Source organism: Fulvivirga lutea (assembly GCF_017068455.1).
Lineage (GTDB): Bacteria > Bacteroidota > Bacteroidia > Cytophagales > Cyclobacteriaceae > Fulvivirga > Fulvivirga lutea.
Genome location: NZ_CP070608.1, coordinates 540,172 through 597,842, shown reverse-complemented (window position 1 = coordinate 597,842; position 57,671 = coordinate 540,172). Strand labels below are relative to the sequence as shown.

Here is a 57,671-nt window from a genome sequence, read left to right as displayed (position 1 = left end):
AACCCTTAAGAATTAAAAGTAAAATGATAACAAGTATCAAAACCCAAATACTAGTTTTATTTAGCAAAAACCTTTGAATTTGTTGTTGGAAGAGGGGAATAGGTGTGGTTATTTCAGTTACATTGCCTGTCCACTCATAACCAACTTTGCTGAGAGTTTGAATGCAATCGTGTGGAGCAAGAAGCTTTCGTAATTTAGATATCGCCTTGGTTAAGGTTTCATCTGAGTAAACTTCAGCGGCCCAAAAAGTGTCTTTTAACTCATCACGGGTAATAGGCTGAAAAGGCTTATTAATTAAATAGGTTAACAGTTTAGATAAAAGAGGCTCCACTTTTTTGGTGGATTTGGATGCTATATGCCTAATAATATTCTTGCCGGGTTGGAATTCTATGTCATCTTCGATTCGATACACGAGATTACTCTTAGTGCTATATTCAGTCTGTTGAACAACTTCCATCATAGGTTACAAATAAATACTTGCTTAAAGCTACCTAAATTCATTAAAATAGATTTGAAAATAACTACCTGTCATTAAACCCTTTACCATCAAATATTTTGTCTTTGCACTTTTCAATTCTTGAGGCACGGGTTTTAGATTGCTTAGGTTGTGAGAAATGTAACAGATAACCGCGTTGCCTGCCTGGAGTAAGTGCCTCAAAAGCAGCTTTAAATTCCGGATCATTATCTAAGGCGGATTGCAGCTCCTCTGGAATGTTATACTCGGAAGTCTTTTTATATTCCACTTCTAACCCTGCCTTTTCTACTTCGATAGCTTCATAGATGTGCGCTTTTATTGCTTCCTCATGCTCAATAATTTGCTTAGCATTGGTGAATTTGATGAGGCGAGCTGACTGCGTATTTTCTCCAGGTTTTTCCAAAAGACCACTCTCGTTATTCAATAAAGCACCTTTGAAAAAACTAATAGAGCAATAATTTTTGAAGGCACTTACAATGGCTAAATTATGGTTTTGAAATGTGTAGCATGGAACGCTCCATTTTAATTCCTCAGTGAGACCGCAATCAAGTGCAATTTTTCTGAGCAGTTTTAATTCTTTTTGCCAATTATGAACTTTGCACTCTGGCGTGCGATAGAGAGAACACCTTCCACAACCCTCTAGTAAATATTGATCAACATTTTGTATCATAAATGATGATCATTTTAAAACAATCCATTCTCATTTGGACTATCCTTTTCAATCGGCTGGCCTAAATCCCAGAGCTCAACGATCTTATCATTTTCAAATCGGAAGATATGAACCACGGCAATCTCCATCGTCTTTTTAACCACAAGCGAGTGGGTTATTATAGTATCTCCATCTTCATAACAGTGCTTAACTTCTACCAATTCATTTGGATTGGCTTGATAGTCATCTTCCATGGCCTTGGCCAAAGCTTCGGCACTACCTTTAAAGTATTGATTATGGTGCCGAAAATCCCGAGCTATAAATTTTGAATAGGCTTCTTTTACCTGGCCGCTGCCGGCCAACATTAAAAAGGATTTGGCGATTTCTTTTCTGGTCATGGGGTTGATATTTATCCCATGATAAAAATACCATCTAATGAGGTTTTTACCTAATGAGGCATGCGCTTAACTGATGCCTTCCACAAACTTTGAAAAGACCTTTTTATGATGTTCCAAATCCATGTTGGCAGATAATGCCACACGAGCGATGTAATCCTTGTCGCTCTCTTTTGTGGTGCCCTGTGTAGATGTTGCCGGTATCGTCCAGTAACAGCCTTTTAATTGGCCGTAGCTTACACAATACTTGCTTTCTTTAGGTATCTCGCTAATCATCAAAGTAATTAGTTTGATATTTAATGCTCGTTTATATGCTTCCCTTTCCTCCTCTGTTTTGCCTTTTGTTGGCAGATCTAAAGAAAAAACCGATGGCGTAAAACCTTCATTGGCTAACTCTTCGGAAACAAAGTTGATTTTAGCTGTTGGCAGCTTTTCTTTTATGAAATTGACAAACTCGCGAGTGTTCTTATAAGCATCTGCAATCCGCTGGTTCATTGAAGGTAATTGCTCCGCTAATAAACTGATTTGGAGGTCCGTTGCCTCGTTATCACAGAGGTTTAAATGCTTGTGCATCTTAGCCATCAAATCAGAGGCCTTTTTATTGGCTACACAGTAACCGGCCGTGCATTTTCCACCACTCGGAAATTTCGATCCACTTACATATGAAATGGTTCTAATTGATGAGAATATTCCGCCTTCCTTCAGAAATTGAACGTTAGGGCAAAATGTTTGATCGATAATAAATACCGGGTCAATGGCCACTGTGCCGGCAGATGTTTTACGCTCTTTACTGAGTGCTGCTGTTAATTGAGTTAAATCAGGCACCTCCACCCTCGGGTTGGTAGGAATCTCTACAATTATAAAAGGTACTGCATCTTCTTTTGCCACCTGTTCTAACACTCTTTCTGTGCTTTGAACCATGTCATTCTCTCTATCGACTGGCAAGTCTAAAATTTCTACATGCTCCAGACAGGCAGCCACTCGTCTGGCCTGGTCGTTCGTGCCACCATAACAATTAGGTGGTATTAGAAATTTAATTTTTTTATTCGGATGTTTTTCTTGCGCATCATCAATCAAACCCATCATTATGGCATATTGAATTGACAGCCCACTAGAGCCAATCATCGCCTCAGTGCTGGTGGAAGTAATATTTTTGATGGTATCTAAAACCACGGCTTTGTTGGCCGCTCTATTACTGCTCTTCTCTTCATAAGGTTCACCAATGAAAAGTTTTAATGCCTTCAAACAATTGGCAGGAGTCATGGCGATGGTTACCCTTCTTCTTACATGCTGAATTTCAGAGATATAGCTCCTGTTCTTTTCACCATTTACGATAATAATGCTGCCTAGCTCAGCATGGTCGCTAATGAAAAAATCAATAGTGGAAGGAAGGTTGGCTTTGCCGATTTCTTCCTGTTGAGATATAAATACAGTGCTACCATCAAAGTCGGTGATTTCATCTGTTGAATTTACTTCTTTAAGCTCAAATTGATAGCCATAAACACGCTTCACAGTTTCGGCATCAAATGATTTAGGCAAAGCACCTGAGTAAACAATTTGTGTATTCTTATTATTCAATAAGTTCTTTCGGAGGACTGCCAGAATAGGTGTAATACGGGAAGAAAAACTGATGACACTATCCGGTAAAAGATTGTTTTCTTTGGCAATAGCCCACTCTAATACGGAAGATAAGGGATGGCCTAATCTAATATAATCATAGGCAGTAGGCAGTTCGCTTAATACGGCCTTTTCATAATTATTGGCGGCATAGAGTTTTTCAAATTCTTCAATGAATTCGGTTTTGGCCAGTTCTTCATGATAGATATCTAATCTGTGAGTGGTTAAATTCAACCAGTCTGCTGGTAGGTTAGCGAGCAGATTTTTAATGTAGGTGTGCAGTTGCTTATTCTCCATAGTCTATGCCTTTAAACGGGCGCAAAAGTAGTAGGTTCTGAGGAACCTAGCACGTCTTCTTTAAGAGAATGTAGAAATAGCCCAAGCGATATAGAACCAAGTGAGGCCTATCCAACTAACCGGGTGAATTCTCTTCAATGTTAGCCAGTCATAAATGAAGAATGAAGCGAAAAATAGATGCCAAACGAGCACATAGAAAAGCGCCCAGTTTTCAATCATAAAGAAGTCAGATACTCGACCTATTATAGGTTCAATGGGTAAAATAATGGCCCAAAAAACAAATCTCTTATGCACAGCGGCTTTCTTTCGATTGAGGTAGGCGAGTAAAAGAAAGATACCGAAACTTAGCATATGTAGCCGATTGGCTTTTACAAATGGCTCCATGGCATGCCAACCTTTAAATACAGCTATAAATACGTAGAGTGTGCTAAGAAATACACCAATAGCCACTATAAACCCTGCTTTCCCCCACCTTATGTGCAGGTCATACTTTTTTTGCGTGATGAAATAGGTTTGTATAACAAATGTTATGAACCAGGCGAACATGAACAGCCCATGAATGATAAACTTAGGATCACTATTGCTTTTCTGCCCGATGTCAGTGAAGAGGTTATCTGAGAAGGCAATAAGAGAAAGTATGAGAAGTAAGGTGCTAACGGCTAGAAAGTAATACTTCTTCATTTTGACACGGTTTATGCTATATGCATTTTATCCGATAAGATTTTTGAATAACCAATTCTTTAGACTCTTTTCCTCTTGTCCTAAATTGGTCAATTTACTACATACATGTTCGGTAAGTTGATCAAAGTTAGTCACATTAGCTGAGGATATTATTTGCAAATACTTATTGTCTTTTACCAAAATAAATTCTCTAATCAACCCACTTCTTGATTCGTATTCTCTTGTTCTATAACCATCAAGTTGAGATAGTTCGAACGATCTTTCATTCCCAGTTAGTCTGTGAACTATGGTGAGAATTTTTCCCTGGAATTCAAGTCTAACTTGTTTCTTTAGCATACTGAACAAATTCAAAACAACCACAATTGACAAAATCGAAATAACTGTGAATAGTAAAGGGTTTTCTTCTGAATGTACAGGTGCCGATAGATATAGTGTAAATATTATTGCCGTGAAAAGAATCAATGCACTCACTGCTTTTGTAATTGCTTCGTGCTTTTTGTGTTTTGTTTTGAAAGCATCTTTTACCATATCTATCCTGACACATTACGCCCTTGTAAGACGCGTTTGTTTACTTTCCCGATAGTTATATCGGGATAACAGGGCATAAAACTAGCATGATTTGGATTTAGAACCTAGTTCCGCAACATGCAGCTTGAAAAACTGCGTTCTAGTTGGTCGTCCACAAGTTAAGAAATAAAAGTAGGTATGATTTAGCAACTAGCTGCTCCGATTTTAATCATTAGCTACTAAACTTTAAATAGGGCGGCTCGGCAGAAGTTTTTCTTATGTTGGGGCCTCTGTAGTACATTACTTTGCCCGTAATCTTGCTGTCCACCTCGTTTATTTCTGTATATAAAATACCATCAGGGTGTATTAAAGCATACATATTTTTTCTATTGAGATAAATAAGCATATAAGACTCTTCATTTTCTGCGCCAGGATTTATAATTAATTGATTTTCATCTTTACTTAATATTAATTCACCTGTTTTTTCAACCCAATTGCCTCCATTATCTTCAAAAACCTTAATATCTATACTTCCCTTTGGTTGTATAGTTGGTTCTGCTTTGATCAAAAATGGTATAGCAAGAGTGTGTGCAGTCTCTTCAATTGCCCAAAGTCTTAGTGAGTTTGTCATCATTGATATGGAGAGGTTGTAATCTGGAAATAGGCTTATAATGCTTCTAGTGCCTTCTCCTGCACCATCCTGCTCGAATACTCTTCTATCAGCCATATCCCAATTGCTATCCCAACCAATACTTTCTCTTAAAGTATCGCCAGAATTCAGTAACTGCTTTTCAAAAATTGTATCAATAGTTGCCTTACTAATAAAACCATTTGTCAAACTTTGAGATAATAATACTAAATCAGAAGGTGTAGAAACTAATCCAGAGCCAGCCCAGCTAAAACTATAATTTCTTGGGTTAGTTATTTCTTCGTGTATATCATCTGCTGTAAACTGATAGTACTTTGTAAGCTCGTTTTTTGATTTTAAAAGTGATTCTGCTGCTGTTGATGATAAGTTTAAGGGAACAATAACTTCATCATCTAGAATCTTGATAAAGTTTTTATTGTAAGCTTTTTCCAGAACTCTTGATAGCAAGGTATAGCTATGAATGCTAAACTGGTATTTATCACCTGGTTTTTCAGTTAATGGTATATGTGAAAATACTCCCAAAGCTTCTTCTACACTTGTATAGTCTTTATTTTCAAGTTTATCTTCTTCGGTATAATGAGGCATTCCTGAAATTCCTAATGCTAATTGTTTAATGCTTATTGGATATGCCTTTTTTGGGTAATCCGGAATAAAGGCATGCACATCACTATTCAAATTGATTAAGCTGTTGTCAATTAGTTTTGAGAGTGCAGTTGTGGTAAATACTCGGGATAAACTACCCGCTCTAAATTGAGTTTCTGAAGTGACCTTTTTTCCAATTGATTGGTCGGTAAATCCAAAACCCTCAGCATATATTATATCATTTTTAGAGCCAACGGCTACTGATAATCCCGGAGGTGTGCTCGGTAACTTCATGAGCTCACTGATCATAGACCTTACCAATGCTATTGATTCTAATGAATCTTTTTCTAAAATTTCAGATTGTTCTTTTAATTTTTCAGATTCCTTTGTGCAGCTAAATGGTAGGATTATAATTACTAACAGTATCAGCTTTCTTCTTAGCACGAAGTAAATGTTATTCATATTTTGTTCGTATAGAATTGTATTGAGTTTTTGAATGATGTGATTTACGTCAGTTTAAAAGGCAAGTTGTAGGTTAATAGTAATTAACAAATAATTAACAGAAGCAGTCTAATACCGATAGCTATATTGTTGATGTTTAGTGACGAAAGTAGCTATGAAATGCTAACCATAAACGTGCGAGCCAACCGCACTAATGCATTTAGGGCTTGGCATGGTGTAGTTCAAATGTGCTATTATAGCTTAGTATTTGTCTTATTCTAGGCTCTTAATCGTCTTTATATTTTGCTTTTCAATTTCAGATAGAAATGACTCTGCCATAGGATTTATAGTTGAGTCTGGTTTATACCATTTTTTGAGATTAAAATGAGTCCTTAAATCGTCTGAGCTAAAAACGTAACCATACCTAGCAAAAATTTCGTTACGCATCAATCTCAATTCTTTTTTCGAATAGGTTTTTAATTCTTCTAATGGAATAATTCTGATTGATGTATCGATATAATCACCATTAACTACAATATTTAGGTTGTTTATATTGAATTCAGCTATATCAACTTTCTGAAAAATGTATGGGTACGGATTATTATTCAAATAAAACTCCATTATATTTTTTTGATTTATATAACCCTTAGCTGTTATTTCAATTTGATTTATAGTGGGTATATTCTTTGAGTATGACGGATAGTCCATGGTTGAAGATGGGTTGATGTTACCAACACCTCTATAACCTTTATAGATGTTAAAGTTGAAGTAAATAGTGTCGTTTGTAACTTCCCATATACCTTCATAACAATTCAAGAAGTCTTGGCTATAAAGTACCTTATCTGAATCGAATATTAAATAGTTATCTGGTGATGAGGGAGGTTCATACAGCCAATTAGATTTAGACAATTCCAAGGTTTGACCAAATAAAGTGGGTTCAAAGAGAAATCCGATGAGTATTAATGTAATTTTTTGGTTCATAAATAAATGTCAGCGCTTGTTATCGGCATTATAGTGAGTCTAATTTAGGATTTCAATCGTTCTGAATATTTCCAGAGCCTCTTCTTCCGACATTGTTCTAGCGTAAACAGTTAGGCTGTTGTTGTTTCCTAAGTTGGGGAAGTGTGCTGCTGTTCCAAATGAATTCGAATACCCAATAACCGCTTTTCTTCCGTTCACCCGTTCAGTAGTTAGGTGCCAATCCTCCGAAGTTAAGTCGTTCGAATATATTCCATAATCAAACTCAATTGAGTCGGTTTCATTGGTTATTAAGCCGATATAGGAGTCAATTCCCTGTTGTTGGTAAAACTTGAAGTCTTTTGGCGTCTTTACGGTGAATTGAATAAGATCAATTCTATGCCAGTTGTTGTCGAGTTGAGTATAAATGTCTTGTCGTTGTTCTTCTGTCAGTTCGAAAAATCTGGGTTCGATAGTCATCATTCCAAATACCAATACAATCAGAATAGCACTGAGAGGAATTATGAGTTTCGTTTGTTTCTGACTATGCATAGACGATTATTGCCAACGCCTCTGTAAGGCGCGTTTGTTTACTTGTTTTTCAGGGCATAAAACTATCACGATTTGAGTTTAGAACCTAGTCGAGATACAAGCAGCTTAAGACACCCCGTCCTTACAAGTAGGCCACAAGTTAAGAGATGAAAGTGGATGTGAAATGCTAACTCAAAACGTGCGGCCGAGCCGCAGTAAAGCATTTAGGACTTCGCGCGGTGAAGTCCAAATGCGCTTTTACATCATCCTATGTTATGGGCTGTTTTAATTTTACATCAATTGATAAAATACAATTGCTACCAATAATGCAATCAGTCCTGAGTAAAACAGTCTCAAAGTTTTGTTGATTCTATTTTTAAGTTGAATTCTGTCTTCATCGGCATAATACTCAACTAATAACCCTACTGTATTACATTTGATTTTCAAGTCAAAGTGTTTGTTGGTAAACATATAGGTCAAAAAGTAGTCCTCATTAGGATTCAGTTTTCCTTCTTTGTTGATTCTAAGTAACTTATAATGAAGTATTATCTTTCTGAAAAAGACAGTAATGACGAACAATGTCAAAAATAATAAGACGACTTCCATGAGATTCTGTCAAGATTACTTGCCCATAACGCCACTGTATAAATTCGTGGCTGATTAAAAGTATAAAATTTTGCTTTAACTACCGAGGCAATCCGCAGGATTGGCTTATTAAATTAGTTTTCACCAATAAGTCAATCCTGCAGATTGACGGGCTATCTACAAAGAGCTGAAGGAACAATAACATACTATCCAGCCATGATTTATACAGAATGTTAGCGGTTTTCTATTGATTTTTTCTGAATAAAAGACTCTGTATTTATTTCCTTTCCAATTTCGATAAACCTGCCATAATCGTCTATGCTATATTGAGTCACCTCTTCTCTACCTACTCTTTTTATTTTGTCTCCTGAAAGAGTATCTGTAAGCTCATATATATTTTCAACCTGAAAACTAAATGTAGAATCAGGATGAAAGTAGGCTGTTGTTTTATAGTTGAACTCATTAACAAGGTAATTTTTGTATTGAATGTTCTCTTCCTCAAAATGAAAACAACCATTCCGGTAAACTTCCTTTTTATCAGCTACTTTAAAGCTACTGTCAACTGAATACAGGTATATGTAATTTTCACAGTCATTAAAATGACCGACTGCTAATGTTAAGTACTTGGCTGATAGTGGCTGTTGGCTTATGTACCAACTTTCATCGAATTTTGAATTAAATAAATCGCGATCTACTTCAGTAAAAATATTAGGAAATCTGTAAGTCCAAAGATTATATGATTCGTAATTTATTGTATCAGAGGAAGGTAATTTCAAGGAATAAAAATACTCAAATGATTTAGACTGTCTTAAGGAGTCTCTGGTAGAGTCAAGACTGTCTCTCATGTTTTTTACTTTTTTCTTCAACTGTTTTGCACTATCTAAATAAATAGAACTCTCATACTTATCAATAAATTGAAACGCTAAGCTTTCAAACTCATTAAAACGACCTTCAGTCCACAAGTGGAAAATTTCATTGTATTCCGCTCTACCCTCCGTAGTTTTTTGAGGTTTCTTTGATACAACTTTTTTCTTTTTGCTCTCAGTGGTATTAGTAGCTGTCTCAGTCTTTTTTTCTTTCTGACCACAAGAAAAGGTGAGAAGCAAAAGGATAAAAATTAGATTAAATTTCATGGGATTCCAAGATTACCGCTAACAACCGAACATGCGCCACTAGAGGCACATATCCGCTATATCTCTTTTGGTGTTCTAATACTTTAAAATTCTACTTTCGGAGCTTGGTCAGAACCTTCGTCTGCTTCGAAATAGCCTTTGCGCTCTACACCTGCTATAGGAGCTATTAATGAAGCAGGGATTTTTCGAATTTTAGCATTTAATGCCTGCACAGATTCGTTAAAGCGCATACGTTCAACAGCTATGCGGTTTTCCGTGCCTTCCAGCTGAGATTGTAGCTCCAAAAAGTTTTGGTTGGCCTTTAATTCAGGATAGCGTTCCACTGTTACAAGTAGTCTGGAAAGGGCAGAAGAAAGTCCTTCTTGTGCTTTTTGAAACTGACCTATGGCTGCAGGTGATAAGTTACTTGGGTCGATATTAATGGAAGTTGCCTTTGAACGAGCTTCTATAACGCCTGTTAACGTTTCCTGCTCGAAATCAGCATAGCCTTTCACTGTGTTTACCAGGTTAGGAATCAGGTCGGATCTACGTTGGTACACATTCTCTACTTGTGCCCATTTACCGGCCACATCTTCGTCCATTTCCTGTAAGGTATTATATACACCTACAAACCACGATACTAGCATAAAAGCGATGAGGATGAAGGCTCCAAAAACGATCAGTAAAATTTTAGTTGTCTTTCCCATAGGTTTAATATTTTCATCTAAATTAAGTCTTTTTAACCCTTGAAACCAACAATGCCGCACACCTTGCGTTATTCTGCCATGAAGTATGTAGTTGCAGTTCTTTTTCTCGTGCTTTTCGGCTGCCAGCTGGATAGCGATAAGGCAATTAATCGTGATAAATTTACTTTTAAAATAGGGAGTGATACCCAGCTTTTCTTTAAAAATGTGCGTCAGTCTTATTATGATTTAGAAGAAAATAAAGCAGCAAATTTTAATGTTTTTCGGCTTAGTAAACGAGTTCAATCCGTAGATAGACCGTTGCTGAATTTGGCCATTGTTATTAATTACAGGCAAGATGAGGCCTATCTATTGCTCGAGCCAAGTATGGATCTGGCAGAACTGCCAATTACCATTATTGCAGAATATGACTCCATCCAAACCCGAAAAGAAATAACATTAGCTGAGCAGAATAGAGAAAGCACTCTGCATTTTGCAGCTGACTTGTATGAATCGATATTAGCAGGCGGCACATTCTATATTCGATCTGATTCTACTGACATTCCTATTCTCACATCTCAACAAGAAAGGGAAGCTTTCAGAATAACGGTCTCAGATTATTTTCGCTTAACTCGGGTGTATTAAGCTAACTCCACAGATTAATATACTCACCTTTTGGGTCGTGGCGCTGTTGCTGACTTTCAACATTAAAAACACGGCCATTTCGCGGGTCGTTGCCTACACCGGCAATGTAGGCCCAGTTGAGCCAGTTGCTGGCAGGGTCGTAGTCGATTAGTGCATGTTCAAACCAGGCTGCGCCCCATGTCCAGTTTACTTTTAGATTGTGCATCAGGTAGCTGGCCACAATCTGGCGGCCTCGGTTAGACATAAATCCGCTTTTAGCCAGTTCTTTCATGTTGGCATCAATAAATGGCTCTTGGGTTTCGCCTTTCCGCCAGAGGTCAAACTTTGCTTGATTATTTTCCTGATCAATAGCCAGCTCGGAGAGGCCATGCTGCAGGAAAATTTTGTGGCCATGTTTCTTGGCCATAAACTTGAAAAAATCTCGCCATAGCAACTCAAAAAATAACCAGTATGTCGATTGGTTTTTGGTGCGCTCAGCTTCGTATTTCTTTATTTCATAATAAACCGATTTAGCTGAAATAGCTCCAATTGCCAGCCAGGGAGAAAGCTTAGAAGAATAATCGGCACCTATCAACCCATTGCGGGTAGACTTATATTTTTTGAGTAAGTCTTTTTCCCAGAAGTAATCCTTTAGTCGTTTCCAGGCGGCCTTTTCGCCTCCCTTAAATTTTACGACACTGCGTTTGTCAAACTTCTGTTCTGTAATACCCAACTCAGTTAGCGAAGGAATTAGGCCTAATTCAATATTTTCTATTGTATTAAGCTCTTTAGGAGTGTCAAAAAGAGGCCTTACTTCCACTGCCTTTTCTGCCTCTTTTCTGAATTGCGTGAAAACTTCCGGCACCTGTTTGATAGGCCAAGGCACATCTTCTTCATGAAAAAGGGTGCTTTGCCAGCAGGTTTCAAAATCAACGCCTATTTTAAAAAGCGAATCTTCTAAATGATCTTCAATGGAGACTTCGTCAGTAGTTACTTCTTTACTGGTAAATACCTTTTTAGCTTTTAGTTCTTTGGCGAGCTCGGGAATAATTGATTCCGGCAATCCCTTTCTCACAATCAGATCAGAACCTAACGATTGCAAGCTGGATTTTAATTCCTCCACAGACTCAATAAGAAATTGAGCTTTAAATGAACCTGTTTTGGTAAAACCGAGCTGTGGCAATTTCTCAAACTGCCGATCATCAAAGATGAATAAAGGGTAAATATCAAACTGATCGAGCCCTTTAGTTAGTAGCTCATTATCCTGAATTCTCAGGTCGTTTCTAAACCAAATAAGTGCTTTTGGCCTCATGGCTTGATAACCAAAATATCGACCTATTGTTCTAAAAAATGGGATGAATATCTGCTATTCTATGCGCTCAAAAGCACCTATGTCTGGTTGGCTATCGCGCATTTTGCCTTCCAAATCTGTGGTAATGCCAAAATCGAGTCCGGTATCTTTGGCAGGCGAAAGGGTGTCTAATGAATAGTCATACTCTGCCGGATCAAGAAACTTAGGGTCTTCTACTATATTGGCCGAGGCTAACGCCTCTGTTTGAGTTCGTAGTATGTTATTCGATAGAGTAAGTGAATAACCAGCTTCCTCGGCATTACTTGTTAACAATTCTTCTCTTAAACTTCCCCAAACAATACTGTTTGACATAGTTACGGAAAGGTCGCTCACTAATAGTGAATTATCACCCAGCACCAGGTTATTCGAGAACACCACAGAAGGGTCTCTTCTAAAGAAATCGAAACTAAAATTGCCAAAAGTACAATGGCGATAGTCATAATTACCGCCAGCAATGTTTGCGAGTGTATTTATTTGGCAGTTATTAACAAGCACGTTGGTTGCTTGTAAATCGGAACTAATGGCCAATATGCCATAACCCGGTTGTACAAGGCTATCGATAGATGGAACCACAGAATTTCCACCCATATTTTCGATTCTAGTGTTCGATAGAATGAGGTCTGGGTCAGTATCATCATCGGGTGTACCCAAGTAAATACCTACATTGGCATTTCTGATGTCAGCGTAATTTATTTGATTATTATCACTGCCTTGCAGAAAGATGAGGCCGCCCCACTGACCCGGAGCATTTTTAAAACTTTCATCAAATCGATCGTTAATAAATGTGATTCTTTCATCGGCAGTTCCTATTGCGGATAAGGTACCTGCAATAAATATAAACGAGCCATTGTGGCTATAAACTTTAGTGCCGGGTTCAATTGTTAATTGGCAGCCTTCGTTAACCAAAACAGAATTATAGATAACATAAGGCCGCTCTGCTGTCCAGGTGGTGTTACACATTAAAACAGAATCGCGTAAAAAATTGGCATCTTGTCCCCAGGCTACTAAATCTACATCCTGAGCATTGCCATTAGTGTTAAATTGAATTTGATCAGTAACGATAAAGGGTAAGTCTTCATCTTGTGGATTAATGGTTACTTCTGCCAGAATTAAAATACTGTCACCACCCAAAATTCGAATGTTTTCCAGTGACGGTCCGGCCAACCCATTTACGAATATTGAAAACTGTGAGTTGGGTCCATTGGCTAAAGAGACACTACTTATGTTTACCGCATTTTTAGAGTCGTTATACGCCCTGAATCGTTTGGTGACACTGCCTAGAGAGGTGAAAACTGTATCAAATAAAACGGTATCCGCTGAAAATCTAAGTTTAGCAGATGCATCTGAAGTAAACTTTTCTTCTTCGGGCTGGCAGGCGAATGCGAGTACAACAAATAGGAGGAGAATATATCTCATTTCAACAGAACGATCTGCAAATAATATTATTTGCTACAAAGAAAGTAAACTTAGTTTGGATTGGATATAAAAATTACTTTCTCTTATGATTTAAATATCAGGTTGAACTTATCGAAACCTGAATCGAGTTTAGATATATACACATTTCGACAAGCCCAATGTGACAAATGAGGATTGGGCATAAAAAAAGCCCCGAAGGGCTTCTTTTTATTTTTCTACTTCAATTACCACGTAATTTCCGTTTTTCCAGAATTCATCAGCATCACTGATCATCAATTTATCTGCTTTGCCATTTTCTCCAGCTATGCTAAATGAACCATCGGCATGATTAGTAATCATCTTTGCCTTTTTTGCATTCAACATCATCTCTGAAGTTTTATCTTTTTCTATTTTGGTGAATAGTGCAGTAGGTGCATTTGCATTCAATACTTTTACTTTACCAATACCAATAAATCCACCTTCTTTAGTGATAACACCTTTTTCAAGAAGCTCTTTTTTAGTGCCAACAATGTAATACGCTCTATTCAGAATAGACCTTAGTTCTTCCGTTTTTTCAATCTCCAATTGATACAGCGTTTCCAAATCAGCAATTGAGTTATCCATTTCTTCAATCTCAGCGTCTTTAGCGATTAGATCTTTGGTTAAACCTTTAATTTGTTTATCCATTTGCATAATCTCATCGCTCTTTTCTCCAGATTCTTTTCTCAACTGTGCGATGGTTCTATCTAAAGCAAGAATTCTCAACCTCGTGTTTTCAACTAATTCTTTGATGGTAGATATTCTTAATTTAATTCGTTCTTTCACATCTTTCTTATCCTTCATATCGGCAGAAAGCTGAGCAACCATCGTTTTGTTTTGATCGATACCCGCTAAGTTTTTTTCAATTTCTGTAAAGAACTTATTGTAGTCTTCTAATGTGGCTTTTAGCTTTTGATCTCCATTACGCAAGGATGTGTTCTGGCTTTGTAATGAAGTTACCTTCTCTTTTAAGGCAGCAATTTCTTTTTCTTCTTTAGATTCTCCACAAGCGATAGCTACTATCACTAAAACGGACATTAATAGTTTGTATTTCATGAGTGATTATGTTGGTGTCTTATTATTAATCGACCAACCATCTTTAATCATTTGTGACAGTTAGACGTTTTAAGTTAAGCAAAGTCACAACCCCATGAAACTTATTGACTATAAATCCCCATCTTCCATTTTAGCAGCACTTTCAGCAATACGTAATTGACTGATGAATTCATCAATTTCGCCATCCATTACTGCAGGCAAGTTGTGCTGGCTATAATTAATCCTATGATCAGTTACGCGGCTTTGTGGGTAATTGTAGGTTCTGATTTTATCGGAACGGTCACCGCTACCTACCATCGATTTTCTTTGCGCACCAACGGCCTCGTTGTGTTTGGCAAGTTCTATTTCATACAAACGTGAACGTAATACCTTCAATGCCTTTTCAAAGTTTTTAATCTGCGATTTCTGATCCTGGCAAGAAACTACCAATCCACTAGGCGCATGCGTTAATCGTACAGCGGAATAAGTAGTGTTTACCGACTGACCACCCGGACCAGAAGAACAGAATGTATCTTTTCGTACATCGTTCATATCAATTTCAACATCCACTTCATCCATTTCAGGAAGTACAGCCACTGTAGCGGCTGACGTATGGACTCTACCTTGAGTTTCCGTTTGAGGTACACGTTGTACACGGTGTACGCCTGATTCAAATTTTAAAGTACCATAGGCATTGTCGCCCGTTACGGTGCTCACAATTTCTTTATAGCCACCACTGGTTCCTTCTGTTAAATCAAGCACCGTAAGTTTCAAGCCATTTTTTTCACAAAAGCGCTGATACATTCTGAAAAGATCACCGGCAAAAATTGCGGCTTCATCACCACCAGTACCGGCTCTTATTTCAAGAATGGCTTCCTTATCATCATTAGGGTCTTTAGGAATAAGCATTTGCTTAAGCTTTTCCTCCATTTCTTCTTTTTGAGGCTCAAGCTCATCTAACTCTAACTTTGCCATTTCGCGGAACTCTTCGTCTTTTTCATTTTTTAAGACGTCCTTGGCACTTTTTATATTCGATAGAATTTCACTGTAGTGATCGTATTCTTTAACGACCTTTTCCAGGTCTTTATATTCTTTGCTTAGCTGTGAATATTTTTTCATATCAGCCATAGCATCAGGCTGAACCATCAGCTGACCAACTTCTACGAACCTTTCCTTTAACTCTTCGAGTTTTGCGATCATATACGTTACAATTAACGATACAAAACTAGTAATTTTGAGTCAAATAGAATGATGGACTAATGAGAGCAATAGGGCTAATTTTAATAATTTCTTTCTGCGTAACTGCTTGTGACCAAAAGTTAAGCAAAGAGCAGCGACAAGAGCTTCGCGATAAAATGGAATCTCGTGAGATAAAGAAGATTAGTCAGGATGAAATATATAAGAAAGCACTGGATGAAGGGCGAAAAGTAATGAAGTTGGTTAACTCTAGAACTGCAGTAGACTCTCTGGAGGAGACTTGCCTCTGCCAAATCACCTTTCATTCATCAGCTGAAAATCTGGAAGGCAAATCAAAAAGTGTTTATGAGGCATATGAGTATGATCCTTCAGGCGAAGACAATATTCAAAAACAAGAAGGCGAATTGCTGATCTATTCTAATCCCGTTATACAATCGGATTCACTTAAAGGAGTCTGGTTTATTGAATTTCAGAAAAAGGAAATTGTAAAAAAACTTTAAACCTGGCTGTGTCTGAAACAGGTTGTGAGGTGATCGTTCACCAAACCACAGGCTTGCATGTGAGCATAAATAACTGTGCTGCCCACAAACTTAAAGCCTCGCTTTTTCAAGTCTTTACTTAGCGCATTAGATTCTTTTGTAGTCGCAGGGCAGTCCTTCATTACCCTCCAATGGTTAACGATAGGCTTACCGCCAACAAATTGCCAGATGTATTTGTCAAACGTTCCGAATTCTGCCTGCACTTCTAAAAACTTCTGAGCATTGTTTACGGCACCTCTAATTTTTAGCTTATTACGTATGATCTCAGGGTTATTAATTAATTCCTGAATTTTATCTTCATCATACTTCGCTACTTTTTTGGGGTCGAAGTTGGCAAAAGCTCTTCGGTAACCATCACGTTTTTTTAGCACTGTAGCCCAGCTCAAGCCGGCTTGTGCACCTTCCAAAATGAGGAATTCAAAGTGCGTTTGATCATCATGTACAGGCACGCCCCATTCTTCATCATGATATTTTACATATTCTTCAAATTGGCCTTCCGCCCAGTCGCAACGGTTCATAGTGGTTAGTTAATAAGTAGAAAAATCACCAAATTTAGTATTCAACAATCTTTGAGATCATGTCTATAAAAATACTATTTACTACACTAACTGTATTGTCAGCTGTACAACTATTTGCGCAAACCCCGGAAGAAAAAATTAAAGAATTAGGCTATGAGCTATTTCAGCCACATAAACCAATAGCCAATTATGTAAAGGCCGTAAGGACAGGAAATCTTGTTTTTCTGGCGGGGCACGGTCCGGGTAGAGCCGATGGCACCAATGTGAAAGGCAGGTTAGGCGAAGATCTATCAATAGAGCAAGGCTATGAAGCCGCGCAAATTTCAGCTATTGCTTTGCTCTCTTCTCTTAAAGCAGAGATTGGAGATTTAAATAAAGTAAAAAGAATTGTAAAAGTGACCGGCATGGTTAATTCTACTGCTGATTTTTATGATCAACCCAAGGTGATTAACGGCTGCTCAGATTTGTTGGTAAAAATTTTTGGTGAGAAAGGTAAGCATGTAAGGGCGGCTGTGGGCATGGTTTCTTTACCAAATAATATTGCTGTAGAAATAGAAATGATTGTGGAGGTTGAAGAATAGAGCACCTAAACCCAAACTTATTTTATCGCAATATCGTTGAGTATTTGTCTACACAGAAATGAATATGAGTAAACAAATACAGACTAATAGTTTTCCATTTAGTACAAAATTAAATTTAGCCCCACTGGTTCAGTATTGGGAAGCTAATTTGGAAAGCAACAATATATTCCAACTTTATCCGACCGATCGCATTAAAGAGTTGATCAAAGCTGCTCCTGAATTAAAGGAGCCTATTGAGGATTTGGATTCCCTTAAAAATCATAAAGAACTTTTAGGGCTTTTGATGAGTGCCATTATGCCTCCGGCTTTAATGGAAACAGAATTTGCCGCAGCGTTAGTGCCTTTTAATTTCATAGGATTTTACGCTACACCGGGCTATAGAAGACTATTGCCTTTGGATAAAATTAGAACGGACATCACTTCTAGTTTTAAGGATAATGATATGGAAGCGGCCAAAATTTTCAGGGCGTGTTTGTTTGTTCTTAACAAATTCTATGGCACAGACCTTAAGTTTGATCAGCCCGTGCTCATTACCATTCCGGACCTGGAAACAAAGTTGGATAGAATTTATAAAGTAGAATTCAACCTTCAGTTTGCAGAGGTAATTAAGAAGAAGCCTCTCAAGCCACTATCTAAGGAGCAGATTCAAATTCTGATGAGCGACATTTATAACACAGAGTTGTGGTTGGAATATATAGAGCCTGACCGATTTGAATTTCAGGGCTTTAGCCTTTGCCATTTGGTAGAGGTAACTGAAGGGGAGATGCTTTCTAGAATTAAGTATGATTTACTTAAGAAGGATGCAGTAATCTGCCCAAATAGCTTCGAATCCATTCAACAAAAAATACGATCTATTTTTAATCTTCCCCAAATGCAGTTGGGGCTATCGTTCTTCGATATTGATAATAACATCATGTCGAACCAGGGTATGAGTGGTTGGAATAGTTTTATGATGCCGAACCAGCAAGAGAAGCTTTCATGCGATTATTTTGTTGGATCCATTTATGATAAAGCCAATGACTTAAAACGACCTGTGATTATCGAAGATTTAGAGGCTATGCCTGATAAGTCGCACATCGAAAAGGAGTTGATTAAGAAAGGCATTAAAAATGTGGCCGTTGCACCAATTATGTATGATAATAATGTGATTGGCATGCTGGAATTAGGCACACCATATGTGGGTAAGTTAAATGCGATCAGTGCTTCAAAAATGGAAGCTGTATTGCCTATGTTCTCGGCCGCAGTGCATAGAGTGTTAGAGGAGATGAAAACCGAAGTTCGGGCGTTAATTCAGGAAGAGTGTACGGCAATCCACCCGAGCGTTGAGTGGCGATTTTTGCAAGAGGGATATGATATTTTAGGCAAAAGAATGTCGGGCAGAAAAGAGGCGTTTGGATCCATTGTTTTTGATAATGTATATCCACTATATGGTATGTCAGATATCAGAAATAGTTCGTTGGAAAGAAATACGGCCATTCAGCAAGACCTAAAACAAAATTTAAACGAAGCCAAGAAGGTATTGAAGGCGATTGCTGAAAAGAAGAATATGCCAATTCTCAGCGAAATAGAATTCCGCATCAATAAAGAAGTTGAGAAGATAGCTAAAGGTCTTAATTCAGGAGATGAATCATCAGTTATTGATTTTCTAAAAAATGAAATTGTACCTGCTTTCGATCATTTTAAAAATGGTGACGAAAGCCTTAATAAAATCATCAATAATTATGAGAACCTTCTCGATCCAACTCTTGGCGTTGTTTATAACAAGAGAAAAGACTTTGAGGAGAGTTTAACTCAGATAAACAAAGTAATATCTGATTATCTGGAAGAGGTTGAATTAGAAGCTCAGAACATTTTCCCTCATTATTTTGAGAAGTATAAGACTGACGGAGTAGAGTATAATATTTACATGGGTCAGTCTATGGTTAATGATAGAGAGTTTAGTCCTTTGTATCTAAATAATTTTAGACTGTGGCAGCTGATTGTGATGTGTGAAATAGCTGCTAAGGTGGAGGGGTTGAAAAGCAATCTGTCAAAACCGTTGGATATAACCCAGCTGATACTTGTTCATGGAGAACCCCTTTCCATTAAATTCAGGAAAGATGAAAAGCACTTTGATGTGGATGGGGCCTATAACATTCGCTATGAAATAGTGAAAAAACGTATAGATAAAGCCTTTATTCTTGATACGGAAGAACGACTTACTCAACCTGGTAAAATTGCCATAGTATATACCCAGCAAAAAGAAAGAGAAGAGTACACACGATACATTCAGTACTTACAGTCTGTAGGTTATTTAAAAGATACTGTAGAGCACCTCGAGCTAGAGGAATTGCAGGGAGCCCATGGCCTGAAGGCGATAAGAGTGGAGGTTAATGGAAAGGCAGAACCTAAGGAGTTTGGTAGCGAGGTTATTCAAAGTGTGCTGGAAGCGATCGAGGCCGAATAATTTAAAAATTCACTGAAATTTACCACTTGGCATTTTGCTTGCTTATTTTAGCACAAAATCAATGCTATGGTAAGGTATCTAATACTACTTTTTTCAGTCTCATTGAGTTGTTCTTTCGCCCAAACAGCTGCGGAATTAGACAAAAGAAACGGCTTTAAAGACATTCAGGTAAACACTTCTGTGCTCGATTATGAAGGCCTTGAATTTAAGAAGGATGACGAGCACGCCTACTACAAAAACATCAAAGTATATGTGCCAAAAAAAGATCATTACGAAAGTATTGGTAGCATTAAAATTCATGATTTAGAAGTACTCACCTACAAAGATTCCATCTTTCAGATTACAGTAATTACCGATAAAGACCCCAACCTTTACAAAGGCTTAAAGTCTGCATTTGGTGAACCTGAATATAACTATAGGAGCAAGTATCATCACTGGACAGGTGAAAACCTTAGATTATCCTATGTGCCTTATCAGAAAGATAAGTTAGAGCTGACTTACACCTCATTTTTAATGCGCGAAAAGCTGAAGGAAGATAAAGAAGAAGTAATTGAAGATATTGTAAGTGATTTTTAGAATTGTGAACCAAATGAATTTGTATTACGTTTGTATTACAAATTAAAGTTTATGTTGAACGTTCGATTAGACAAAGAACTCGAAAAGAAACTCCAGGAATATTCTAACGAAACTCATACTTCTAAAACAGATATCGTTAAGGAGGCTCTAGCACTTTATTTTTCAAAAAAAGAAAAATCAAAGGATCCCTTTTTGATAGGTCAGGACTTGTTCGGAGTAGAATCTAGTGGACAAAAAAATTTATCATCAAATTATAAGAAGATTTTAAAGAAAAAACTCAATGACAAGCACACTCATTGACGCAGGTCCGCTGATTGCGCTTTTCGACAAAAGTGATGCGTTTCATAGTAGAGCAATAAATTTTTTGAAGGAGTATGAAGGTTATTTAATCACTACTTGGCCAATTATTACAGAAGCCTCTCATATGCTTGATTTTAGCCACAAAGCACAACTTAATTTATTGGAATGGATTGATAGAGGCGGTTTGCAAATGTTCGAACTTGGCCAAAATCATGTAAGACGATTAATTGCACTTACCAATAAATTTAATGATGTGCCAATGGACCTTGCGGATGCATCATTGATTGTGGCTGCTGAACAACTTAAAATAAAGCAAGTAGCGAGTATTGATTCAGATTTTTACATCTATCGGGATATTCGTAATGAGTATTTGACTAACGTATTTATTTAGCCTTTCTTTTTACTCGATTTAGCCTTTGGATTGAATTCCAGGCATAGATTCAGCCAATATTCCAGATCCTTTTCCATATCTACACCTTCTGGTTGGATAAAGAGAAAGCCTCGCATGGCTCTACCGGTAAAATCCATTTCCCGGCTTCCTTTGTCGTTCAACACTTCATCATAAATTTCAGGATCAACGCGGGCCATCAATTCATTTTTAACAACACCGGCACACATTTTATCATCTACCATAAAGCAAAGCCCACCCATCATTTTCTTTTCCTCGAAAGAAACTTTCTCTTGATTGAAATAGGTACGAATGCGCTCTGCTAAATGCTCGTCATAGGCCATGCCTTAATTTACATATTTTTTAAAAATGGCTATGGCATTATGGCCGCCAAAACCAAACGTATTGCTCATTGCATAGGTCATTTCTTTTTTAATAGCTGTATGCTGTGTAATATCAATACCCTTAGGAACAGCTTCATCGATATCTGTAGTATTAATTGTAGGTGGAATAACTGATTCTTCCAGTGCTTTAACTGTAGCAATGGCTTCTATGGCTCCTGCCGCACCCAATAAATGACCCGTCATCGATTTGGTGGCACTCACTTGTAAGCCTAGTTGATTATCTCCTGCCAAAGACATAAGTCCGTTAAGCTCAGATAAATCGCCCACAGGTGTAGAGGTAGCATGTAAATTGGCATAATCGATATCCTGAATTGTAATCCCTGCTTCTTCTAATGCCATTTCCATGGCTAGCTTAGCGCCAAGCCCATCGGGGTGGGTAGCTGTGGTGTGATAGGCATCATTAGACATGCCGGCACCGACTACCTCACCATAAATGCGAGCACCTCTGGCCAAAGCATGATCTAAATTTTCTAAAACGAGCGCACCAGCTCCTTCTCCCATTACAAAGCCATCACGATTCTTATCAAATGGCCTGGAGGCTGTGGCGGGGTCGTCATTTCTTGTAGATAATGCTTTCATAGCGTTAAACCCACCAATACCCGATTGTGTGATAGGAGCTTCTGATCCACCGGCAATAAACACATCGGCTTTGCCCCATTTGATGTAGTTGTAGGCATCCATGATCGCTGATGTAGAGGACGCACATGCAGAAACAGTGCAATAATTAATGCCTCTGAATTCATGTTCCAAGGCAATGGCTCCGGAAGGTGTATCGGCTAAAATTTTAGGAATGAAAAAAGGTGAGAATCTTGGCCCAATTTCAGATTTAGCATATTCCAGTATTTCCGTTTCGAATGTAGTGATGCCACCATTACCTGACGCCCAAATTACACCACTTTTATTTTTATTGATAGTCTCAGGATTTATACCGGCATTTGCCATGGCTTCTCTTGAAGCGATTAATGCATATAGAGTAAATGGGTCATTCTTACGGATAAATTTTTTATCGAAATGTTCTTCAAGGTCGAAATTTTTTAATTCGCAGGCAAATTTGGTCTTGAATAGGCTTGTATCAAATTTAGTGATAGGCCCTGCTCCGGATACGCCATTGGCTAATCCGGTCCAGAAATCCTGAACATTATTACCAATAGGTGTTAACGCGCCCATTCCGGTAATTACTACTCTTCTATTACTCATATTAAATGTTTTTTAATGCTGTTAGATGTGTTTTTTAAAATGTCTTCGCCTGAAACTTTATTCAGAATTAGGGATGCCAAGAGTGAAGTGACGATTAAATCTGCCCGCTCTTCCACAGGTTCGATGAAATGAAGAGACCCCTCTTGCTTACCTTGTGAAAGAATGTTTTGCAGCCAAACCCTGATCTCATTACTTGCTTTGGTTAACGATTCTTGCATTACTACCGGTAAAGAATCAAAAGAAGGCCCCAATGCACCCATGAAACAAACTAAGTGCTGACTGCCAATGGATGAATAAATGTTAAGAAAGTTTTCCAATTGAGTTTTAGGGCTATCAACACCCCATTGTTTGATTGACTCTTGAAATTGAGATCGTGATTTGTCGATCACAGCAGCGCCTAAATCTCCCTTGGTAGGGAAATGATAATGCACGGCTGCATTCTTAATTTTTAAGCGGCTGGCAATATCGGCATAGCTAAACGCATGGTAACCATTTTTGCGAATTAACCGGTCGGCAAGATTAATGATCGTGCTTTTTGTACTCACAATACAAATGTACTTACTAACTAGTAAGTAAGCAAATATGATTATTTAACGTGTGCTCATTGCATTAAAACCAGGGTTCATTGTAATAAGCAGCTGTTCTGCTAGCCGTTTCCCTGTTTTGCATGATATATTGATGGCCCTTTAATTGACGAGCACGGTATCCGAATAAGTGGAATATTTGTTTAGGGAAAAAACGCGCTACATGGGTATTTACTATTATTTCACTGGAATCGGCAGAATTTGCATGAACACCCGGTAGAAGGGTTAGTAATTTATACCACTTACGTATGTGCTTAGATAACCATAAAAAGAATCGAGGTATCGGACGAACTAAGAAGAAGCCATCGTCACCTTGCTGCTGGTACAATGGCATAAATATCTGAGCCTTTGTGGGGGAATTGATTTTTTCTCCATTTAAAATTGCCAAAAGTTCTCCTTTTTTAACCTTTTGGAAATTTTTGAAGCTTGGTTTCATTTCAAAATCGACACTAAAAGGAACATGTTGGTAGGTAAATATTTCAAAATAATTAGCTCTTCCTTTACCGAGTTCTTTGAGAGTATTTTTGTGATTTTGTACGGCATGAGGACTCAACACTCCTGTTATTCCTAACGTGGTATAAATAAAATGTTCATGCCTAATAATAGATGAACCATCGCTATGCTGACCACCTTCAAAACCAAAAGCCACATAACCCAATTCATTGATATAGCTCAGTATTGGGCCTTTTAAATATTCTTCTATACCCAACACAATGGGTAAAGGATAATTTTTTGTAAACCTTCGGTTAAGAAGGCTATCATTTACAGTTAAAAATGGGATGGTTTGCCCTGAGGTGGTATGTAAATCAAAGAAATAGTAAGGGCCGTTGTTATCGGACAGAATATCTTGAATTTCTTGCCATAATTCGACCTGTTCTCTCGCTTCTGAACTATGTGGATTAAATGGTTGCTTCAGGCGTTCTTTACTCCATATTCTATTCAGATCTTCATCTATAAACCTAACGTTAAAGTTAAGTGCGCGTAAATTTCCTTTATGGCCGATAACAGTTCCCTTAATGGCACCTTCGTAGTTCTTAAGTGCATTGAAAACATTTTCTAAAGCCGTGACGCCTGAAGGTTCATTGCCATGTATTCCCGCTGTAAATATAAGGGTGGGTCCGGGTGTGGCACCTGTAATTCTTCCGATCTGTCTTTTGTTAGTAATATCTATTATCGTTTCTGATTTAATCAAAAGGTGTTACATCTTTAATAGTTACAATGCCCACCAGTTCTTCATGCTCTATAACTGGTAGACAGCCGAATTCATTTTTCTTCATAATTTCAATAGCCTCTTTTATGGGTGTATTAGGAGTAATAGATATTACTTCTTCAACCATTATGTCTGCCACCCTAGCGGAGTCAATATCTGGTGTGTTTAGTTTAGATATATGACGATAGGTGAGCAGGCCCATAAGTTTGCCGCGCCCGTCATCAACGGGCATATGATGAATGTTATTCCAATTCATAATGCTTAACGCCAACTGTGCCGAGTCTTTAGCTCTTACTGTAATTAACTGAGTCGACATAATATGTTCAATGGTTGACGAAACCGAAAATTTCAATTTTAACTTGCAATCTGGCCACCGATGTATGGGAATATTTTTTTGTTGATGCTCAAACGTGCATTCGCACAATTTCACCAATGAGTCGTCCTTTTTATACGTGCCATTTAATTTTCTATAGTTATTAATAATCCATTGACTCCCACTTGTACCCTTCACTCTTTTCTCAATAATTGTTAAATAATCACTGATGTCTTGCTCATTTATTTTGAGCTTTTTTAATCCCGATTTTGCCAGGGGAAGAAGTACTTTTAAAATAAGATCCGGGGCATTCCAATGCTTATTGTCCCATATTAATATAGACTCTTTGCCATATCGTGCAGCCTTTAGAAAGTTTGATTTTGCATCCTTAAAATCCATTTTAGCGGCAATATTTCTGTATTTGCCGTCTTGGCTCAACATGAGGCCAGCCCAAAACACAAAATTTGCCATTTCATCTTTCACATTTGGCCCGGCAGGTATGTACCGGTTTTCTATTCTTACATGCGCTTTACCACCTGCTGCCCCATAACAAGCTCTATTCCATTTATAAATAGTTCCGCTATGTAAATTCAGTGCTTCGAGCTTAGGAATTTTGCCTTGTTTAACTAAGTTTTCGCTATTTTCTTGAATTTCCTTAGTGAGTATGATTGGGAATCTGGAAATATCTTCTTTGTAAATATTAACAATGGAATCTTTCACCCATTTCTGACCAAAAGAAACACGGGCTAGTTGATCTTTCAATGCATAGGATGATGATCTGGTATCAATACTTTGCTGAAATAATGCGATCCTATTTTCACTCCATAATTCTCGGCCTAATAATAGGGGAGAATTGGTGCATGCAGCTAGCACCGGCCCTGCAATGGCTTGCGACCAGTTGTACGAATCAGCGAAGTTTTCGGGATCAACTTGTAGGTGCATTTGAAAGCTGGTGTTGCAGGCTTCAAACAGTACCGAGCTGTGCTTAATGGTAAGCTCATCTACACCCTTTAAATGCAAGCTAAAATCATCTCCCCGAAGTTCTTTCATTCGTTCATTCAAGGCATAATACCTGGGAATAGGAGTGAGATAATGGTACTCAAGGGTGTTTTTTGAGATGGTTGGTAATATTCCCGTTAGTAAAATTTTATTGTCAAACTTTTGAGCATGATTACCAGCAAGGGCAAGTAAATCCAACAATTTAACTTCCATTACTTTGAAACAGTTTGCTTCTAAAACTTCCGGATCGAGATTTATCTCAAGATTATATTTAGCCAATTCTGTAGTGAAGTGACTATCATTGATGGAGTGAAGAATTTCCACCGCTTTATCAGATGGCCTGAAGCTATCATCTACCAGGCAAAATTCTTGCTCTGCACCTATTCTTGCTATGCCTGATTCTATTAGCTGATGATTGAGCATATACTCTAAGGCCTTAATATCACTGAGCAGATGTGATAAAAAGGTGCTATGCTCATGTTCTGAGCTAACTGTTTTGGTTATGTGCTCTCCCATCTAGTTAAATGAATACTAAAAGTAGTATCCATTTAACCGGGTAGGAATGACGAGAATCAGAGATTAAGTTGAGTTATCTCTCTTTTAAGTTTTCAGCAGGTCTGGATTTCGCTACTTTTAAAAGGTTCAACCCAATAGTGGAGAAAATAGCCAGCGTGATTAATAATATACTCGGTAAAATTACCCTTAAATCGATTGGTACGTGAAATGCATTAACCTGATCTAAGTACCCATCTACCAGCATATGGCTCACTGGTAAGGCAAGAATCAAACTCACAGAAAGGATAATTAAATAAGGCTTATTCGTAATGATTGTAATGTGTTTCATGGTGGCACCCATCACTTTCCTGATACTTATTTCTTTCATCTTTTTAGCTAAAGCCAATGAAACTAAACCATATAACCCGATGGAAGATAGAATGATTGAAATCGTGGCGAATAGGATTAGAATGTTGGTAGGAATTGACATTTGCCGATAGTAGTCATCGAAAATTTCACTTTGTAAGTATCCATTAAAAGGATAATCCGGGAATAGGCTTACCCAATCTTTACTCATTTTATATCGCGTTTCGGCCAAATCTGCAGTGCCTTCAATTTTGGCTAATATCATAGTATTGGTAGTGTCAGAAGATAATCGGAATACTGCGGCATCGATTGGGAAGTAGAAATTGTCATAATGGAAATCTTCCACCACACCTAAAATCCTATATCTTTTGTCCGCAGTGATCACTGGGTCATTTTCAATATTGGCAATCATATATTTCTTAATAAAGGATTCATTAACGATTAGTCCGTTATCAAAATCAGAGGCCTTATTCTGGTCGAAGTTTCTGCCTTCAATAAGCTCGAGTTCCATCAGATCGATGTAATTAGCACTAACATCGTAGGTTAAAACCGGGGATTTTTCATCGTTTACAACTATGTCTATACTGCTTGCCTTGTTGCCTACATGACCGGCAGCCGTGGCGATATTTTTTACTTCAGGGTATTGCGATACTTTATCTTTAAATGCTAAAAACTGGCTTTTATTGGAGGTTGGAATCACCATCAAATTAGAGTTGTCATACCCCCAGCTGAGCTCTTTCTGAAAATGGCTGTTGTTAATAAAAGCAATGCCTGAAAAGATGATTAAAAAGGTGAAACCAAATTGAATGCCGAGGAATATCTTAAAAATCACGTTTTTATTAGAGCCCAGCTTTTCACTTCCTTTAAATATCTCATTGGCATTGAAAGAGGATACATAAAAAGCTGGGTATAGGCCAGAAATAAGTCCTGTAAACAAAGCCGTTACAAATAAAAAGATCCACAATTGCAACGAGGTAAAATCTATTGTGAAATCTAACGGGAAGAAGGAATTGAATATGGGTATGAGGGCAATTTGCGCAATGATTAACCCAGCCAAAGCAGAGAAAATACAAAGGAAAATATTCTCACTTAAAAATTGGTTGATTAGCTGAGATTTGGTAGCTCCTAAGCTTTTTCTCATGCCTATTTCCTTCAACCTTTTGGTGGCTGAAACCAATGCAATATTTATGTAGTTGAAGCAGGCAATAAAGAGGAGCAAACCACCGAAAAATATAATGCCATATAAAGTGGAAATATTTTCTCTGCCTACTACATTACCTGCGATATTGTAAGGAGTATTCTTAATTTCATCAAAGGCAATTAAACTAAACCCACTAATTTTATATTTAGGATCAGTGGCATTATACATGGCAACCCAGTTTTTTTGGCTCGATTCAAACTGATCTTTAATCGATGGATTTTTGAATTTAAAGAACGTGGCATTGGTCATGCTTCCGGCATTACTTTCTGTAGTTGGATTCAGCTTTTCATTCACCAAAATATTAAAATCGAAATAGGTATTGTTGGGAAATTTTGCTGCAACAGCTCCCACAGTTACAGGCACATTTTCTCCATTTATTATCAAACTCAATTCCTTGTTCAAAGGGTAGCCCTCACCAAAAAATTTAGTAGCTGCTTTGTGACTTAATACTATTTGGGTCGGTTTTTCTAAAGCTGATTTGTCACCATCGGTTAATTCAAAACTGAAAATGTTTAAGAAATCCTCGCTCACATATTCAATAGGTTCTTCAATAACAATATCACCATGCCTTACCACAGCTGACGATTTTGTGTAACGGGTCATCATAAAGGGGCCATCTTGCTGTTCCTCAAAATCTGAACCGATGAAGTCTGGAGTTTTGCCCCAAATAAATTCGTCACCACTTTGATTTTTGGCTTTACTTGTAACCATATGTATTTGGTCAGCATCTTCAATAAAATCATTCGCATTAATGATTATTTGTGCAAACAGAAAAAGCACAATACAGCAGGAAATGGCTAACGCAAGGCCAAAGATGCTGATGGCTGAGGTAACTTTATTGGATTTAATCCCTCTAATAGTGAGTTTAAAATAATTAATAAGCATAGTGATGTTGTTTGAGTTCTTGAAATTGATTCCTTTGATTGCGAAAGGGCGGAGCATGCTAAAGACATCTCTGTACAAGAGCCATTTGGCTTTGCTCAATCCCAGAGTTTCCACCCGATAATCGAATGTTTCCATCATATCACCTTCCACTTGTTCCACAAGCTCTTCTTTACAGAAAAAGCGTAGAAGTTTAAAAGGCCACTCCGGTGGATCTATGAGTTCATTCTCTTTCATTCGGCAGAAATGTTTGGAATTAATGAGAAGAGATAATTTCGCATTTCTCTTGTTTTAATGAGTGCATTTTGGCCTGCAGCGGTGAGGTCATAATAAATTTTTCTTCGACCTCTACGGGAGGCAGTTGATTCACCGGTTCTCGATTTCAAATAACCCTTTTCTACCAGCCTGTTAAGAGAAGAATGTACAGCGCCAACACTGGGTTTTCTATCCGTTTGCTCTTCGAGTTGACTGATAATAGCTGCTCCGTAAGCATTAGTGTCTAATACGCCAATAACTAACAGAATGAGCTCTTCGAATTCGCCTAGGTTCGTGCCTTTCATTAAATTTAATTAATTCCTAAATGTAGAGTTTAGACGTGAATCTAAAAAAAAGGTTACATATCTCGAAAGGAAATGCCTTAAATTCAGATGGTTAGAAGGGCTTTAAAAAGAGTATTTCAGTTCAGAATTATCAAATAAAACTTGCGCATGACCGCTTGGTGCATCGTAAGGCGCTTTATTCAAAATGGATGGATTAGATGGGTATGAACCATTATCATAGGCCATTTCTTTGAACTCATCATTGCTTTTTGTGAGTAGAATTTTCCAATCATTCTTAAATGCCGGTTCTACAAAAATGGGAGCATTGGTTACAGTGAAACGCGTAATGAGCTGCATATCAGAACTTAAAAGCAGGAAGGTGCAACCACCAGAACCACAGAAATACGAAGATTGAAATTGAACAAAATATTCAGGAGCATTATCTCCATTTAAATCAACAGCCTCTAAATTATATTTGCGATCATTTTCGCTTAGGAATTTTATGTCCTCAGAAAGAATGGACTTTAATGAATTGCTTACCTGGTTAATCGTTTCTGGTTTCAACTCCTTCTTCACTGTTGGTTTAAGACCTACTACCTCCTCCAAAAATTTAATTGTTTCAATTTCTACCTGTTCGTAAGCACCGGAAGTAAGGTCTGAGCCAATTACATGATGTCCTGCCTCAGGAAACGCCACTTTTCTTTTCAACTCATCAGGTGTGCCGAGATGTTCATACATTTCTAACATGGCAGGAACTGAAACAGTGTTATCCTGCTCTTCCTCGTTTTTATAATAATAGCCCAAGAAAACAGGCTGTGTAACTTTTTCAAAAGTTTCTTTCGTCATGGTGGTTTCTACCATAACCTGCAATTCCGTAAGAACTTCTAAGCGGTATTTATTTGTCCAGTAGTTAGCTCTATTCGCTTCAATTTCCCACTCATTATACTTAGTGCCTTTTACTAAACGGGCAAGTTGCAGACCCCATGGTTTAGATAATAACCAAGAATTAGGATCGTAGATTTGAATATTAGGTGAATATAAAATGAGTGCTTCGATGGCGGGGTTATTTTCTGCTAAATACAAGCCATAAGTGCCACCTGTGGAGGTTGTTACCAGAATTACTTTTTTACCAATCTGCATACCTATGGCAATTGCCTCTGCAGCACTTTGCATCATTTTTTCAGCAGTGAGATCCAGCATTGCTTCTTCTTCGTTCAGCCCATGACCGGCTATTCTTGGTAGGTATAAATTGCAGCCGTAACGCTTTGCTAAATTTTCATGGATAGGATCTCCCTCTTCCTGACTGGCAGAAAATCCATGTAAATAGACAATACTATATTCAGTTACTTCTGGCTTACCATTGGCCCAGATAATTCTACCCTCATTATCAGGTTTAATATTTGGAATAGAATCCTCTCGTTCATTTATAAAAGCTTCTAAAACGGTTAGATTATTCGGCACCTCGGGTAATGTCTTTGACAACTCGCCTATTTCAACCTGTGGACCAATAAAATAGGCAGCAACAACTGCAATAATTACAACGAGAGAGATTTTTAATGCTTTCATTTTAGTTTGTTAGTAGGCAGTTTTTCAACTTTTCGATGTCAGTAGAATCATTATATACATTAGGAGAGAGCCTGATAGCATCACCTCTATAGGAAACAGAAATATTCTGATTTTGAATTTTGGTCTTCAACTGCTCCATTCTTGACGCGTCATTCAACCGTATTCCAAACAGGTGATTACTTCTGAACTCCGAGTGTTCTAATCTGTAGCCCGCAGATGTTAACTCATCTATACTCTCAGCGATCAAATTTTTGCAGTAGGATTGAATATTATCTACTCCCCAATTTAAGATGTTTGTGAAGGCTTCATTTAACATAGGCACCAAAATGAAATTGCTATGTTCACCTACAGAATAGCGAAAAGCTCCGGCTTGATAATTATCGTTATAATTTACTAACCCAGTAAAATCTTCACTTTCAAATCTATTGATCCAATTTTCTTCAATAGGCTTTCCATTATTAAAATACTCTCCATAATAGGCAACCCCTTGAGAATAAGGGCCAAGAAGCCATTTGTAGCCCGCACAAATTAGAGCATCGGGTTTAATTTTTTGAACGTCAAAAGGCAATGCACCTACAGACTGTGTGCCATCGATGATAAGCAAAGCACCAACTTTTTTGCATAGGGCACTTATTTCTTCCAGCTTAAAAAGTGTGCCATCAGCCCAATGAACGTGCGCCATGGAAACCACTTTTACGCTGCTGTCAATAGCATTAATAATGGCTGCATTCCAGTCTTCTCCAATACTGGTAGACTTTGGTCTTTTTATAACCACCAACTCGGCATCTGAATTATCAGTTAAGCGTTTCCACGAATAATAGTTACTCGGAAATTGCTCGTCAAGCACTACAACTTTTTCGCCTTTTTTTAATGGGATGTTTTTTGCCACTGTAGCAATGCCATAAGATACGGAGGGAATAAGCGCAATACTTTCTGTATTTGATGCATTAATTAGCTCAGAAAACGACTTTTTTAAATTATTTACTCCGGTAAAGAAATCTGAGGGAGCGATGTTCCAGGGCTTTTGTTTTTTTTGAATTGCCTCAATACCAATCTGTTCTACACTTTTTAACAGTGGCGACATATAGGCACAATTCAGATATGTAACAGAACTATCGAGTGAGAATTTGTCCTTTTGGCACTTCAACATGGAGTAAATGTAATCATTCACGCCATATTATTGAAGGTTTAAAGAATCTCGTAAATAAGAATGTTTGTTTTGATTTTTGCTCCAGTAATCAATCAATAAAGTTTTATCAAGCGTTGCGGTTGTAGTAATTTCTTTTCCATTAAGTCCGATGAGTTTTTCTGTCCAGGAAAGAATTTTATGTGGAAAAGCAGACTCAAACTCTATTGTTAAAACACGTTTATCTTCAGGGTATTCTAACCTGAACGATGTTTTAGTTTTATCATTAGTAACAGAAGCATACGCCATTTTTGGCTTCATGTTCTTATGCAGTAATCGTGTATGGAACAAACCTGGAATAACTTCTATAGTACCAGTAGGCAATGATTGCGGCTCGAGTCTTATTAAATTCCAGATCTCATCCTCCAACAGTTGCTTTTCAACTTCAACATGAATATCACCCTCTTGCTCAAAATAAGAGTAAGAGGCTAAATTATAATGATCATTTTTTAAATTCATCTGAGCGAAAACGTGTCCACACCATTCCTGAGAGCTCATGGTAACTTTCTCCGTGCTTTCATATTTGTTTCTTTCAACAGGCGTAAAGGTTGATAGCATCATGCTATAAGGATAAATCCCGGTTGTAAACTTTTTCGTAAAGTTCAGTTTTAATACCGTCTGATTATCCTTTGGATTTTGATCAGGGTAATCGAGCTTCACCTGCTTGCTTTTAGAAAATGGCTCGGTTACAAAAATGAGTACGGCCTTACCTTCATGCTGTTCACCATAACGAGCTTGCGTTAAGTTGTAGGAATCTATCTCCGCCACGCCTGCATACCAATAATCGCTAAACTCTTTATTTTGTATAGCAGAAACTTTGTTGGGATTAGAGTTAGCACTTTTCTGGCAGCTTGAAAAAACACCAATAACTATAGAAACTAAAATTATACTAAAGGCAATTCGTCTCATCGGGTTTATTTTTAATCTATAACAAAAGAACGGTGATTAACATTCGTCTGCAAAAAATATTGGCCAGCTAACCGACAAGTCACTAATAAATTATTCAGATAGAGCCTCTTTTAAGCATACTTTCCGATTTTCTTATGTCGAAATAGAAGTTATCTTTACCGCTCATTAATTTTCAATGGAAGAAAAACAGCTTACAGGAGAAAAATACAAGTGGATATTTGTTGGTATCGTAGCACTGTCATTTGTTATTTCCTATTCACTAACCTTTGATTCGAAACTTGCTTTACTGGGAGATAATGCAAGTTATTACTCGCTAGGAAAAGCCATAGCACAAGGCGAAGGTTATGTGAACATTTCCCGAGTAACAAAAAGTCCGAACAACCATTATCCACCAGGCTATCCGGCAATCATAAGTGCAATATTAGTGGTGAGTGATAGTGTTGTAGGCGTTAAGCTGTTGAACGGGTTATTTCTTTTCGCTTCTATTTGGTTGACGTTCATACTAACAGCTCGGTTTACTAATAATTATATCACGGCCTTTGTTGTATCAATGCTTACGGTAGTAAATAGTCATGCACTTTTTTACGGGTCTTTGATGATGTCTGAAGTGCCTTACATGTTCTTTAGTCTTTTAGCCATTTATTTTATCACTAATACTGATATCAGCGAGATAACTATAAAAAACAAGAACTTCATTTTAACTATACTGTTCATGGTCATTGCCTATTACGTTCGGTCGTTAGGTGTTGCCATACTGGGCGGTTTAGGTCTGTATTTCTTGATATCTAAAAATTGGAAACTATTAGGAGCCTCAATCGGGGGCTTAGTAGTGGGAGGTTTGCCGTGGTTCATTCGAGGGCAATCGTTAGGAGGCACCTCCTATATGAATCAGTTAAAAATGATTAACCCGTACAACCCATCACTCGGGGTTGCTGATTTTAGCGATTATATCGATAGGTTTTGGAGTAACTTTTCAAGATACATCACACGAGAAATCCCTGATGCTTTATTTAATTATGGCCCTAATTATTCGCAACCAATAGAATTTAAAGAGTGGGTATTCGGACTTATAATCGTGGGGCTAACTACCTATGGTGTTATTAAAATCAAAAAATACAACTGGCTTATTCTTGGTTATTTATTGGGCACGTTTGGCATATTAATGATTTGGCCAGATGTATGGATTGGCGTTAGGTTCATCGTTCCGATAATACCAATTCTTTGGATTGGTTTGCTTAAAGGATTTTACGAGTTGTTTAAAGCAATACGCGGGCAGCAGGAAATTAGTTCTGTGGTAAACTATGCTCCTTTAGTGATCATTCTTTTTCTTATATCGCCACTCAATGAATTATCTGCAAAGGCAAAAGCACCTTTTCCGCCAGCCTGGGAACAATATTTTAAAGTAGCTGAATGGATTAAACAGAACGAAAAAGAGGCCGTTGTGAGTTGTGGGAAGCCTTCTCTCTTTTTTATTTACGCTGGGGATAACTTTACGATGCGTTATAAACTTTCAAAAGATCCTGCAGAATTAATTGCAGACCTGGAAAAGCAACGGGTAGATTATGTGGTGATCGATCAAGTGTATGGAAATACATTTCAGTACCTACTTCCGGCTGTGCGCCAATATCCTAATAGATTTAAGCAGGTGCTACATCTAAAAAATCCAGATACATTTTTGCTAAAGTTCGAAAGATGATGATAAATAAACTTTCGATTATCATTCCTGTTTACAACGAGGAAAAAACAATTCATTTGATTCTTGACAAAATCAAGGAGGTTGAATTATTAAAGGGAATCAAGAAAGAAATAGTGATGGTGGATGATGCATCCACAGATAAATCAAAAGAGCGCATTGAAACGTATCTGAAAGAAAATTCCGATATGGACATTCAGCTTTTTTCCCAACCAAAAAACAAAGGCAAAGGTGCAGCTCTCCATAAAGGAATTAAAGAAGCTACCGGAGAATTCTTAATTATTCAGGATGCTGATCTTGAATATGATCCGCAAGAGTATAATATACTTTTACAGCCGGTTATCGATGGCGTAGCCGATGTTGTATACGGCAGTAGATTTGTTGGGGGGAAACCTCATAGGATTTTATTCTTTTGGCATTCAATAGGCAATGCGGTGTTAACGTTCTTGTCAAACATGATGAACAATCTGAATCTTACAGATATGGAAACATGTTACAAGCTCATAAAAACCGACATGGCCAAAAGCTTAACGTTAAAGGAGAATAGGTTTGGTTTTGAGCCTGAAGTGACAGCCAAACTTGCTCGCATACAGGGCGTTAGGTTTTATGAGGTTGGAATTTCATACTATGGAAGAACGTATGCAGAAGGCAAAAAAATTAATTGGAAGGATGGATTTAGAGCGATTTATTGTATCTTAAGATACGGTCTATTTAACTAAGAATTAACATTACGGTTACTTTTTAAGCTTAGAAGATATTTATTTTTGTCAATCACAAATCAATCTGAATGAACGAAGCGAGAGTCTATAGAGGTATCGAATTCATTCGAATTTCTGAATTGCCAGAAGAGCAGAAAGAATCAATTAAAGCTTGGGCTACCCGAGGAGTAATTATTAAAATACTCGTTGATGGCCAACTATTTTCTGATTGTGTGCAGCACAAGGATTACAAGCATTGGTATGAGACTGTTTTTAGTGTTGCCGCAGAAGAGGAAGCTGCAAATGAAACAGTACCGTCAAAGAAAACTACAATAAAACTGGCTTTGGGCGGTCGCTAATCCCAAACACCAACAGGAACAATTTCTAGTACATTATTTTCAGGGTCATTAAAATAAAATGATTCCTGACCATTGCCCCAAACTAGCTTATCAATAATCTCAACACCTTTTGATTTTATTTCAGCTTTGCACGCTTCATAATCTTCTTTAGCAACTTCAAATGCGTAATGTTGATTGCCTTCAGCAAAATGGGGCGGAGGTGAGGTTTTGTGTTTACTATCGTCTGGGTTGAAACAAAGTAGCACAGATTGACCGGCTTTAAAGAATATATGTTTTCCTTCAGCGTAGTGGATAATTTCCAGGCCAAGTTTTGCATGATAGAATTCTTTTGCTTTTTCCAGATCGTGAATGTATAAGCATGTTTCTTTGATTTTGATAATCTCTTTCATGATTGACACATTTTGGTTTTTAACTGCTGATATTCTTCCCAAATTTCATCCACTATATCCTTCGCACTTTTAACCTTTTTAATGTAAGCTGAAATTTGACCTATTTCTAATTCCCCTTCTTTAAGATCACCTTCAAAGATTCCCAGTTTGGACCGTCTACTTCCTAGTATAGATTTTAGTTCTTCGGGGCTGGCACCACGCTCCTCAGCCGCTTTCACCTGATCGTAAAATTCATTTTTAATTAATCGAACGGGTGCAAGTTTTTTTAAGGTAAGCACCGTATCGCCCTCCTCTGAATTAATAACACGCTCTTTAAATAATTGATGTGCTGATGACTCTTCAGATGCCGCAAATCGGCTGCCAATTTGTACGCCATCTGCACCTAAGGCCATGGCACCTAGCATTCCTCTGCCAGTTCCAATTCCGCCAGCGGCAAGCAATGGAATACTAATAGCTTCTTTTACCGCAGGAATTAAACAAAAAGTAGTGATCTCTTCTCTGCCATTGTGCCCACCAGCTTCAAAGCCTTCCGCAACAACAGCATCTACTCCTGCATCTTGTGCTTTCAGTGCAAACTTTACACTTGATACTACATGCACCACTTTGATATTATGCTCCTTGAGCTTTGATGTCCAGGTTTTAGGATTTCCTGCGGAGGTGAATACAATCCTTACTCCTTCATTAATGATAATTTCTATGATTTTATCGATTTCAGGATAGAGTAGTGGTACGTTTACTCCAAATGGTTTATTAGTGGCGGCTTTGCATTTGATAATATGCTCTTTCAGCGTTTCTGGGTGCATTGAGCCTGCACCAATTAAGCCTAAACCCCCGGCATTACTAACTGCAGAAGCGAGCTTCCAACCACTGCACCAAACCATGCCTGCTTGAATAATAGGATATTGAATATCAAATAGTTCAGTTATCTTGCTCATAAGTACATTGATGAACTTTAATCTACTAACATTACTGTATAAAAGCTATTATTTTAAATTTGCACTGGACCATTAAAAAGAGGGCTTAATTTGAAGCACGAAACTCCCTTAATTAAATTCCTCATCTGGAGGATGAAGCACATCAGCAATAAGAATTTTGTTCTTATGCTGGCTGGGTTGATAGGTCTGATTTCTGGGATTGCAGCAGTTATATTAAAAGAGTCTGTACACTTTATCCAGCACAAGCTGCATGAAAGCATTACGCTAGAAAACTATCTGTATTTTACTTTTCCGTTAATTGGCATTCTGTTAACAGTACTTATAAGTAAGTACATTTTAAAAGAGACCATGGGGCATGGCATCACTCAGATTTTATATGATATAGCCAAAAAATCCAGCGTAATAAAAAGGACAAGAATGTATTCACGGATGATAACCAGTGCGTTAACTGTGGGTTTTGGAGGGTCTGTGGGGCTAGAGGCGCCCATTGTTGTAACAGGGTCTGCCATTGGCTCAAACATAGGCAAGTTCATGCACCTGAATTACAAGAAGCGTACTTTACTCATCGGGTGTGGAGCTGCAGGTGCGATATCTGCCATATTTAATTCGCCAGTTGCAGGAGTAATATTTAGCCTTGAGGTAATCCTTGCGGATGTTACCATCGGAATGTTTATTCCACTACTAATAGCCTCAGTTTCAGGCGCCCTCATTTCTTTAACCCTGTTAGGAGACGATGTTTTATTCTCCTTTAAGCTGGTTGATAGTTTTACAGCGGCAGATACACCTCAATATATCTTATTAGGAATAGTATGTGGGTTGGTCTCTGTATACTTTACCAGGATGACCTACAAGATTGAAGGTCTAATTGGCAAGGTGAAGCAAGTGTATGGCAAAGCAGTTGTTGGCGGAATATTGCTCGGTATTATCATTTTAGTATTTCCACCAATTTATGGTGAAGGTTATGAGACTATCAAGTTATTACTTGCAGGCAAAGAATCTCAGATATTTAATAGATCGTTATTTTTTAATAACCTCGAAGATGCCTGGATGCTTCTGGCATTTATTTTTGGTGTAATACTCATTAAGCCTGTCGCATCGGCACTGACCATCGGTTCAGGCGGTAGTGGAGGAATATTTGCGCCTTCATTATTCTTAGGGGGAGTTACTGGCTTTTTATTCGCTGCTGTATCTAATGTAATTACATGGGGCAATGTGAGTACTAGTAACTTCACTTTAGTGGGTATGTGCGGAGTAATGAGTGGAGTTTTGTATGCACCGTTGACGGCCATCTTCTTAATCGCTGAAATTACTAGTGGGTATGAGTTATTTGTCCCACTAATGTTGGTTTCTGCCATTGCATTTTCTACTAGTTCCATATTTGAAAAGCATTCACTTTACACCAAGCATTTAATTGAGCGTGGTGATTTGATTCAATATGACAAAGACAGGCAGGTACTAAGTCAAATTAATCTTACCAAAATCATTGAAAAGGATTTATTGGTGATTCGCCCAGAGGCCAATTTGGAAGCACTGGTAGATCTTGTTCGAATATCGAAAAGGAACATATTTCCAGTTGTTACTGAAGGTAATGAGCTAGTAGGTGTGGTTACGCTTGATGACATTCGAAACATTATGTTTGATTTGGATAAGCGTGAGACAACCCCAATAAGAGCAATAATGCATAAACCCCCAGCTTACGTGAGCCCTCATGAAAATATGCAATCGGTAATGGAGAAGTTTGAAAGAACAGGTGCGTGGAATTTGCCTGTAATTGATAATGGAAAATACAAGGGGTTTTTATCAAAATCTCGCATTTTCAACACCTATCGAACCAAACTTATTCGTACAAACCGCGAATAAACACCCTGTAAGAACCTTACACTTAATTGAAAAATATATTTGAAATAAAATGGGGTTTTTATTGTGGGTATGTTTTTTATTTATAAGGCATCAGAATTGACCATGTTGAGTTGTCCACAAATAATCGATTCAAATTTATCGATGTAATTATCTGATAATTAGTAAGTTATGTTAAAATTGATAAATAGTGTGGAAAACTTTAGTATTTTGTGGAAAACTTTTTATCAAATTATTTGAATCTTTTTTTTGTCTAAATCACCTCTAGGTTTTTTGTATAATAATTAACAGAAAGGCAATTATCTTACATGATTCAAACGTTCAAAATTGGACGCGAAAAGCGACTAAAAACTTATGCGGGTAAACTTAAAATATTGCTCTATCAACTTTAATTTAATGTTATGTTAATTTTTCCTTATTATTTCGGAGCTTCAAGCAGTCATTAAAGTTTAGAATTAACTTAATTTCACAATCTTTAAATAGTACAATTATCAATTTTTATCAAAAACTTATTTAATACTCTTACGTTTCTTTAATATCATGAAATATATCCTTGCAGTACTTCTCACAATTACTTCATTTATTAGTTTTTCGCAAAGTGTAAAAGTCATTCAGGTAGATGAGCTTGTTGCACTCGTTAATTCTGATAAAGAAAAAATTCAGGTGATCAATTTTTGGGCAACCTGGTGCGGACCATGCATAAAGGAACTACCATTCATAGAAGAGGTAGCAGAAAGCATGAAAAGTCAGGTGGATGTTCAGCTAATAACAGTTGATTTTGTAGATGACTTGACAAAAGTTGAAAAGTTTGTTGAACGCAAACAGCTAAAATCAAATGTGTACTTAATTGATAATGTAGATTATAACTCTTGGATTGATAAGGTAGATGAAAGATGGTCTGGTGCTATACCAGCTACTGTTGTTATCAATCCAGTATCGGGAGATAGAAGATTTGTTGAGAGGGAACTTAAAGAAGGTGAACTTGAAAGTATTATTGAAGAATTACTATAACCATAACTATTAAAACCATGAAATCTAAACTTTTACTTTTATCAGCGTTAGTATTATTTTTTGCAGGCGCACCCAAAGCAGGTTATGAATTAGGTGCCGATGTTGAAGATTTTACATTAAAAAATGTAGATGGCAAGGAAATTACTCTTTCGGAATATGGTGAAAAAGGGGCCATTGTTATTTTTGATTGCAATACCTGTCCATATTCAAAAGCCTATTTAGAAAGAATTAAAGAATTGGATGCCATGTATGCTCCAAAGGGCTATCCGGTGGTTGCCGTTAACTCGAATGATCCTAATAAATCGCCTGACGATTCTTTTGACAAAATGGTGGAGTATGCTGACGAAAATGAATACGAGCATGCTTATGTGTATGATGCTGATCAGTCAGTAGCTAAAGCTTTTGGCGCCACAAATACTCCGCACGTATTTATCGTTCAAAAGAATGGTGAAAAACTTGTACTGAAATATATTGGTGCCATTGATAACAATACAAGAGATGCAGAGGCTGCTGATAAAAAATATGTACAAGATGCTGTTGATGCTTTGTTAGAAGGAAAATCTCCTGAAACGGCTAAGACCAAAGCAATTGGCTGCACTATTAAATGGGCATCTTAAAAATTAGATATGTCCAAGCCGGATATTAACGAAATACCAGAATTTTATCAGAAGTACGTTCAGGCTGTTAATTACACTGATTTAATACCTGCACTGATTAATAGTGGCAATGAAACGATAGACCTGCTAAAGTCAATTCCTGAAAAGTCTGCAGATTATAAATATGCGGAAGGTAAATGGACTATTCGTCAGGTAATTGCTCATATGATTGATACAGAACGAGTTTTTGCTTATCGAGCTTTAAGGTTCTCGAGAAATGATAAAACCCAGCTGCCTGGCTTTGAGCAAAATGATTGGGCCGTTGAGACGAATGCTGAAAACAGGAAGCTCTATAAATTAATTGAGGAATATAATAATGTGAGGGCCTCTACTATTGATCTTTTCGGAAGTTTTAATGAAGAGATGCTTAAAAGAGTTGGTAATGCCAATGGTTCAGAAATGTCGGTGAATGCACTCGGCTTTATTATAGTAGGCCATGAAACCCATCATAGAAATATCCTTAATGAGCGATATTTTTCTTAATTGAAGCCGACTTCTTAAATTGCCCGAATGAATTTCATTCGGGCAATTTTGTTTTTAGTGCTCTGCTCATGTTCAGTTTCTAAAATTGAAAGGAGCCTAATTGCCATGGAAGATGAATTTCACGATCACACAGGATTTTTGATAGTAGACCCTTCTTCCAATAAAACTTTACTTGACTATAAGTCAGACAAGTATTTTACTCCGGCCTCTAACACCAAAATTTTAACTTTTTATGCCTCACTTAAGCTTTTAGGAGATTCTATTCCTGCCCTTTATTATAAAGAGATTGGTGATTCGCTTATCTTTTGGGGAACTGGTGATCCTTCGTTATTATATAAGGAAGCGCCATCCACTAAAGCATATGATTTTTTAAAAGAGAGCGACAAGCATCTCTATTTCTCAGCAGCAAATTTCATGGATTCTAAATATGCACCCGGCTGGGCTTGGGATGATTTAGAATATAACTGGTCAGCAGAGAAATCGTCCATGCCTGTTTATGGAAATACATTTCAATTAAGTAATGAAATTGGTTTTAAAGTGTACCCCCAATTTTTTGAAGGTTTTATCATTACTGCTGACTCTTTAAATGAAACAAAGTGTGTTCGATTATTAGGCACAAATAATTTTGTTTACAATCCTGGGCCTACATTGTACTCGGAGGACTTTGCTTTTGGTACGTCTGGTCAATTAACGGCTGATATTTTATACGATACGCTAAAGAGAAAAGTAAGCTATATCGATAACAGCTTGTCTAAAGATCATAAAGTCTTGTATAGTAAAAATGGGACTGAATTACTCAAAGTAATGATGCAGGACAGTGATAATATGATAGCAGAGCAATTATTGTTGGTGATTTCAGGCCTACAAACCGATACATTAAATACAGTATTGGCCATAAAGAACATCAAATCAACATTTTTTAAAGGAATGCACGATGAGCCTAAATGGGTTGATGGCTCAGGCCTTTCACGGTATAACGCGCTTACACCAAGATCTTTAGTATGGATTTTAACCAAACTGTATGATGAGTATGGAGAATCAATTCTGGAATACTTTCCAGCTGGAGGTGAATCAGGTACACTCAAAAACTATTATAAAGCAGATATACCTTATGTATTTGCTAAAACGGGCACCATGACTAAGCATCATAATTTAAGTGGCTATCTAAAAACCAAAAAGGGCAAGATTTTTATCTTTAGTTTTATGAACAACAATTACACGACTAGTTCATTACCTGTTAAAAGAAAAATGGAAGAGTTGTTGTACGATATCTATTTTAACAATTAAAATGAGAGCACTCTTCATTACCTTTTTAACAGTATTTGCCTCGTTAGTACAGGCACAAAAATTCGACAGTTTGGACTTTAAGATAGGACAGATGTTGATTGTGGGCGTTAGCGGAACATCCATTTCAGATAATCCTTCCGTTGCTGCAGATATTGAAAAAGGAAGAGTTGGAGGTGTGATATTATTTGAAAAGAATATTTCGGCATCAAACTCATTTGTAAATTTGAAGCAGTTCACAGCTAACCTTGGTGGTAAAGCACCAGTTCCACTTTTTATCGCTATTGATCAGGAAGGTGGATTAGTGAATAGGCTAAAGGAAAAGTATAGTTTCCCGAAATCAGTAACAGCCGAATATTTGGGTAGTACTGGCAGCCCTGACTCAACAAAATTTTATGCTGAAATTACTGCTGCCACGCTAGCAGGCCTTGGTATTAATGTAAATTTTGCTCCTGTAGTTGATTTGAAAATTCCAGGTAACCCAGTGATATCGAAAACGGGCAGAGCGTATTCAAAGAATCCCGATAGTGTAGCACTCCATGCTCAGGAAGTTGTGAATGCAATGCGTCAGTTTGGTATAATAAGCGTTCTAAAGCATTTCCCTGGTCACGGAAGTTCAATGGCTGATTCTCACTACGGTGTAACTGATGTAACTAACTTCTGGTCAAAAGAGGAGCTTGTTCCATATATTAGGCTCATCAATAGTAATCAAGTGGATGCTGTGATGTCTGCACACATTGTAAATAAGAAATTAGACAAAGAAGGCTTACCTGGCACTCTCTCATCTCAAATGATCAATGGATTGCTTAGAAAAGATCTAGGTTACGATGGAGTGGTCTTTTCAGATGATATGCAGATGCATGCCATTACTAAATATTATGGATTGGAGAAGGCGTTAAAGCTTTCTATTATGGCAGGTGTAGATGTGCTTATGTTTTCTAATAACATTCAAGGAAGTGAAAATAGAACAGTGGACACCGTCCATAATTTGATAAAAAAAATGGTGAAGAATGGCGAGATCTCAGAAGAGAGAATTAATGAATCGTATCAACGAATAGTAAAACTTAAAATGAAATATAATGGGTAAGAATATAGCTATTGTAATCCTAGTCATCCTCTGCGGTGTGTTTTTTGTTTATGCTAAGTATAATCAGACAATAGCAGAAAATGCCAGAATGGAGGCAATACAGAACTTGCAATTAGCTGAGGAGCAAAGAGAAATGGCTATGCAGGCTGAAGAGGCTGCTAAGCAATCAGAAATGCGTGCTATTGCTGCTTTAAATGAGGCTGAGCAACAGCGTCTAAAATTGGAAGAAGCTCTCAAAAAATGCAAATAGCACCATATAACATAATTCAGCCAATAGGAAAAAGAGTGCCTATGATTGTTTCCTCGCCTCACTCGGGGGTACAATTTCCTGATGAATTGAAAGATCATTATAATCAACAACTTATTGCCACACCTGACGATACTGATTGGTTTATTCATCAGCTATATGATTTCGCTCCAGAAATGGGTATTACAATGATTGCAGGTAATTACAGTCGCTGGGTGATTGATTTAAATAGGAATCCCGATAGTCAACCACTCTATAATGATGGTAGAATAATCACAGAACTTTGTCCCACCAAAAGCTTTGCTGGAGAGGAGATCTATAAATCTGGCAAACAACCTAAGGAGAAAGAAGTAGAAAGAAGATTGGAAACCTATTACTGGCCATACTATCAAAAGATACAAGAGTTAATAGATGACCTAAAAAATGAGTTTGGTTATGTTATTTTTTGGGATGCACATTCGATTAGAAAATATGTTCCATTAATTAGAAAGGATGATTTTCCTGAATTAATCTTGGGAGATAATGAAGGTGTAACAGCCTCAAAAAAGTTATCTGATCTTACCTTACAAACTTTGCAACATCGAGGTCATCAAATAAATTATAATGATCCATTTAAAGGGGGCCATCTTACTCGCTATTTTGGTAAACCAGAACAAAACCAACATGCGTTGCAGTTAGAAATGACTAAGGTGAATTATATGGATGATTCTGAAACTGAGTATCACAAACCTAGGGCAAGTAGAATGCGTGAGTCATTAAGTTTAGTTTTTGAAGAACTGATTAATACAGAACTATAAGTAATGAAAAAATATCAGTTTAAAGGATTACTACAAAATGATGGATGGCTTGAAAATGCAGTGGTCTCTGTAAATGAAAAGGGTTTAATTACATCAATTGATACTAATTCAGGAGGAGCTGAAATAGTTGATGGGTTGGCAGTGCCAGGCTGGCAAAATGCTCATTCACATGCCTTTCAATATGCTATGGCAGGATTGGCAGAAAAGCATAAGCCCGGTAATGAAGCGGACGATTTTTGGAGCTGGAGAGAGGCTATGTATCAGCTGGCTCTCACGATGAGCCCAGACGATTTGCAGGCTGTAGCTACTATGCTCTACAGCGAAATGGTAAGACATGGTTATACGCAGGTTGCCGAATTCCATTATTTGCATCATGATATTAATGGTAAACCGTATTCTAATTTGGCAGAACATGGAGAGCGATTGATTCAGGCAGCTAAAGACGCTGGTATTAGAATTACTCTGGTTCCCATGTTTTATCAAAAAGGTGGTTTTGGTCAGGAGCCTCAAGAACGTCAGCGAAGATTTATTTCAAAAACTATAAATGACTATTATTCTTTGATTGATTCATCAGCACAAGCCTGTAAAAACTATGAAGGAGCCAATATTGGTTATGGAATTCATTCCTTAAGAGCGGTTCAAGCAGATGATATAAAAGCTGTGTTGAGTAATAATTCTCTAGAAGGCCCTTTTCACATTCATATTGCTGAGCAACTTAAAGAAATTGAAGACTCAATAGCTTTTCAAGGAAAAAGGCCTGTAGAGTGGTTAGCGGATAATGTAGAAATGAATTCTAATTATCACTTAGTGCATGCTACTCATCTAACGGATCAAGAAGTGAATTCCATTGCTAATTCAGGAGCATATGTAGTCTTATGCCCAAGCACAGAAGGTAATTTAGGAGATGGCATTTTCCCTTTAAGAAGATTTCAGGAACTAGGTGGCAAATGGTCTATAGGTACTGATAGTCATGTGGGATTAAACCCATGTGAGGAGTTAAGAATTCTGGATTACGGCCAAAGACTTACTACTCATAAAAGAAATACATTTGTTTCTGTAAATCAGAATGATAGTGGTCATTATGGGTTTCACCAATCTCTTCTTTCAGGCAGAGCGGCTATGGGAAATAGTAATGAAAACTATTTTAAGGAAGGTCAATATTTTGATGCCATGGTATATGATTGCAATGTTCCGCTTTTAGCCACCTCTGATAAAGAGTTATGGCTATCGACCATTATCTATTCTTCAGATGCTTCATGGAACTTAGGAACCATTGTAAATGGAGAATGGGTAGTAAAATCAAACCATCATGAGCGAGAGCATGTTATAAAAGAGAATTTTATGCGAACATTAAAAAAACTAGCTATCAGATGACGGAGTATGAAGTGTATTTATCAGGAGAGATTCATTCTAATTGGAGAGAGGATATTATAAATGCTACAGAAAGTAAGAATTTACCCATTTCATTTACTGGACCAGTTACCGATCACGATGCAAGTGATAACATTGGAGTAGACGCTACTGGACCGGAGGAAAAGAATTTCTGGAAGGATCATAAAGCAGCAAAAATCAACAGCATACGAATTAAAAATGGAATTGAATCAGCAAATATCGTAATCATCAAATTCGGTGAAAAGTACCGGCAATGGAATGCTGCCTTTGATGCTGGGTACGCTGCCGCATTGGGTAAATCCTACATTGTTATCCATCCTGAAGACTTTACGCATGCCTTAAAGGAAGTTGATGCGCAAGCAATGGCTGTTGCTCGCGATGAAGCCGCAGTTATAAAAATTCTGGAGTACCTCACTTTGAAATAGGCTGTATAGTATTCTCTAAAAGGTAGCTGAAGAACCTAATTGGCCGTTAATTATGTTATATTGATGCTAATTAGAAAGTCTATTGGTCAACTCTTTAAAAAGATATTGCATTCTAAGCTTACTTCTAATCCATTTTAGTGCCAATGGACAAGTAGTTGTTGATACCAGTTTTACAGCAGAATATCTGGTAGAAAAAGTATTACTTGGGCCAGGGGTTAAAGTGGGAAATGTAAAATTTACTGGAGAAAAGCATGCAATAAGCACTTATTTGGATCATACTAATCAACTCGGAATAAGCAAAGGTATTTTACTTACTTCAGGGAATGCTTATTATGCACTTGGTCCAAATAAATCTCCACGAACTGGTTGGGCGAGCTCTGCTTTTGGCGATGAAGAATTGGAGGCCATTGCACGAGGTAAAACATGGGATGCGGCAGTTCTGGAGTTCGATTTTGTAACCGTTTCAGAAAATCTTTCATTTCGATTTGTGTTTGCTTCTGAAGAATATCTCGAATATGTTGGCTCCAAATTCAATGATGTTTTTGGGTTTTTTATTTCGGGGGAAAATGTAAAACGGGAGAATATAGCTCGCTTACCTGATGGAAAAACCCCTATTACTGTTAACACTGTGAATAATGAGTTGAATAGTCAGTATTATATTGATAATGCTTATGTCAATACTACCGATCCCTTTATTTGGGATGTTAGAAATAGAGAAGTAGTTACCAATTTAAATTATTTAAAGGAAGAGGTACCCCCTAAATATGACACACAGTTCGATGGCTTTACAACTGTACTGGAAGCACGTGCGAAAGTAATTCCAAATAAGGTTTATCATATTAAAATGGCAATTGCAGATGTTGGTGATGGTATTTTAGACTCAGGGGTTTTTCTGGATGCAGGCTCGTTCCAAAGTTCAGGCGAAATTATTGCAAATCTGGATGATCATTTTAAAGAGAATAGGCAAGCAGATAAGCTGGCAAAAAGAGCTGCTAATAAATTGGATGAAATAAAATTACCAGATGTACATATTCCTAAGCGGCACAGAATTGGTCAGATAGAATTTGATTTTGATAAATATCATCTAACACCTTTGGCTGCTAGTAATATTGTGCGAGTCTACAATCAATGGAAAGATACCAAAAAGGCGAGAATAGAATTAATAGGCCATACCGACAGTCATGGTTCGCATGAATATAATGAATCTCTTTCTCACAGGAGATCGGAGTCAGTAGCACAGATGTTAATTGAATTGGGAGTGCCCAAAAATTTGATTGCGGTTAACTTTATGGGTGAAACCAGTCCGTTAAAAAGCAATGAAACCGATGAGGGGCGTGCTAGAAACAGGCGTGTAGAATTTTACCTGATTTACTAATTAGCGCAATCTAATTTCTTCCTCATAATCTACAGGCACACGAATAGGAACCCCTTTCACTGTCAATTTGATATATCCTTTATAGCGTGCCTTCATCTTCTTTCCGCCCAACATGCTAAATAGATTATTTAACAAACCATCAGAAATATTGAAAGTAGCATCCACTGGCACACTGAAGTCAGACATTGCCGGTACTTTTGTTTTTGTTGCATGGTTGATAGTACCAATTCTTTTGTCGTCAAGGCTTACAGCAATATCAACTTTGCGCAATGTCATTCCAACGTCATTTGGATTGTAAAATACGGCATCGCCTTTTAAAAGAGCCTCCTTACCAGTTACGTTGGTCACCCTCACGTTACTTATCTTCCTGAACTTTGGTGGTTCTTGGGGGGTGTTGCAGCTGGCTGCTAAAAGAAGTAATAGGATTGGAACAATGTATTTCATAGTGTTAATTAATGAAAGTCTTATTTGATGTAAACTAACATTTTAAAATTACTGAAAGTTAATTGCTAAAGGTTCATTTGCATACTTACTTTTACCCCTTCCTTTTTATTAAATAAAAAAGCCTCCATTCGGAGGCTTTCAATATTGATTAGTAACGAAATCATTCAATAACAACTCTTCTTGTTAGTGTAGAAGCATTATCACTGATTCTAACAAAGTAAATACCTTTTTTGTAATTTGATATATCTATAAATCTTTCTGACTGCCTAGAGTGCTCAAAAGAATCAGTATATAAAGTCTTACCATTGACACTTATCAACTGAATAGTTACTGTGCCTTTAAATGTGTTGTAGATACTTACATTTAAATTATCAGTAGCAGGTACAGGGAACATATTCACACTTGATCCTTTAGACTCTAAGGTGGAAGTAACAATTGATAGACCATCACAGTCTTCATCTATGTCATTATCCGGGATATCTTCTGCGTCTGGATTTATATTGGCATTTAAATCATCACAGTCTTCAATATAATTGAAGCCATCTAAATCCTCATCTTCTAAGAAGGAAAATGAGTTTCTAGCTGTAAAATAAGGAATCCCATTGCTATAAGCTATTCCCTGTATTTCATATGTTCCTCCAGATACAACAAAACTAAGTTCATTAATGGATGGTGAACTATTTGATTCAATAGAAACAACTTTTTCACTATTTGCAAAAATAAATGAACTATCATAATTAGATCTTAAATTAATGCTCAGACTTATTCCTATTTCAGTTATAGAACGTTCTATGGAATTCAATACAGGTGAGAGAGCTACTTCTGGTGGCGTGAAACTATCTAGTTCATCAATGTGAGCAGACCATACACCTCTTCCGTGAGTGGCGATTACAACTTGGCCATCCCTTATACTTAAATCCCAGATAGTTACTGATGGGAATTGATCTACAAGTGCCCAATTTGCTCCTCCATCAACTGTTTCAAATAATCCGATCTCTGTTCCAGCCCAAATAACGTCTTCGTCATAAGGCATTGCTTGAACAGCAAATACTGCTACATCAGGAAATCCAACACTTGTACTTCCTGCACTAAATCCACTAATATCTTCCCATGTTTCTCCCAGATTAGTAGTTTTCAAAATCTTCGGTGAATTTGCTACGGAAAATACCACAAAAGCTGTGCTATCCTGGGTTGGGTGCGAATACAAACCTGTAGCCAAACCAATGTTGTCAAAATTAGGTACAGCTTCAAATGATTCGCCACCATCTGTAGAAACGAAAATATTTCCAGTATTTGTCATTCTACCACCTGCCCATACTATGCGTGGATCTGCCTTGGAGACTTCTACATCTATTCCACTCCAGAATCCCCAACCTTCAACAATAGGAATTTCTTTCCAGCTACGTCCAAAATCCACACTCTTATATACACCTGAAGACTCAACTGTGAAAATTACATCAGGATCTTGATATGCAGCTGACAATCTTGATACAAAAGGTCCATTTCCACCTAAACCTGCCTGTGCATTATAGCTTGTCTGCCAGTTATCCTCGGTTCCAAAAAATCCATTGAATTGTGAACCACCTACCATCTTACCTGGAATGGTATAATGTGTTACAGCTTCAAATCCATCACCTCCAATTACGAATAGATAAGGACTAGTACTTGAAGCTGTTTCACCAACTGGAGTTAACCATGTACCATTATCCTGAGCACCACCCCAGTACCTATCTTCACCAGCTACTTTATCAGCACCATAAAATTGCATAGTATTATAGCCAGAACTAGACCATATCCAGTCACCTTCGACAGTTCCGGGGTCTACAGCTGGTTTTGTAATATAAATTCCTCCATCATTACCGTTTAGTATACTGAATTCCTGGTTGGATTCGTCTGTAATTAATGGAATCATCCAATGATGATCAACGTGAACTCCTTCTACTCTTCCTAATGACAGAAAGACGAATTCGAAAGTATTTTTACCATCATACTCTCCTCTTCCATCTGAAACAGTAGTTAATTGTGAAGGGTAAACTTCGAAGCTTTCAAATGCGATGGTAACTTTTGAATCATCAAATAATTCAGGTGTCCAATTCTCTCCATTAACTAAAAAGGGCCAGAAAAAATACATTTGATTAAACACATGACCGCCATCAACAGCGATGTCTGTGCTAGCATTATTTGGATCATAATCAACATCATTGATATAAATGTATTCTCTACTATGGGTTGAAGGGTCACCGTCAGTATTTCTGTTAATAAGCTCAAAAGTTCCATTTCTCTGTTGATCTCTGAATGATACCATTAATTGCCTATTATTGTCAACATCCCAAACTTCGAATGGTACGTCAACGTAGTCAGTGTAAGAATAATTGGCATCTGGAACACCTGAGCCCTGTCCTTCAGGTACAAGAAAACGATGTGCTTTTTGCGATTTTCCAGCTCCAAACCTAACTTCCACAGTCGTTTCATTTGCATTGGTCCCAACTTCCAAAGTACCTCCAGCTGCACTTGCAGAAAAATCTACAAGATCAAGGAATTCTGTTTCATCAGTATCTACGTTGTAGGCTGTACCAGTTGAGATATTATCTGTATCAACCTCAACCAAATATATGCCCACACCTGCTACATATACTTTGTCATCATTGAATGGGTTAACCAAAACAGCATTATCATACCAACCTTGTTCGTTTAAAAGAGATATTTGAGTGCCTTCAAATAAAGTTTCAACAAGACCCCAACTTTCACCACCATTTTCAGTAACGTACAAATCAGTGCCAGTTCCGGATGCATTACCTTCAGCTGAAGCAAATACTTTAGCCGGATCTGAGTATGAAATTCCAAGCTCTACCCTCCCCGTTCGATTCATACCAGTACTTTTTTTGTTCCATGTAAGACCAGCATCGTCAGAGCGGTAGACTGCACCACCGTCCGCCACTGTGCAATATTGTCTGTTAAAGTCAGAAGGGGCTGCAATTATTTGCTGAACAGGTGCATCTGTTTCAAAAACCTTTGTCCACGTAGTACCGCCATCTGTAGATCTCATTACAGCACCAAAAGCTTCTGCGCCACCACCTATTGCTTTATATCCTGAGGTACTGGCAATCACAATATTTTCATCTGTTGGATCTACTATGATTCTACTTACATTTTGAAATTCCGAATTCAATGTGCTAGCTAGCACATTCCATGTAGTTCCCTTGTCAGTAGTTTTATATATTCCATCGCCATTCAAGATAAACGTTCCACCAAAAACAAACCCTTCTCCAGTACCGGCATATATGACATCGGTATTGGCTTCCGACATAGCTAATGTAACTATAGCCATGTTATCTAAGTCCGGAGCAATTTCAGTCCATGATTCCCCGCTATTAGTGGTTTTCCAGATACCACCACTCACATTACCCGCAAACCATGTTGCTTGCGTTGGATCGTCAGGATCAATTAATATTGCCCTCGTACGACCAGGAACATTTGACGGTCCTCGTTCTGTGAATGTAGCATCTGCTGCTCGTGCATTAGATTTATTGGAAACATTTCTTTTTGCTTTCAATAACTCTTTAATTTTATGATTAGGTTCATACTGTGGGTATTCTAAAGGCTGATTCAAATCATCTTGCCCAGCCCTTACAGCAGAATGGTAGTATGCAAATTTTTCAGGCCCATCGTATCTAGTTTCACCTACAGTGATGGATTTTTTGACAGTTTTAATTTTTGCCTGCTTTTTTTCTTGAAAATCATTTTGAAATTCGAGGTTATTACTAATTAGAAAGCAGATTGTGCCAGCAAAAGCCAGCAATACGGAAAATTTTAACTTTTTCATTTTATGGTTTACTATTTGGAGTTGATTCTTTTTTAGAAATTACGTTATATATTTTATAATCTTTTGTTCCATCACCAGTTGGCATGCCAATTAATGGTTGAATTTTAACTTCTTCATTATTCAACCAAGAGGCGTTAATATTTTTCCCTTTGGATTCATAAATTACTTTGCTGTTTTCAACATCGTAAATAAAAAACTCAACTAGCTTCACATTGTTTTCAGTTTTATGAATATAGCAGAGTGAATATGTTTCAGAATTATTAGAGGTACATGTACCTTTTTTGCCAATTAACCTTAACGAAGCTTCTTCAAGTGTTTCGGACTCACTTTTGCTTTCATTTAGGTTTGATTGACTTTGACAGGATAGGAGTATTGAAGAAAACAATACAAGCTTCTTAAGCATCTCTTGGTTTGGTTTAAGGTGTAGAAAACCTTAAATATAATCCCTATTTCTTGAATTATAAGCAATATCAAAACTCAATTTCACAATTAACTGACAAACAACAGGTTAAAACTTCAAAGTAAATGAAGTCCCATCATTGGTATTGGAATAAAATTTAATACCACCATTATGCAACCGCATTACCTTCTTCGCAAAACTTAGCCCAATGCCAGACCCCTTTTTCTTAGTGGTAAAGAAAGGCACAAAGATTTTATCTAATTGTTCTTTTGAAATTCCAGAACCATTATCGGATATAATTATTTCAGTTTGGGTCTGCTTTTTAGAAGCCTTTACACTAATGGATGGCTCATTGGTATGCTCCACAGCCTCAATAGCATTTTTTAAAAGATTGATGATCACCTGTTCTAATAATTCACTGTCAGCTTTAATTAATAAGTTCTTTTCGCATTTCAATGCGAATTGTATATTCCTCGATTCGAAATCATTTTCCAGGAGCTTGGTAATTCTTTCAAGAGTATTTGCTAGATCAAATTCGGAGATATTGAGCTCCGGACTTTTGGTGAATTCTTTGTAGGCATTCACAAAACGCATGAGACCCTTACTGCGTAACTCAATAGTTGAAAGGCTTATCTTAAAATCATCGATATCCTCTTTACTCATTTTATGAATGGAAGTTTCTTCTAATTCCTTATTTAATGCTTCACTCAAAGAGGCTATTGGGGTGACGGAATTCATTATTTCATGAGTAAGTACGCTAATTAGTTTTTGCCAGGCTTCCAGCTCTTTCTGCTCTAGTTCAGCGTGAATGTTCTGAAGGATTAGTAAGGTAAATTCCTTTTCTTGGACGATGAATTTCTTTGAAAGAACAGACAATTCTATCAATTCATGGTCAATGATTGTTTTTATAATTTTTCGCTCACCTGACTTTAGTTCTTCAATTGCTTTATGCAAATCTGAATCAATCTTATTTAAATCATTGATGGAAATTAAACTGGGTTTTTTAAGCAATAATTTAGCCGCACGATTATATAAGTCAACTTTACCGTGGTTATCATAACTAATTAACCCCACGCCAATATTCTCATTGAGCGTTTGCAAGTATTGATAATGAGATTCCTTCTCAATTGTTACTTTATGAAACTCATCAATTACATCATCAAATACTTTATACAGGCTGTGTGTTGCATCATTGCGATTTTTAAATGTATTCGAAAAACCGCCTTGCTTAATATTTAGCAGGAAGAGCGATAGGTTTCTGCTTGTTTTCTCGACATAATATATAAGGCTAATAACTATGGATACAATTAAAATGGAAAGTACTAATGGAGTAAAAAACCATTCTTTATTGACCAACACCCAAGCCAAAAGAATACTGAACAAGAGCAAGAATAGTACTCTAACAATGATGTTAAACCGATAATTTTTAATCATAAAATTAATAGTTGATATTATACTTATCCATTTTACGATAAATCGTAGTTCTGCCCATGCCTAACTCTTTGGCCGCTTTACTTACGTTGCCATCGTGTTTCAATAGAGCCTTTTCAATTAATTCTTTTTCTACCTCATCAATATTCAATGAATCAGTTCTTTTTACCTTATTTACACTCTTCAGAATAAAGTCATCTTTGGTAATTTCCTTCGAATCGCTCATTATAACAGCCCGCTCAATGGAGTGCATAAGTTCCCTTACATTTCCAGGCCAATCATAGTTGGAAAGATAGTTCAGTGTTGATTCTTCAAACTGAAGAGTCTTATTGTACTTTTTACTAAAAGTCTGTAAGTAGTGTTTTGAGAGTAACGCAATGTCATCGGGTCTTTCTCGCAATGCAGGTATTCTAATTTCGACAGTATTTAGACGATAAAGTAGGTCTTCACGAAATGTTTTCTCTTCTATCATCTGTGATAGCGAGCTATTAGTAGCTGATATAATGCGTGCATTGATGGATTTTGGTTGAGTACTGCCAACGGGTATAACTTGTTTGTTCTGAAGAACAGACAGTAATTTAGATTGCATAGCCATTGACAAATTCCCTATTTCATCGAGAAATAGAGTCCCGTTACCTGCTATTGAAAGTCGTCCTTCCTTGTCCGTTTTGGCATCCGTAAAGGCACCTTTTACGTGACCGAATAATTCAGATTCAAATAATGATTCAGAAATGGAACCAAGGTCAACTTTAATAAATGGCTCACCTGCTCTGTTAGATAAATTATGAATGTGCTGTGCTATTACTTCCTTACCTACACCATTTTCGCCAAGTATCAGAACGGCTGCATCGGTTGAGGCTACTTTACCGGCAATTGACAAAACCTCTGTTAACGATCTAGATTCTCCTATGATCGTATTGTGGGTTGAAGAGAATATTTTGTTAACAGACTCTTGCTTCGATTTAATGTCTTTAAGCTCCTTTTTAGACTTGCTATGTAAGTAGGCTGAGTTAACGGTGGCTATAAATTTTTCATTCTCCCAGGGTTTAACAACAAAATCATTGGCTCCATATTTCATGGCCTCAACTGCTAGTTTTATATCGCCATAAGCAGTCATCATTATCACCAGCTGGTCTGGAATGTTTTCAATGATATACTTCAACCAATAAAGACCTTCCTTACCAGTGGTAACACCGTTGGTGTAATTCATGTCTAAGATGATAACATCGAAAGCTTCGTTATTTATGAGATAGTTGAGTTGCTGCGGATTACTCTCAACGGTAATCTTTTGAAAGTAGGGCTTGAGAATTACTCTTGCAGTGTGTAGTACATCTAAGTCATCGTCTACAATTAATAAGCTACCTTCTTTATTGGTCATAAATCGAAGGTAGAATAATTATTTTAATTGTTCCGTTTCGGAACAAAAATGTGTTCCGATATGAAACACTTGAAAGTAAAATTTATTTCAATAGGCCAATTACAGCTAATATTGACGTATTTTTATTAATGGCATGTACTTAGCTAATGAATATGTATGCTAAAAAATTACATTAAAATAGCGATCCGAAATCTTTGGCGCAACAGAGTTTTCTCTGCCATTAATATAGTGGGGCTTACACTTGGCATCTCAGTCTGCCTGGTAATTTATCTCTACGTAAAAACTGAAACGAGCTATGATAGTTTTCATGAAAATTTAGAAAATACCTATCGCCTGCTCCGAATAGGCGATTTAAATGGAGAGAAGTATTTGATAGGCGTAACCTCCGGCCCTTTTGCTCATGCCCTGGCCAATGATTTTAGTCAGGATATTAAACAAACAACCAGAGCGTTTGTGGCCAGTAGTGTCATTTCTTTTGGTGAAAAGACACTCATTGAAGATAAATTGGCTTTCGCTGATTCTAACTTCTTGCAAACATTTTCTTACCCATTAAAATCGGGAGACCCGAAAACGGCATTAAGTATGCCCAACAGTATTATTTTAACTCAAGAAACCGCTAAGCGATATTTTGGGGATGAAGATCCTATCAACAAAGTCATTCGAGTTGATGATAAATTAGATTATGTGGTTACGGGAATCTTTGATGAATTGCCTTCTAAAAGTCATTTGGATTTTAATCTGGTGGGCAATTTTACGCCTTTAAGAGACCTTGGATTTATGAGCGATTGGTGGTCGAATGGATTATATACCTATGTCGTGTTAGAAGAGGGGTCCGATCGTGCCAATCTGGAAAGCCAATTTCCTGCGTTTATGGATAAGTATTTTGGCGATGACTTTACTCGCATGCAAAATAGAACAGACATTACGTTACAGCCTCTGGAAGATATTTATTTTCAACAAGAAGTTCGATACGATAATGTTCAGCATGGGGATATACAAGTGGTATATATATTTTCAGCCATTGGAATATTCATCTTCATTATAGCCTGTGTTAATTTTATGAATTTGGCCACTGCTAAGTCCATGCAACGGGCAAAAGAAGTAGGCGTGCGAAAAACATTGGGCTCATCTAAAACACAGTTATCAATCCAATTTTTTACTGAATCGATAAGCATAGCCTTAATTTCTGTTGTGCTGGCATTTACAATAACAGAAATTACCTTGCCAACCTTGAATAGTGTTTTCTCGCTTGAATTGGAGCCTGACAGAAATATGCTTCATGTTATTTCAATTGCTGTTGCATTAACTTTAGTAACAGGCATAGTATCTGGTATTTATCCTGCAATGGTACTATCAGGCTTTAAACCTGTAGAAGTACTAAAAGGGAAGGGAACATCGATAAAAGGTGGGCTTAATATTCGTAAAGCACTTGTCATACTTCAATTCGGCATATCCATCTTTCTAATCATTTTCACTTTGGTTGTTAATAAGCAGTTGCAGTTTATTACCAATGCAAATTTGGGTTTTGATAAAGATGAAGTTGTGCTGCTGGAACTCAATTACAATACCATCAATAAACATATAGATTCATTTAAAGAAGCATTAATTTCTAACGCTATTGTTAAGGATATATCCATTTCTTCGGGATATCCTGGGGGCTATCATGATACCTATGCCGTTAAAGTGGAAGGGTTGGAGGACCAGCCCAGATTTAGAACTCTTTTTGCCGATGAGAACTTTATTACAACCTATGGTTTGAACATAGTAGCCGGACGAAACTTTTCAAAAGATAGACCTTCGGATTTTACCGATGCCGTTATATTAAATGAGCGAGCCGTTAACGAATTAGGATGGACAAAAGAGGAAGCTATTAATAAGCGAATGTACCTTTCATTTTCTGATAGCACGTATCGTAATGTGGTTGGTGTTGTTAACGATTATTATTTTGGATCATTCAAAACCGAGATAGAGCCGCTTGTTATACAGATGTCGGATACACCAAGCTTGATGTCAATTAAGTTGGCCTCTGGATCTAACATACGTGAAGCTAATAATTTGATAGAAGCAGAGTGGGGTAAATACGTTCCATTTGAGCCCAATTATAATTACCTGGATGATACATTAGATCAGCTTTATGAAAATGAGCAATTGCAAAGTAGGTTATTTAATTTCTTCGCCATCATTTCTATTTTCATCGCCAGCTTAGGAATTTTTGGCTTGGCCTCTTACTCAGCAACTAAGAGAAGAAAAGAAGTGGCCGTTCGGAAAGTGATGGGTGCTACAGTATTTGGCATATCGGGTTTGCTTGCCAAAGAATATCTCAAATTGGTGATAATTGCCAACCTCATAGCCTGGCCGGTGAGCTACACATTATCTAACTGGTGGCTGGCAGATTTCGTTAACCGAATCGATTTAGGAATAGGGTTTTTCATTGTCGGGATGATTTTAGCCCTTTTTATAGCTCTTATGTCGGTATTCTTTCAATCGTATACTGCGGCAAAAACTA

Annotated in this window: 57 protein-coding genes (3 of these 57 cut by a window edge); 23 read left to right on the top strand and 34 right to left on the bottom strand. The window is 37.4% G+C overall.

Annotation, left to right across the window (positions count from 1 at the left end):
• Positions 1 to 9, top strand: the end of a protein-coding gene (locus JR347_RS02885) for a S41 family peptidase (RefSeq protein WP_205722552.1). 1,443 nt of this gene lie to the left of the window's left edge; the window shows 9 of its 1,452 coding nt (coding positions 1,444-1,452); its start codon lies off the left edge, out of view; the stop codon is at positions 7 to 9.
• Here JR347_RS02885 and JR347_RS02880 read toward each other — a convergent pair.
• The 12 genes from JR347_RS02880 to JR347_RS02825 form a co-directional block, all read right to left on the bottom strand.
• Positions 1 to 460 carry the 5' portion of a winged helix-turn-helix domain-containing protein gene (locus JR347_RS02880; RefSeq protein ID WP_205722551.1) on the bottom strand. 20 nt of this gene lie to the left of the window's left edge, so the window shows 460 of its 480 coding nt (coding positions 1-460); it begins with the start codon at positions 458 to 460; its stop codon lies off the left edge, out of view. The genes JR347_RS02885 and JR347_RS02880 overlap by 29 nt on opposite strands.
• A gap of 61 nt (positions 461 to 521) precedes the next feature.
• Positions 522 to 1,145 carry a YdeI/OmpD-associated family protein gene (locus tag JR347_RS02875; RefSeq protein WP_205722550.1) on the bottom strand — a complete coding sequence of 208 codons (624 nt, stop codon included), beginning with the start codon at positions 1,143 to 1,145 and terminating at the stop codon, positions 522 to 524.
• Positions 1,146 to 1,159: 14 nt separating this feature from the next.
• Positions 1,160 to 1,522 carry a nuclear transport factor 2 family protein gene (locus JR347_RS02870; RefSeq protein ID WP_205722549.1) on the bottom strand — a complete coding sequence of 121 codons (363 nt, stop codon included), beginning with the start codon at positions 1,520 to 1,522 and terminating at the stop codon, positions 1,160 to 1,162.
• 66 nt (positions 1,523 to 1,588) lie between these two features.
• Positions 1,589 to 3,433, bottom strand: a complete 1,845-nt coding sequence (locus tag JR347_RS02865) for a PLP-dependent transferase (RefSeq protein WP_205722548.1) — start codon at positions 3,431 to 3,433, stop codon at positions 1,589 to 1,591.
• Positions 3,434 to 3,493: 60 nt separating this feature from the next.
• Positions 3,494 to 4,114 (bottom strand): hypothetical protein, encoded by a 621-nt coding sequence (locus JR347_RS02860; protein WP_205722547.1) that lies wholly within the window; start codon positions 4,112 to 4,114, stop codon positions 3,494 to 3,496.
• Between the two features lie 27 nt (positions 4,115 to 4,141).
• The gene (locus tag JR347_RS02855) at positions 4,142 to 4,642 is read right to left on the bottom strand and encodes a hypothetical protein (RefSeq protein ID WP_205722546.1); all 501 of its coding nucleotides are present in this window, start codon (positions 4,640 to 4,642) and stop codon (positions 4,142 to 4,144) included.
• Positions 4,643 to 4,853: 211 nt separating this feature from the next.
• A complete protein-coding gene (locus tag JR347_RS02850) occupies positions 4,854 to 6,314 on the bottom strand; it encodes a serine hydrolase domain-containing protein (RefSeq protein WP_205722545.1) in 1,461 nt (486 codons plus the stop codon).
• A 252-nt stretch (positions 6,315 to 6,566) separates the two neighbouring features.
• On the bottom strand, positions 6,567 to 7,274 hold the full coding sequence (locus JR347_RS02845; protein WP_205722544.1) for a YARHG domain-containing protein: 708 nt from the start codon (positions 7,272 to 7,274) through the stop codon (positions 6,567 to 6,569).
• A gap of 39 nt (positions 7,275 to 7,313) precedes the next feature.
• Positions 7,314 to 7,802: a hypothetical protein gene (locus JR347_RS02840; RefSeq protein WP_205722543.1), complete on the bottom strand. Its 489-nt coding sequence runs from the start codon at positions 7,800 to 7,802 to the stop codon at positions 7,314 to 7,316.
• Positions 7,803 to 8,072: 270 nt separating this feature from the next.
• Positions 8,073 to 8,387: a hypothetical protein gene (locus tag JR347_RS02835; protein ID WP_205722542.1), complete on the bottom strand. Its 315-nt coding sequence runs from the start codon at positions 8,385 to 8,387 to the stop codon at positions 8,073 to 8,075.
• 212 nt (positions 8,388 to 8,599) lie between these two features.
• Positions 8,600 to 9,499, bottom strand: a complete 900-nt coding sequence (locus tag JR347_RS02830) for a hypothetical protein (RefSeq protein ID WP_205722541.1) — start codon at positions 9,497 to 9,499, stop codon at positions 8,600 to 8,602.
• Between the two features lie 83 nt (positions 9,500 to 9,582).
• On the bottom strand, positions 9,583 to 10,185 hold the full coding sequence (locus JR347_RS02825; protein WP_205722540.1) for a LemA family protein: 603 nt from the start codon (positions 10,183 to 10,185) through the stop codon (positions 9,583 to 9,585).
• Positions 10,186 to 10,224: 39 nt separating this feature from the next.
• Here JR347_RS02825 and JR347_RS02820 point away from each other — a divergent pair, with 39 nt between their 5' ends.
• Entirely contained in the window at positions 10,225 to 10,806 is a 582-nt protein-coding gene (locus JR347_RS02820) for a hypothetical protein (RefSeq protein ID WP_205722539.1), read from the top strand.
• Position 10,807: 1 nt separating this feature from the next.
• Here the strand turns inward: JR347_RS02820 and JR347_RS02815 are convergent, their stop codons facing one another.
• The 4 genes from JR347_RS02815 to prfA form a co-directional block, all read right to left on the bottom strand.
• Complete coding sequence (locus tag JR347_RS02815; protein ID WP_205722538.1) at positions 10,808 to 12,097, bottom strand: DASH family cryptochrome; 1,290 nt, start codon at positions 12,095 to 12,097, stop codon at positions 10,808 to 10,810.
• A gap of 54 nt (positions 12,098 to 12,151) precedes the next feature.
• Positions 12,152 to 13,552: a right-handed parallel beta-helix repeat-containing protein gene (locus JR347_RS02810; protein ID WP_205722537.1), complete on the bottom strand. Its 1,401-nt coding sequence runs from the start codon at positions 13,550 to 13,552 to the stop codon at positions 12,152 to 12,154.
• Between the two features lie 207 nt (positions 13,553 to 13,759).
• Positions 13,760 to 14,626, bottom strand: coding sequence for a Cbp1 family collagen-binding glycoprotein adhesin (locus tag JR347_RS02805; RefSeq protein WP_205722536.1), 867 nt, complete (start codon positions 14,624 to 14,626; stop codon positions 13,760 to 13,762).
• Between the two features lie 108 nt (positions 14,627 to 14,734).
• Positions 14,735 to 15,805: a peptide chain release factor 1 gene (prfA, locus tag JR347_RS02800; protein WP_205722535.1), complete on the bottom strand. Its 1,071-nt coding sequence runs from the start codon at positions 15,803 to 15,805 to the stop codon at positions 14,735 to 14,737.
• Positions 15,806 to 15,864: 59 nt separating this feature from the next.
• Between prfA and JR347_RS02795 the strand changes: the two genes are divergently transcribed.
• Positions 15,865 to 16,302, top strand: coding sequence for a hypothetical protein (locus JR347_RS02795; protein ID WP_205722534.1), 438 nt, complete (start codon positions 15,865 to 15,867; stop codon positions 16,300 to 16,302).
• On the opposite strand, the gene JR347_RS02790 is transcribed toward JR347_RS02795, so the two are convergent.
• Complete coding sequence (locus JR347_RS02790; RefSeq protein WP_205722533.1) at positions 16,299 to 16,859, bottom strand: DNA-3-methyladenine glycosylase I; 561 nt, start codon at positions 16,857 to 16,859, stop codon at positions 16,299 to 16,301. The two genes, JR347_RS02795 and JR347_RS02790, sit on opposite strands and share 4 nt — an antisense overlap.
• A gap of 59 nt (positions 16,860 to 16,918) precedes the next feature.
• On the opposite strand from JR347_RS02790, the gene JR347_RS02785 reads away from it, so the two are divergent.
• The 5 genes from JR347_RS02785 to JR347_RS02765 all read left to right on the top strand — a co-directional run bounded on the left by JR347_RS02785 (position 16,919) and on the right by JR347_RS02765 (position 21,153).
• Positions 16,919 to 17,440 carry a RidA family protein gene (locus JR347_RS02785; RefSeq protein WP_205722532.1) on the top strand — a complete coding sequence of 174 codons (522 nt, stop codon included), beginning with the start codon at positions 16,919 to 16,921 and terminating at the stop codon, positions 17,438 to 17,440.
• A 64-nt stretch (positions 17,441 to 17,504) separates the two neighbouring features.
• Positions 17,505 to 19,886 (top strand): GAF domain-containing protein, encoded by a 2,382-nt coding sequence (locus JR347_RS02780; protein ID WP_205722531.1) that lies wholly within the window; start codon positions 17,505 to 17,507, stop codon positions 19,884 to 19,886.
• A gap of 66 nt (positions 19,887 to 19,952) precedes the next feature.
• The gene (locus tag JR347_RS02775) at positions 19,953 to 20,462 is read left to right on the top strand and encodes a hypothetical protein (RefSeq protein ID WP_205722530.1); all 510 of its coding nucleotides are present in this window, start codon (positions 19,953 to 19,955) and stop codon (positions 20,460 to 20,462) included.
• A 51-nt stretch (positions 20,463 to 20,513) separates the two neighbouring features.
• Positions 20,514 to 20,762, top strand: coding sequence for a ribbon-helix-helix protein, CopG family (locus JR347_RS02770; RefSeq protein WP_205722529.1), 249 nt, complete (start codon positions 20,514 to 20,516; stop codon positions 20,760 to 20,762).
• Positions 20,743 to 21,153, top strand: coding sequence for a type II toxin-antitoxin system VapC family toxin (locus tag JR347_RS02765; RefSeq protein ID WP_205722528.1), 411 nt, complete (start codon positions 20,743 to 20,745; stop codon positions 21,151 to 21,153). The genes JR347_RS02770 and JR347_RS02765 overlap by 20 nt, the downstream gene beginning before the upstream one ends.
• Here the strand turns inward: JR347_RS02765 and JR347_RS02760 are convergent.
• From JR347_RS02760 to JR347_RS02715, 10 genes are all read right to left on the bottom strand, one after another.
• The gene (locus JR347_RS02760; protein WP_205722527.1) at positions 21,150 to 21,494 is read right to left on the bottom strand and encodes a TfoX/Sxy family protein; all 345 of its coding nucleotides are present in this window, start codon (positions 21,492 to 21,494) and stop codon (positions 21,150 to 21,152) included. The genes JR347_RS02765 and JR347_RS02760 overlap by 4 nt on opposite strands.
• A gap of 3 nt (positions 21,495 to 21,497) precedes the next feature.
• Positions 21,498 to 22,751: a beta-ketoacyl-ACP synthase II gene (gene fabF / locus JR347_RS02755; RefSeq protein ID WP_205722526.1), complete on the bottom strand. Its 1,254-nt coding sequence runs from the start codon at positions 22,749 to 22,751 to the stop codon at positions 21,498 to 21,500.
• Positions 22,748 to 23,296, bottom strand: coding sequence for a TetR/AcrR family transcriptional regulator (locus JR347_RS02750; RefSeq protein WP_205722525.1), 549 nt, complete (start codon positions 23,294 to 23,296; stop codon positions 22,748 to 22,750). Before JR347_RS02750 ends, fabF begins: the two co-directional genes overlap by 4 nt.
• Positions 23,297 to 23,360: 64 nt before the next feature.
• Positions 23,361 to 24,527, bottom strand: a complete 1,167-nt coding sequence (locus tag JR347_RS02745; protein ID WP_205722524.1) for a succinylglutamate desuccinylase/aspartoacylase family protein — start codon at positions 24,525 to 24,527, stop codon at positions 23,361 to 23,363.
• Positions 24,520 to 26,373, bottom strand: coding sequence for a CBS domain-containing protein (locus JR347_RS02740; RefSeq protein ID WP_205722523.1), 1,854 nt, complete (start codon positions 26,371 to 26,373; stop codon positions 24,520 to 24,522). The genes JR347_RS02745 and JR347_RS02740 overlap by 8 nt, the downstream gene beginning before the upstream one ends.
• Before the next feature lie 73 nt (positions 26,374 to 26,446).
• A complete protein-coding gene (locus JR347_RS02735; protein ID WP_205722522.1) occupies positions 26,447 to 29,038 on the bottom strand; it encodes an ABC transporter permease in 2,592 nt (863 codons plus the stop codon).
• A complete protein-coding gene (locus JR347_RS02730; RefSeq protein ID WP_205722521.1) occupies positions 29,035 to 29,361 on the bottom strand; it encodes a PadR family transcriptional regulator in 327 nt (108 codons plus the stop codon). The genes JR347_RS02735 and JR347_RS02730 overlap by 4 nt, the downstream gene beginning before the upstream one ends.
• A 102-nt stretch (positions 29,362 to 29,463) precedes the next feature.
• Positions 29,464 to 30,906: an alpha/beta hydrolase gene (locus tag JR347_RS02725; RefSeq protein WP_205722520.1), complete on the bottom strand. Its 1,443-nt coding sequence runs from the start codon at positions 30,904 to 30,906 to the stop codon at positions 29,464 to 29,466.
• A 1-nt stretch (position 30,907) separates the two neighbouring features.
• A complete protein-coding gene (locus JR347_RS02720) occupies positions 30,908 to 31,990 on the bottom strand; it encodes an aminotransferase class V-fold PLP-dependent enzyme (protein ID WP_235689738.1) in 1,083 nt (360 codons plus the stop codon).
• Between the two features lie 93 nt (positions 31,991 to 32,083).
• Positions 32,084 to 33,001 carry a hypothetical protein gene (locus JR347_RS02715; protein WP_205722519.1) on the bottom strand — a complete coding sequence of 306 codons (918 nt, stop codon included), beginning with the start codon at positions 32,999 to 33,001 and terminating at the stop codon, positions 32,084 to 32,086.
• Positions 33,002 to 33,176: 175 nt separating this feature from the next.
• Between JR347_RS02715 and JR347_RS02710 the strand changes: the two genes are divergently transcribed.
• The 3 genes from JR347_RS02710 (at position 33,177) to JR347_RS02700 (ending at position 35,751) form a co-directional block, all read left to right on the top strand.
• Positions 33,177 to 34,697, top strand: a complete 1,521-nt coding sequence (locus JR347_RS02710; protein WP_205722518.1) for an ArnT family glycosyltransferase — start codon at positions 33,177 to 33,179, stop codon at positions 34,695 to 34,697.
• A complete protein-coding gene (locus tag JR347_RS02705) occupies positions 34,694 to 35,413 on the top strand; it encodes a glycosyltransferase family 2 protein (RefSeq protein ID WP_394369441.1) in 720 nt (239 codons plus the stop codon). Before JR347_RS02710 ends, JR347_RS02705 begins: the two co-directional genes overlap by 4 nt.
• A 68-nt stretch (positions 35,414 to 35,481) precedes the next feature.
• Entirely contained in the window at positions 35,482 to 35,751 is a 270-nt protein-coding gene (locus tag JR347_RS02700; RefSeq protein ID WP_205722517.1) for a hypothetical protein, read from the top strand.
• Here JR347_RS02700 and JR347_RS02695 read toward each other — a convergent pair.
• Both JR347_RS02695 and JR347_RS02690 read right to left on the bottom strand, forming a co-directional pair.
• Positions 35,748 to 36,140 carry a VOC family protein gene (locus JR347_RS02695; protein WP_205722516.1) on the bottom strand — a complete coding sequence of 131 codons (393 nt, stop codon included), beginning with the start codon at positions 36,138 to 36,140 and terminating at the stop codon, positions 35,748 to 35,750. The two genes, JR347_RS02700 and JR347_RS02695, sit on opposite strands and share 4 nt — an antisense overlap.
• Positions 36,137 to 37,075: an NAD(P)H-dependent flavin oxidoreductase gene (locus tag JR347_RS02690; RefSeq protein WP_205722515.1), complete on the bottom strand. Its 939-nt coding sequence runs from the start codon at positions 37,073 to 37,075 to the stop codon at positions 36,137 to 36,139. Before JR347_RS02690 ends, JR347_RS02695 begins: the two co-directional genes overlap by 4 nt.
• Before the next feature lie 132 nt (positions 37,076 to 37,207).
• On the opposite strand from JR347_RS02690, the gene JR347_RS02685 reads away from it, so the two are divergent.
• From JR347_RS02685 to JR347_RS02635, 11 genes are all read left to right on the top strand, one after another.
• Positions 37,208 to 38,935 (top strand): chloride channel protein, encoded by a 1,728-nt coding sequence (locus JR347_RS02685; protein ID WP_205722514.1) that lies wholly within the window; start codon positions 37,208 to 37,210, stop codon positions 38,933 to 38,935.
• 537 nt (positions 38,936 to 39,472) lie between these two features.
• Positions 39,473 to 39,943 (top strand): TlpA family protein disulfide reductase, encoded by a 471-nt coding sequence (locus JR347_RS02680; protein WP_205722513.1) that lies wholly within the window; start codon positions 39,473 to 39,475, stop codon positions 39,941 to 39,943.
• A 17-nt stretch (positions 39,944 to 39,960) separates the two neighbouring features.
• Entirely contained in the window at positions 39,961 to 40,560 is a 600-nt protein-coding gene (locus JR347_RS02675; RefSeq protein ID WP_205722512.1) for a thioredoxin family protein, read from the top strand.
• A gap of 9 nt (positions 40,561 to 40,569) precedes the next feature.
• On the top strand, positions 40,570 to 41,082 hold the full coding sequence (locus JR347_RS02670) for a DinB family protein (RefSeq protein ID WP_205722511.1): 513 nt from the start codon (positions 40,570 to 40,572) through the stop codon (positions 41,080 to 41,082).
• Positions 41,083 to 41,109: 27 nt separating this feature from the next.
• Positions 41,110 to 42,369 (top strand): D-alanyl-D-alanine carboxypeptidase/D-alanyl-D-alanine-endopeptidase, encoded by a 1,260-nt coding sequence (locus JR347_RS02665; RefSeq protein WP_205722510.1) that lies wholly within the window; start codon positions 41,110 to 41,112, stop codon positions 42,367 to 42,369.
• Position 42,370: 1 nt separating this feature from the next.
• Positions 42,371 to 43,453, top strand: a complete 1,083-nt coding sequence (locus JR347_RS02660) for a glycoside hydrolase family 3 protein (protein WP_205722509.1) — start codon at positions 42,371 to 42,373, stop codon at positions 43,451 to 43,453.
• Entirely contained in the window at positions 43,446 to 43,703 is a 258-nt protein-coding gene (locus JR347_RS02655; RefSeq protein WP_205722508.1) for a hypothetical protein, read from the top strand. Before JR347_RS02660 ends, JR347_RS02655 begins: the two co-directional genes overlap by 8 nt.
• The gene (locus tag JR347_RS02650; RefSeq protein WP_205722507.1) at positions 43,694 to 44,497 is read left to right on the top strand and encodes an N-formylglutamate amidohydrolase; all 804 of its coding nucleotides are present in this window, start codon (positions 43,694 to 43,696) and stop codon (positions 44,495 to 44,497) included. The genes JR347_RS02655 and JR347_RS02650 overlap by 10 nt, the downstream gene beginning before the upstream one ends.
• Positions 44,498 to 44,500: 3 nt before the next feature.
• Positions 44,501 to 45,871 carry a formimidoylglutamate deiminase gene (hutF, locus tag JR347_RS02645; protein WP_205722506.1) on the top strand — a complete coding sequence of 457 codons (1,371 nt, stop codon included), beginning with the start codon at positions 44,501 to 44,503 and terminating at the stop codon, positions 45,869 to 45,871.
• On the top strand, positions 45,868 to 46,314 hold the full coding sequence (locus JR347_RS02640; RefSeq protein WP_205722505.1) for a YtoQ family protein: 447 nt from the start codon (positions 45,868 to 45,870) through the stop codon (positions 46,312 to 46,314). The genes hutF and JR347_RS02640 overlap by 4 nt, the downstream gene beginning before the upstream one ends.
• A gap of 82 nt (positions 46,315 to 46,396) precedes the next feature.
• A complete protein-coding gene (locus JR347_RS02635) occupies positions 46,397 to 47,689 on the top strand; it encodes an OmpA family protein (RefSeq protein WP_205722504.1) in 1,293 nt (430 codons plus the stop codon).
• Here JR347_RS02635 and JR347_RS02630 read toward each other — a convergent pair whose 3' ends face one another.
• The 5 genes from JR347_RS02630 to JR347_RS02610 form a co-directional block, all read right to left on the bottom strand.
• Complete coding sequence (locus JR347_RS02630; RefSeq protein WP_205722503.1) at positions 47,690 to 48,133, bottom strand: LEA type 2 family protein; 444 nt, start codon at positions 48,131 to 48,133, stop codon at positions 47,690 to 47,692.
• A gap of 160 nt (positions 48,134 to 48,293) precedes the next feature.
• Positions 48,294 to 51,956: a VPS10 domain-containing protein gene (locus JR347_RS02625; RefSeq protein WP_205722502.1), complete on the bottom strand. Its 3,663-nt coding sequence runs from the start codon at positions 51,954 to 51,956 to the stop codon at positions 48,294 to 48,296.
• 1 nt (position 51,957) lies between these two features.
• Positions 51,958 to 52,359 (bottom strand): hypothetical protein, encoded by a 402-nt coding sequence (locus JR347_RS02620; protein ID WP_205722501.1) that lies wholly within the window; start codon positions 52,357 to 52,359, stop codon positions 51,958 to 51,960.
• A gap of 105 nt (positions 52,360 to 52,464) precedes the next feature.
• Entirely contained in the window at positions 52,465 to 53,790 is a 1,326-nt protein-coding gene (locus JR347_RS02615; RefSeq protein WP_205722500.1) for a sensor histidine kinase, read from the bottom strand.
• A 4-nt stretch (positions 53,791 to 53,794) separates the two neighbouring features.
• A complete protein-coding gene (locus JR347_RS02610; protein WP_205722499.1) occupies positions 53,795 to 55,165 on the bottom strand; it encodes a sigma-54-dependent transcriptional regulator in 1,371 nt (456 codons plus the stop codon).
• 156 nt (positions 55,166 to 55,321) lie between these two features.
• On the opposite strand from JR347_RS02610, the gene JR347_RS02605 reads away from it, so the two are divergent.
• A protein-coding gene (locus JR347_RS02605) for an ABC transporter permease (protein WP_205722498.1) crosses the window boundary here: on the top strand, positions 55,322 to 57,671 show its 5' portion. It continues 29 nt past the right edge of the window; the window shows 2,350 of its 2,379 coding nt (coding positions 1-2,350); it begins with the start codon at positions 55,322 to 55,324; its stop codon lies beyond the right edge, outside the window.

Excerpts from the sequence above, each read along its gene's own strand:
- JR347_RS02875 (WP_205722550.1), bottom strand. The coding sequence starts at position 1,145 with ATGATACAAAATGTTGATCAATATTTACTAGAGGGTTGTGGAAGGTGT.
- JR347_RS02870 (WP_205722549.1), bottom strand. The coding sequence starts at position 1,522 with ATGACCAGAAAAGAAATCGCCAAATCCTTTTTAATGTTGGCCGGCAGC.
- JR347_RS02865 (WP_205722548.1), bottom strand. The coding sequence starts at position 3,433 with ATGGAGAATAAGCAACTGCACACCTACATTAAAAATCTGCTCGCTAAC.
- JR347_RS02860 (WP_205722547.1), bottom strand. The coding sequence starts at position 4,114 with ATGAAGAAGTATTACTTTCTAGCCGTTAGCACCTTACTTCTCATACTT.
- JR347_RS02855 (WP_205722546.1), bottom strand. The coding sequence starts at position 4,642 with ATGGTAAAAGATGCTTTCAAAACAAAACACAAAAAGCACGAAGCAATT.
- JR347_RS02850 (WP_205722545.1), bottom strand. The coding sequence starts at position 6,314 with ATGAATAACATTTACTTCGTGCTAAGAAGAAAGCTGATACTGTTAGTA.
- JR347_RS02845 (WP_205722544.1), bottom strand. The coding sequence starts at position 7,274 with ATGAACCAAAAAATTACATTAATACTCATCGGATTTCTCTTTGAACCC.
- JR347_RS02840 (WP_205722543.1), bottom strand. The coding sequence starts at position 7,802 with ATGCATAGTCAGAAACAAACGAAACTCATAATTCCTCTCAGTGCTATT.
- JR347_RS02835 (WP_205722542.1), bottom strand. The coding sequence starts at position 8,387 with ATGGAAGTCGTCTTATTATTTTTGACATTGTTCGTCATTACTGTCTTT.
- JR347_RS02830 (WP_205722541.1), bottom strand. The coding sequence starts at position 9,499 with ATGAAATTTAATCTAATTTTTATCCTTTTGCTTCTCACCTTTTCTTGT.
- JR347_RS02825 (WP_205722540.1), bottom strand. The coding sequence starts at position 10,185 with ATGGGAAAGACAACTAAAATTTTACTGATCGTTTTTGGAGCCTTCATC.
- JR347_RS02815 (WP_205722538.1), bottom strand. The coding sequence starts at position 12,097 with ATGAGGCCAAAAGCACTTATTTGGTTTAGAAACGACCTGAGAATTCAG.
- JR347_RS02810 (WP_205722537.1), bottom strand. The coding sequence starts at position 13,552 with ATGAGATATATTCTCCTCCTATTTGTTGTACTCGCATTCGCCTGCCAG.
- JR347_RS02805 (WP_205722536.1), bottom strand. The coding sequence starts at position 14,626 with ATGAAATACAAACTATTAATGTCCGTTTTAGTGATAGTAGCTATCGCT.
- prfA (WP_205722535.1), bottom strand. The coding sequence starts at position 15,805 with ATGATCGCAAAACTCGAAGAGTTAAAGGAAAGGTTCGTAGAAGTTGGT.
- JR347_RS02795 (WP_205722534.1), top strand. The coding sequence starts at position 15,865 with ATGAGAGCAATAGGGCTAATTTTAATAATTTCTTTCTGCGTAACTGCT.
- JR347_RS02790 (WP_205722533.1), bottom strand. The coding sequence starts at position 16,859 with ATGAACCGTTGCGACTGGGCGGAAGGCCAATTTGAAGAATATGTAAAA.
- JR347_RS02785 (WP_205722532.1), top strand. The coding sequence starts at position 16,919 with ATGTCTATAAAAATACTATTTACTACACTAACTGTATTGTCAGCTGTA.
- JR347_RS02780 (WP_205722531.1), top strand. The coding sequence starts at position 17,505 with ATGAGTAAACAAATACAGACTAATAGTTTTCCATTTAGTACAAAATTA.
- JR347_RS02775 (WP_205722530.1), top strand. The coding sequence starts at position 19,953 with ATGGTAAGGTATCTAATACTACTTTTTTCAGTCTCATTGAGTTGTTCT.
- JR347_RS02770 (WP_205722529.1), top strand. The coding sequence starts at position 20,514 with ATGTTGAACGTTCGATTAGACAAAGAACTCGAAAAGAAACTCCAGGAA.
- JR347_RS02765 (WP_205722528.1), top strand. The coding sequence starts at position 20,743 with ATGACAAGCACACTCATTGACGCAGGTCCGCTGATTGCGCTTTTCGAC.
- JR347_RS02760 (WP_205722527.1), bottom strand. The coding sequence starts at position 21,494 with ATGGCCTATGACGAGCATTTAGCAGAGCGCATTCGTACCTATTTCAAT.
- fabF (WP_205722526.1), bottom strand. The coding sequence starts at position 22,751 with ATGAGTAATAGAAGAGTAGTAATTACCGGAATGGGCGCGTTAACACCT.
- JR347_RS02740 (WP_205722523.1), bottom strand. The coding sequence starts at position 26,373 with ATGGGAGAGCACATAACCAAAACAGTTAGCTCAGAACATGAGCATAGC.
- JR347_RS02735 (WP_205722522.1), bottom strand. The coding sequence starts at position 29,038 with ATGAAAGAGAATGAACTCATAGATCCACCGGAGTGGCCTTTTAAACTT.
- JR347_RS02730 (WP_205722521.1), bottom strand. The coding sequence starts at position 29,361 with ATGAAAGGCACGAACCTAGGCGAATTCGAAGAGCTCATTCTGTTAGTT.
- JR347_RS02725 (WP_205722520.1), bottom strand. The coding sequence starts at position 30,906 with ATGAAAGCATTAAAAATCTCTCTCGTTGTAATTATTGCAGTTGTTGCT.
- JR347_RS02720 (WP_235689738.1), bottom strand. The coding sequence starts at position 31,990 with ATGTCGCCACTGTTAAAAAGTGTAGAACAGATTGGTATTGAGGCAATT.
- JR347_RS02715 (WP_205722519.1), bottom strand. The coding sequence starts at position 33,001 with ATGAGACGAATTGCCTTTAGTATAATTTTAGTTTCTATAGTTATTGGT.
- JR347_RS02710 (WP_205722518.1), top strand. The coding sequence starts at position 33,177 with ATGGAAGAAAAACAGCTTACAGGAGAAAAATACAAGTGGATATTTGTT.
- JR347_RS02705 (WP_394369441.1), top strand. The coding sequence starts at position 34,694 with ATGATGATAAATAAACTTTCGATTATCATTCCTGTTTACAACGAGGAA.
- JR347_RS02700 (WP_205722517.1), top strand. The coding sequence starts at position 35,482 with ATGAACGAAGCGAGAGTCTATAGAGGTATCGAATTCATTCGAATTTCT.
- JR347_RS02695 (WP_205722516.1), bottom strand. The coding sequence starts at position 36,140 with ATGAAAGAGATTATCAAAATCAAAGAAACATGCTTATACATTCACGAT.
- JR347_RS02690 (WP_205722515.1), bottom strand. The coding sequence starts at position 37,075 with ATGAGCAAGATAACTGAACTATTTGATATTCAATATCCTATTATTCAA.
- JR347_RS02685 (WP_205722514.1), top strand. The coding sequence starts at position 37,208 with ATGAAGCACATCAGCAATAAGAATTTTGTTCTTATGCTGGCTGGGTTG.
- JR347_RS02680 (WP_205722513.1), top strand. The coding sequence starts at position 39,473 with ATGAAATATATCCTTGCAGTACTTCTCACAATTACTTCATTTATTAGT.
- JR347_RS02675 (WP_205722512.1), top strand. The coding sequence starts at position 39,961 with ATGAAATCTAAACTTTTACTTTTATCAGCGTTAGTATTATTTTTTGCA.
- JR347_RS02670 (WP_205722511.1), top strand. The coding sequence starts at position 40,570 with ATGTCCAAGCCGGATATTAACGAAATACCAGAATTTTATCAGAAGTAC.
- JR347_RS02665 (WP_205722510.1), top strand. The coding sequence starts at position 41,110 with ATGAATTTCATTCGGGCAATTTTGTTTTTAGTGCTCTGCTCATGTTCA.
- JR347_RS02660 (WP_205722509.1), top strand. The coding sequence starts at position 42,371 with ATGAGAGCACTCTTCATTACCTTTTTAACAGTATTTGCCTCGTTAGTA.
- JR347_RS02655 (WP_205722508.1), top strand. The coding sequence starts at position 43,446 with ATGGGTAAGAATATAGCTATTGTAATCCTAGTCATCCTCTGCGGTGTG.
- JR347_RS02650 (WP_205722507.1), top strand. The coding sequence starts at position 43,694 with ATGCAAATAGCACCATATAACATAATTCAGCCAATAGGAAAAAGAGTG.
- hutF (WP_205722506.1), top strand. The coding sequence starts at position 44,501 with ATGAAAAAATATCAGTTTAAAGGATTACTACAAAATGATGGATGGCTT.
- JR347_RS02640 (WP_205722505.1), top strand. The coding sequence starts at position 45,868 with ATGACGGAGTATGAAGTGTATTTATCAGGAGAGATTCATTCTAATTGG.
- JR347_RS02630 (WP_205722503.1), bottom strand. The coding sequence starts at position 48,133 with ATGAAATACATTGTTCCAATCCTATTACTTCTTTTAGCAGCCAGCTGC.
- JR347_RS02625 (WP_205722502.1), bottom strand. The coding sequence starts at position 51,956 with ATGAAAAAGTTAAAATTTTCCGTATTGCTGGCTTTTGCTGGCACAATC.
- JR347_RS02620 (WP_205722501.1), bottom strand. The coding sequence starts at position 52,359 with ATGCTTAAGAAGCTTGTATTGTTTTCTTCAATACTCCTATCCTGTCAA.
- JR347_RS02615 (WP_205722500.1), bottom strand. The coding sequence starts at position 53,790 with ATGATTAAAAATTATCGGTTTAACATCATTGTTAGAGTACTATTCTTG.
- JR347_RS02610 (WP_205722499.1), bottom strand. The coding sequence starts at position 55,165 with ATGACCAATAAAGAAGGTAGCTTATTAATTGTAGACGATGACTTAGAT.